A 55,906-nucleotide genomic window follows, 5' to 3' on the forward strand; every position below is an offset into this window, starting at 1 on the left:
TTTATCATCAGCTCGGAGTGCAGCACCTTCCTCCGATCGCGAAGATGGGGCACGAAGCCGATTACCCCATCTATGCTCATTTCTCCGATGCTCTTCATCTCTTCAGATCCCGCCTTGCCCGCTTCGCGGCTCTGCGGCGCGATCGAGGCCCGGCCGCGCCGGACCCACACACCTCGTCCTTCCCCTGAAAGGAAACTCGATGACTACGCTGCGCCCGCTCACCCGAGCCGAGCACAATGCCATCAGAGCCTATGCCATGGAGCATGGGCGGTACTGGAAAGCCAGTCTGCGCGAGGACTGGATGAATGCGCGCACAACAGGCGTCATGCAGGCGCTGCGAAATTCCCATGGCCCGAGCTGGTTGGTGTCATTTTCGCTGACGCGGGATCAACCTTCGGCAGGGCCAATCCGGGCGATATCGGTGACAGCGGGAAATGGCGACATCTTCGAAGCGACCATGATGGGAGCCGATGAACCCTGGATGATCGCCTATCCCGAAGGGCAGGACCGATTTTACGGAACCGAACGCGAGGTCCGCGCGCACATCAGGCAGCTCATCCTGTATGGCGCGAAGGCAAAGGTCGCGCCGTAGGACGTTCAACGGAGCCACGCGAATCGTCGGGACCGGCAGGCTCTTGCCGCATCTTGGTTCTGGCCATCGCCTGCGGCGACCGCGCTCTATGCCTCCGGCACGCAGCCAGCCGTCGGCCGTCTCCGCCGATGCCGGTGACGATCGACTTGTCCGGGTCGGCGCTTCGCCGCCTCTAGTGTTGCCCCGGCCGAGCTATCTTCTCCAGATGGGTGCGAATGATTGCGCTTGCTCATGGTGCTTGGCGGGGCACCCGGAAGACCGGGAGCGCCCCGCCTTGGCAGGCGGGCTGGGCACCAGTCATCTGTTCGACGGCTCCAGCCCAGGTGGACTCGGCGGCAGGGCGCTGCCACGGCAGTAGATATGCGGAGTGCATTGAGCCGGTGCCCCTATGCCTGCGGAAGAAGAGGATTCCGTGTCGTGGAGGGCGGTGTCCTCCAGCGGGCACGCGAGGACAGCCCACCGAAAGCCAACGCGGAGGAGCGATATCGAAGGTAGCGGGATCGATCGGTGACGGCGGGCACACCGAATACACAGCTGCAGCCCGTTGGAGCCGACGTAGTTGCCGCCGGCGGCGAAGAAGTGCTGCCGACGACGGCCCGCCATTTTCGAGAGCCTTCCGGTTTGGTCAACCCTGGCGCGGCCAACTCGTCCTCGATGGGGCATGTCTGATCGGAGACCGGCTGCGCCTCGATCGTCCTCCCGCAACGGCCGTCTTCAACTTTCTTCCCCTGCCGGAACCCACCCCATTCGACAGGTCGAATGGGGACCCCGGGCCGCCGTCATTCCTCGCGGGACAAGAAAGCCGCCTCCGGCCGCCCTCCACTTCGTTCCGGCCCAAAGGGTGCGGTCCGATCGTCCCCGATCCTTTGGACAGCCATCGAGGTCGCGATGGACGCGACCCGAGCAACCCGAAAGGATCTCGAAAATGGCTATCATCGGCAACTTCTCCACCAACGGCAACCTCATCAGCGGCGCGGTCCGCACCCTGACGGTCTCGATGAAGGCCCGCCTGGTTCCGATCGAGCGCACCTCCCGCGACGCTCCCGACTTCCGCGTCATGGCGGGCATGGCCGAGGTCGGCGCAGGCTGGAACGCGACCTCCACCGACGGCGAACCCTACATCTCGGTCAAGCTCGACGATCCGAGCTTCGCCTTCCCGATCAACGCGGCCTTGTGGCCGAGCCAGACCGACGGCGACTACGACCTGGTCTGGAACCGCCCGAAGCGCGACGCCTAATCCCGGAAGCCCCGCCTGCCAAGGCGGGGCGCTCCCCCATAGATGAAGCGGGAAACGGGCATCGAGCCCGCATCCCGCTTTCCGGGTGCCATACGGAGAGGAACAGTCTGCTCAGTCCGTCCGAGGGTGCCATGGCGCCAGACAGGCGCCAAGGACGAGCGGTTCCCCCAAATTTCAGTCTCGGCCCTTGCGGGCCGCGCCAGAAATCCGGCTCCCCCATTCGCCGGCTCCGCCGGTCGCGTTCCGCGATCCTTGACCCCTGCCTGCCACCATGACCGCGCGCGTCGTCTTTCACAAAACGTCAAGGAGACGACGATGACCTACGACCTCGACCGCACGATCCTAGAACTCGAAGCCGAAGCCCGCTACGCCGATCCGGCCGAGCGCCGCCAGATCGAGGCCGAACTCGGCTTGGCGCGGGCCGAGCGCGAAACGATCCTGGCCGAACAGGACGGCCGCATCAGCGCCGAGCCGCCCTTCTAGGGGCGGTTTCTGCCGTGTCGACGCGCCGGATCGACCGGCGCAACCGGCGCGAAGCTCTGCTTCGCCTTTCCAGGCGGGAGGGAAGCGGTCGGGGGAGGGAAAGCTGGTTGCCGCTCCTTCCTTTCGATGCCCTGTCATCGGCATCGGGGATGTTGCAGCCCTCCCGGCACGCCGCAACCCGCCGCCGCCAGAATTTTCCCCGCCTGCGGCTCCTCGCGCGACAAAATTCAGGCGCCGCCGGGTCCTCCGCATCCGCTGCGGCCGTCCCGGTGCAGCGCGCCTCTCCGGGCTGCCGCCTATCCCCGCAATGACAGCTTATCGAAAGGAGTAGAGATCATGCGCCAACTCGCCAAATTCCTCACCGCCACCGGCCGACGCCTCCGCACCCTCGCAAAGGTCGCCGCCCAATTCTTCCGCAAGGGAAAGCTCGGCCTGAAGATCGCGATCAAGATCCCGTTCTTCGTCGAGATCGAAGTCGCCTTCGAGACCGACTGGAACCGACGCCGATGAGGCGTCCGGCGAGGCCCGCCTGCGTGGGCCTCTTTGCCGTCTTCATGCAGTGCGGATCACTCGGTTTGTCCCCGCCGGTCGATAGCCACGTGCCCGCTTCTGGCGCAGGACGTCGAGGAATAGATGGACGGCATCTTCTTCCCGCTGGAAATGATGCACCTTTTCCTGGCCCATTTTGCCGATACGTCCCCATCGCCGTGTCAGGCAGGCCGTTCCGAACAGCGTCGGCTCGATGGTCATGGAGTAATATCGCGCCATGTTCTTCGATGGCTCGGTGCGCTCGACATAAAGCTGGTAGGGCTGGGTAATCATGGCGGAATCGTCGCCGATCACGGTATCGGTGTCCAACGACAGTTCTGAATCGGTCGGTCTCCTATGATTCATTCCTTTGATGGATGGCTATGGGATGATCCGAGCGAGCCGCCTTCGGCGACCGCGTGCTCGTCGCTCTGCTCCCGGACCTCGGAAACGGTCTCCGCCCATGTGGGTGACGCCCACATCTCGCAGCTTGAAGTGACCGTATATTCCATATAGAATATTCGTATATTCACAGTGGAATATACGAAGAAGGAAAGTCCCGATGTCTTCCCTTTATATCCGAGACAGCGATGTCGACGAGCTGGCGAAGAAGGTCCAGAAGCTGACCAATGCGCCGAACAAGACCGAGGCCGTCCGCCGCGCCCTCGAAAACGAGCTGGCGCGCGCGAAGGAAACCATACCCCTGGTAGAGCGCATTCGCAAGATTCAGGACGAGGTCGCAGTGCAGCTCGGGCCCAGTCCGAAGCCCTTCGATATAAAGGCCTTCAGCGACGACATGTGGGACGCCTGATGTATCTCGACGCCTCGGCAACCATCTCGATCCTCACCAAGGAAGACGACGCTGGCTATCTTGTCGCCAAGCTCGAACGCGCGACCAAGCCGATCTATTGCTCCTCGATGACGGTGTTCGAGGCGGTCATAAGCCTCGCGCGACGGATCGCCAACGAGCAGCACGGCAACCAGGCACCCATACCGCCCGCCGTGATCGACGAGGCGCAGCGCCATGTCGATGCCTTGCTGGAGGCGCTGCGGGTCCGCGAACTCACCATCAGCGGAACGACCCATCGCAAGGCCGTGGAAGCGGCGCGCACCTACGGCAAGTTCGTTGCCCATCCGGCGCGTTTGAACATGGGCGACTGCTTCGTCTATGCTTGCGCCAAGGAATACCGCCTGCCCCTGCTGTTCAAGGGCGACGACTTCTCTAGGACTGACATCGAAATCGCCTGACGCCGAGGATTGACAAGGGCGAGCCGCCTTCGGCGACCGTGTGCTAGTCGCTGCGCTCCCGGAGCCCGCAAGCGGTCTCCGCCCATGCGGGTGACGCCCACATCTCGCGGAATGAAGCCGGCCGGCTCGACCGGCCGCCTCCATTGCGAGGGGCCTCCCCTCACCCTCCCCGCCGGCTCGTCGCCGGATACGGACACGAGCCCTGAGGGCCCGTGGTTCTCTCTCTCAATGACTGTCCAGCCTATCGTAGCTCCTCGGGCGTCAAGGATGAGCGGTCCCCCCAATTTTCCGACGCCGCCCGAAGGGGGCGTCGTCAGAAATTCGGCTCCCCCGCTCCCCGCCGCTGGCGGCCGCTGCGCGGTCCCTGACCCGCTCGTCGGCAAACGATGAGCCTGCTTCGTCATTGAAACGAAGGAGCAAAAACATGCGCACTCACAATCACATAGACATTGATCGGGACATCGAGGAATTGCGCGCGGAGCTGCGCAACGCTGTTTATCCCGATGAGCGCCGCTGGACCGAGACCGCCCTCGCCAAACTTGTCGCCGAGCGCGACGCGATGCTCGCCGAATGGCGGGCGGACCCCGAGTGGGACAAGCTTCCCTTCTAGGGAAGCCGTCCCTTCGCGGCCGCGGGATTGTTTCGACGGTCCCGCTTGCCGCACAATCTGACCTGCCGGTCAGATGCGGACACGACGCCTGGCGGCGCCGTGACTACTCCTCTCTCGTTAGCGAGTGAGTTTACGCCAGCCCATCCGGCGTCAAGGACAGCGCGGCCCCTCCAATTTTCGGCGCAGTCCCCTCCGGGGCCAGCCCAGAAAATCGGTTCCTCCGCTTGCCGCTGCGCGGCCGCGTTCCGCGGTCCCTGACCCCTCTGGTCAACAGCGTGACCCTCCTTCGTTAACACGAAAGGAGACTTCAATGAAAAACCGGAAAATCATCACCATCGATGGCGGCAGCGCGGAATATTGGCGGCAGCGCACGCACGGATTTCATCTGATCCGCGAGGCGGAACGGGCAGCGGAACACCTGGCATCCGCGCCGCTCTACATTGCCGGGGCCTGGGACGAAGACTACGGTGATTACGAACCCGTCGAGAACCTGGCTCCATTCGACCGCATGGAGCAATCGATCCGGGACATCGCGGCGGATGATACTGCCGTAAGCATCCTTGTCGCGCAGCGCCGCACGCATATCGGCGGTTACGAGATCGGCGCGGTCAGCGATGCGCTGATGCCCGACGTGCTTGTCGAAGATCCTGCGCGGAACCCCCTGTGGGGGCCTGACACCGATTGATTGCCGGAGGAGAGGCGGCCGCGGCCGCCTCTCCTCCTGCGTTGTAGGATGAGCCATGCCGGCCGGCTCGACCGGCCGGCATGGCTGATGAAAGAGGGGCGCGCCCCCCTCTCAACGCTCACCCCATGAGGGAAGGGCAAGCCCCTCCCTCAAACTCCCACCCATGGGGAAAGGGGACGGTTCCCTCCTCCCTTTCCCCAAACCCCTATCCCTCTCCCGTGCGCGTCGAGCGCTGCGTTCAGGTGCGGTGACCGAAGCGACTGTCGTGCCAATTGTCGTCGTCGCATCGGGCCGAGTTTGTTCGGGGCGAAGGACGTCGATGTCTGTCGGCAGGTCAGCATCGAGCCACCCGGTTCGACGCACGCGATACCACTCCGAACTGGTCCCGGTTTGGACCTGTGGAGGCGGCGAGCCAGGGCTCGGGTTGGTCCAGGAGGAAGAATAGTCGCGCGAAACCGTGCTCGATCCAGAGGCGACCCAATCCCGCTTTCTGGTGATGGCGTCCTGATCCATCCCCGGATCTTCCACGATCAACCCATAAAGGGTCCGCTACGCCAGCGTGCGGCCGCTCCGGCAAGCCTTCACGGTGATCGCGACCGTGGTCGGACCTTCGTGGAGCCATCAGCGGGAATTGGCCCGCTCCGGATGGAGCCTCAAAAATGTCGCACGATCTCTCCCTCGCCCAGAACCACGCCTTCGACCTCTCCCGCACCCTGATGGTTCCCGTCACCCTCTTCCGCGCCGGCGGCGAGTACGGTGTCGTTCCAAGCGACGAGATCGACGATGGTGACGATCTCGATATCATCCACGAGTATAATCCCCATGATCGGCTCTCGGCACACTGAGCCGATCGACCAAGACGAGTAGCTCGGGACCGCCGAGCTGCTCGTCCTCGCGTTGGCGACGCCTCCGCGCGATCAATCGCGCGCGCACCAATTGCGCCGCGGCGCGTCCCAACGCGCGGCAAGTCCTTCCACGACGAGTTGCTCGCCAAGGGAGAGGTCCGATCGCCACACGGTTCGCAGCTTGCGACCGTACCGATCTTTGTCACGGCCGATCGTGGACAATGAGAATGCACCGTCATTGAGTATGTCGAGCAGTCGATCACGCGCAACTTCGCCGACCTGTCGCTCGGCGTTGCAAAGCGGTTCGGAAATTTCTGGCGCATCGATATCGGCAACACGGATCTTCTCGCCGCGGAACCAGAACGTATCGCCGTCCACCACGCAGTTCACGCGGGCGGAATGTTCGCAGAGCGTGAACTGCGCATAAAGGCCATCCTGTTCGCTGGCGAGGATGGAAAACGACTGGACGGACGACGCCGGACGATGCGATCGACCGAGCCCTTCGCCGGTCATCACCCAGCCGACGCCCGCGGCGACCGCGGCGGCGACTGCAAGCGGCGTTCCAACGATTTTCATGGTTTCGCAGCTCCATTGAATCGGTTCTGGCCGACGCAGGTCTTCATGTCGGCGCGTCGAAACCAGATCGCCCTGCCACATCGAAGCGGCGGGTTGCCGGCGGTGAACACGATCTGCTCGTCGCCGCGCATCCGCAGCACTTCATGCGGCTGGATCAAAGCGCGGGCGGCCAGCTGCTTCGAGCGCGTGCGCGACGTTCCCTTCGCCGCCGAGCTGCGGCTGATCTGGTCGATCTCCACCGTCGTCGTACCGCATCGCTTCGAGATGTAGTCGGCCGTCTCGGGGTCATTGATCGCCGCGAAGGAAATCCAGCTCGCGCTTTCGAACCATTTGCTCGCCGCGTCACGGCCGCCATAGGTCTCGCGCATCTGGCCGATCGACTGGTAGATCATCGTGAGCGTGACGCCATACTTGCGACCTGCGTCCCGCGCCGTTTCGAGGATCCGCATGTAGCCGAGACGCGCGACCTCATCGAGAAGGAACAGCGCCCTCCCGCCGACATTCCCATCGCGATTGTAGATCGCGTTGAGGAAAGAGCCGATAATCACCCTTGCCAGACCGGAATGCGTCTCCAGCGTCTTCAGGTCGATGTTGATGAAGACGTCGACCGTATCGGCGGCCAGATCGTCCGTCGTGAAGCTGGAGCCGGACACTAAGGCCGCATAGTTCGGATAGGAAAGCCAGTGCGTTTCCTTCACCGCATTCGCATAGACGCCCGAAAAGGTCTCCGGCGTCATGTTGACGAAGGCGGCGACGTTCTCCTTCACGAAGTCGGATTTCGAGTTTTCGTGGATCGTCTGGAGGCGTTCGCGAAGCCGCGGCTCCGGCTCGGCGAGGTTCTTGCGAACCTGGCGCAAGGTCTGGTCCTTTTCTTCCGTATGACCGGACAGGCAGACGTCGGCGATCAGCGCGGTCAGCAGTTGCAGGCCCGACGCCCGGAAGAAGTCGTCGCGCACGCCGCTTGCCCGCCCACTATCGCTCATGATCCATGACGCGACAGAGGCTATGTCCTCCTCCTTCGTCCCGCCGTGCCGGCCGATCCAGTCGAGGACATTGACGCCGATCTCCGGGCGTTTCGGATCGAGAATGTGGATATCGCGCCCGGAGCTGGATCGATGGTCTAGGACCATCGGCGCGACCTCATTCGATGGGTCGAGCACGACGAGCGTGCTCCCCCATTTGAGCGCGGTCGGGATCGTGATGGACGTCGTCTTGTAGCCGCCGGAACCGGCGAAGACGATGCCGTGGCTGGAACCGAAAGAACCGTCGAAGCAGAGCAGTGGCGACTTGCCGCCCGAGCCCCAGGTCTCCTGCCGGTCCGCGCGGAACGCCTGCGCGGCGACGGTGTCCGTATCGACGCGATAGCGTTCGCCGATGACGATGCCGCCGGCATCGGGAAAGAGCTTCTGCGCGTCCGGCATCTTCATCCATTCGGCTTCGCCATGAAGGGCGCGTTTCCCGCGAATGCGGCGCGGGATGGCGCGGGCAAATGCGGCATTGCCCTTCAGCATGACGCGCAATCCGAACCCCGCCGCGATCGTCGCCGCACCCGCGCCGAGCATGGTGGCGGGATCGAGATAGGAAAGCACCGATTTGCCTTGCGTCACGTCGGCGGAGATCGCCGCAAGGCGTATCGCCTCGCGTACAAACGCGATCATGATCGTCATAACGTTTCCGGCGACGACGCCGCCACCGGCAAACTTGATGTCGGCCGATCCTGCGGCTGCAAACAGAAAGAGGATGCCTATGGCCGCAGCCGCGACGTAGGGGAAGGTGATGCCGGCGCGCCCCAGCGTGAGGCGCGCGGCCTCAGTTTTCCCGAAGGCGGACAACCAATGCTCGATGCCAACCATGGAGATGGTGACGAGGATCATCAGCGCGATCGGCGCGACGACGAGCGCCACCCTATTCGCCTTCATTGCCGAAGCCCTCCGCGCCAAGTGCTGTGAGCCGCGGCCGCTCGCCGGCGTCACGCTCGAGCCGCTGGCGCAGCTCGATGAGTGCGCCGAGCAGCAGCGCCCGCTTCTCATACCGCAAGCCGGCCTTGACGATCAGGCCGCCCAGCTCGATCTTCTCGCGCGTATCCTTCTTGCGTGCGTCGGATGTCGTCGTCCGGTTCATCCGCTCAAGCCTCGCCAGCGCCGCCCGTAGCCGCGCCAGGTGTGTCCGGCGCGGTCGTTCCCGGAGCATCGCCGCCTTCGCCCTTTTTCCCTCCGCTTGCAGCCCCCTTCCCTCCGCGAAATCGCTTCGCCAGTCCCTCGAACGCTGCCTGAAGGTCGGCTTCGTCCACCTCGATTTCCGCCAGGCCCGCCTTGAGCGCGATGCGGCCGATGCGTTCGGCATCTCTCTTTTCCGCCTGCCGGAGCATTTCCTGCATGCGTGCGATGTCTTCGCGGATTTTTGAGGCTGGTTTCTTCACGGGATTGATTCCTTCCATGCCGTTTCAGGTCTTGAACGGCATGACCATTTCCGAGATCGGCGTGCCGATCTACTCGCAGAAATGCGAGTTGGCGCAGCCAACGCCTTTGAGCATGATCCCGGCCGTTCCGAAGGAGCGGCTTCCAAGGGCGCAATTATACGTCGCTGACGCGACGCCTTGCTTTTCTGCCCTGGCGGGCCTGCCGCTCCCGACGAATCTGTTGATTTCTTTTGCAATCGGGAGAGCATTCCGCCGTGGCCGTCCCTCATTTCTCCGTCAGCGTCGTCGCCCGCGGCTCCGGCCGCAGCGCCGTGCTGTCGGCGGCCTACCGGCACTGCGCCAAAATGGAGTTCGAGCGCGAGGCCCGGACGATCGACTACACCCGCAAGCAGGGCCTCCTGCATGAGGAGTTCGTCATTCCGGAGGACGCGCCGGACTGGCTGCGGGCGATGATCGCCGATCGCTCGGTCGCGGCCGCGTCGGAGGCTTTCTGGAACGCGGTCGAGGGCTTCGAGAAACGCTCGGATGCGCAGCTCGCCAAGGATGTCACCATGGCCCTGCCGATCGAGCTGTCGGCGGATCAGAACATCGCCCTGGTTCGCGAGTTCGTGGCGAGCCATATCACCGCCAAGGGCATGGTCGCCGACTGGGTCTATCACGACGCACCGGGCAATCCGCATGTGCATCTCATGACCACCTTGCGGCCGCTGACCGACGACGGTTTCGGCGCGAAGAAGGTCGCGGTGCTCGGAGCGGACGGCAAGCCGCTGCGAAACGACTCCGGCAAGATCGTCTATGAGCTTTGGGCGGGAGGCGTAGAGGATTTCAACGCCTTCCGCGACGGCTGGTTCGTCTGTCAGAACCGGCAGCTGGCGCTCGCCGGTCTCGACATCCGCGTCGATGGCCGCTCCTTCGAAAAGCAGGGCATCGCCCTTGAGCCGACCATCCATCTCGGCGTCGGCGCCAATGCCATCAAGCAGAAGTCGGCCGAGGCGCTGGAGCCCATCACGCTGGAGCGCATCGAGCTTCAGGAGGAACGGCGCGCCGAGAACGCGCGCCGCATCGAGGACCGCCCCGCCATCGTCATCGACATGATCGCGCGGGAGAAGAGCGTCTTCGACGAGCGCGACGTGGCGAAGATCCTGCATCGCTATGTCGATGATGCCGGCGTCTTCCAGTCGTTGATGGCGCGTGTCCTGCAAAGTCCTGACGTCGTTCGACTGGAGCGTGAGCATGTGGACTTCGTCAGTGGCGCGCGGGTGCCGGCGAAACTGACCACCCGCGACCTGATCCGCATCGAGGCGGACATGGCCAGCAGGGCTGTCTTCCTCGCCGGCCGTTCCTCGCATCGCGTCGGAAAAGCAATCCTGCAGGAGACGTTCGCGCGTCACTCCCGGTTGTCGGACGAGCAGAAGACGGCGATCGCGCACGTCGCCGGCGGCCAGCGGATCGCCGCGGTCGTTGGTCGCGCCGGCGCCGGCAAGACCACGATGATGAAGGCGGCGCGCGAAGCGTGGGAGGCGGCCGGCTATCGTGTCGTCGGCGGTGCCCTGGCGGGCAAGGCGGCCGAGGGCTTGGATTCCGAAGCCGGGATCGTCTCGCGCACGCTTTCGTCGTGGGAGCTTCGCTGGAACGACGGGCGGAGCCAGCTCGACGACAAGACCGTCTTCGTCTTGGACGAGGCAGGCATGGTGTCCTCTCGCCAGCTTGCTCTCTTCGTCGAGGCAGTCACGAAGGCGGGCGCGAAACTCGTGCTGGTCGGCGATCCCGACCAGCTCCAGCCGATCGAGGCGGGTGCCGCGTTTCGTGCCATTGCCGATCGCATCGGATACGCCGAACTGGAGACCATCTATCGCCAGCGTGAGCAATGGATGCGCGATGCGTCGCTGGATCTCGCGCGGGGCAACGTCGCGGCCGCGTTGAGCGCCTATGACGCGGCCGACCTGGTGCAAACCGGCTGGACGCGGCAGGACGCGATCGAGGGACTGATCGACAACTGGAACTACGATTTCGATCCGACGAAGACGACGCTCATCCTCGCCCACCGCCGGCGCGATGTCCGCGAATTGAACGAGCTGGCCCGCGCCAAGCTCGTCGAGCGCGGGATCGTCGGCGAGGGCTCTGTGTTCCGGACCGAGGACGGCGCTCGTCGTTTCGCCGCCGGCGACCAGATCGTTTTCCTGAAGAACGAGGGCAGCCTTGGCGTCAAGAACGGGATGCTGGCCAAGGTCGTTGAAGCCGCGCCGGGCCGCTTTATCGCAGAGATCGGCGAGGGAGACAGCCGCAGGCAGGTCACGGTCGAACAGCGCTTCTACGGCAATGTCGATCATGGCTATGCGACCACGATCCACAAGTCCCAGGGCGCCACTGTCGATCGCGTCAAGGTTCTCGCCTCCAACACGCTCGATCGGCATTTGACCTACGTCGCGATGACACGCCATCGCGAGGCGGCCGAGCTCTACGTCGGCATGGAAGAGTTCACCAACCGCCGCGGTGGCGTCCTCGTCGACCATGGTGAAGCGCCTTACGAACACAAGCCCGGAAACCGCGAAAGCTACTTCGTCACCCTCGCCTATGGCGACGGGCAGGAACGCACGATCTGGGGCGTCGATCTTGCCCGCGCGATTGACGAAGCGGATGTGCATGTCGGCGATCGGATCGGTCTTAAGCACCAGGGTTCCGAGCAAGTCAGGTTGCCCGACGGCACGATGGCCAAGCGCAATACGTGGAAGATCGTGCCGGTCAAGGAACTGGCGATGGACCGGCTGAAGGAACGCCTTTCCCGCGACGCATCCAAGGAAACGACGCTCGACTATGAGGGTGCATCCTCCTATCGCGCCGCACTCCGCTTCGCCGAAGCGCGGGGCATGCACCTCATGAACGTCGCTCGGACGATTTCCCGCGACCGGCTCGCATGGACCGTCCGGCAGAAGCAGAAGCTGGCCGATCTCGCCGCAAGGCTGAGAGCCGTCGGCGCGGCACTCGGCCTTGCCCGCGGCAGCGACAAACAATCCGTACCGACCACCGTCAAGGAGGCAAGACCCATGGTTGCCGGCGTTACCACATTCGCCAAATCGCTCGAGCAGAGCGTCGAGGATAAACTCTCCAACGATCCGGCGCTGAAGCAGCAATGGAAAGATGTCTCTACGCGCTTCCAGATGGTCTATGCCCAGCCGGAGGCGGCATTCGCGGCGGTCAACGTTGACGCGATGATGAGGGATCAGGCGCGCGCCACCACGACGATAGCGAAAGTCTCGGCCGAGCCGGAGACCTTCGGCACGCTCAAGGGCAAAACGGGCATATTTGCCAGCCGCGCCGATAGGCAGGAGCGCGACACCGCCCTCGTCAACGCGCCTGCGCTCGCCCGCAATCTGGAACGCTATTTGCGCAGTCGGGCCCAGGCCGAGCGCAAGCATGAGACCGAGGAGCGCGCTGCCCGCATCAAGGTCTCGGTCGATATTCCGGCGCTGTCAGCGAATGCGAAGCAGACGCTTGAGCGGATACGCGACGCCATTGACCGGAACGATCTTCCGGCCGGCCTCGAATATGCGCTTGCCGACAAGATGGTGAAGGCAGAACTGGAAGGGTTCGCCAGGGCGGTGACAGAGCGGTTCGGCGAGCGGACCTTCCTTGGCGTGTCGGCGAAGGATGCAGGCGGCGAGGCGTTCAAATCGGTCACGCGCGGCATGACCGATCCGCAGAAGGCGGAGGTGCAAACGGCGTGGAATTCCATGCGGGCGGTACAACAGCTCGCGGCGCATGAACGCGCGGTCGTCGGCATCAAGCAGGCAGAGGCGTTGCGCCAGACCCAGGCGAAGGGCCTGTCGCTCAAATGACCGATGCCCGATCTCGCACCGCGTCCCGAGCGCGCCAGCAATGGATGGTGGTGGTCGTCATCGCCACCGGCCTCGTCGTTGCCATTACCGTGCTCGTCGCCGGTGCGGCGGCCGGCTATCGGCTCAACATGACGGCGAGCGAGCCGCTTGGGATCTGGCGCATTCGTCCGCTCAAGCGCCCGCCAGCGGTCGGCGATCTTGTCTTCATCTGCCCGCCGGAGACCGAGGCGTTTTCCGAGGCGCGGGTGCGCGGCTATCTGCGCAGCGGCGTCTGCCCGACGGGTGATGCGCCGCTGATCAAGATGGTCATCGCCATCGAAGGACAGCGGATCGAGATCGGAGCCGATGTTCGGATCGACGGTTGCGCATTCCGCAAACGACCATCGTGCCGGCGGACGGCAAGGGGCGTCCGCTCCATGGCGATGCCGGAGGAATCGTCCCGGCGGGCCGGGTGTTTCTCTATTCCCCGTTCGTGGCGTCATGGGATTCCCGCTACTTCGGTTCGATCCCGGCCTCCGGCATTCTCGGCCTCGCCGAGGAGGTGGTGACCTATGCGCCCTGATGCTGTTCGCGCCGGGATCCTCATTCTCGCTGCGGTGGCCGCCGGCTGGATCGCATGGAGCGGGCATGTGCTCCTGTTGCCGGTGGCGCTTGCCTTTCCAATGCTCTGGTCGGTGGCGCCAAACCGCACGACGGCGGTGCTGGTCTCTCTGGGATATTTCCTGGCGGCCTCGAGAGGTCTGCCGTTGGGGGTCGCCACATTCTATGCGTCGGATATCTGGCCGGGTGTCGCGCTCTGGTTCGTTGCGGCGGCCGGCTTCGTGGTCGTCCATGCCGCGCTATGGTCGCGGTCCGTAACCTGGCGCCCGGTCCGCTATGGCCTCGCTGCAATCCTGATGGCGATCCCGCCTTTCGGCATCATCGGCTGGGCGCACCCGATCACCGCCGCGGGTGTCCTCTTTCCGGGATGGCGATGGCTTGGGCTCGTCGCAGCTTCAGCCGGCCTCCTGGGCCTCGTTTCCCGAAGGGGGCCGGCGTTCGCTATCGTCTTGTCAGCCTTCTGGCTTTGGTCCGCCGTTTTCTGGACGGATCCGAAAGTACCTGAATCGTGGCGCGGCGTCGATCTCGCCATGGGCGCATCATTGGGGCGGGACACCGGACTTTCCCGTCAGCGTGACCTGATTGCCACGACGCAGGCCGCGGCCAAGGCCGGTGCGCGGATCATCGTGCTGCCGGAGAGCGCGCTCGGTTTCTGGACGCCGACGGTCGCCCGGATATGGGAACGCGCCTTGAGGGCCGGAGACGCCACGATCGTCGCCGGCGCGGCCGTGGTCGATGCTGGAGGCTACGACAATGTTCTCGTAGCGATCGATGGCGACGGCGGCCGTGTCCTCTATCGCGAGCGTATGCCTGTCCCCGGTTCGATGTGGCAGCCATGGCGGCCCTGGCTCGGCATGAGTGGCGGCGCGCGTGCCAACTTCTTCGCCAATCCCGTCGTCGAGATCGGCTCGACGAGGGTTGCGCCGCTCATCTGCTACGAGCAGCTCATCATCTGGCCGATCCTGCAGTCTATGGCCCACGCGCCCGACGTCGTCGTCGCCGTCGGCAACGGCTGGTGGACCGAGGGCAGTTCCATCGTCGGGATTCAGCGCGCCAGCGCCGCGGCTTGGGCGGCTCTTTTCAGCACGCCTCTCGTGCTTTCCTTCAACACCTGACCTGGAGCCCTCCATGCTGGAATCCGCCCTGATTGAGAAATGCGCCGATCCTTCCCTGACACCTGCCATCGTCCGGCAATTTGTCGAGACCGCTGGAGCGCCCGATCCGCTCGCCATCACCGTGAAATCCGGCGGCCGGCTCATTCTCGTGCCGAAGCCGACGACGCCGGACGACGCCATGGCAATCGTCCGCGAGCATGTCGGTCGGGCCGTCGTTCGGGTGGGGCTGACGCAGCTCCCTGCAGGCGTCGGGGTGAAGGATGCCGCCGAGCTGAAGCCCGATGTCGTCGACGCCTGCGAAAACCTGCGCATGGGTACGAAGATGTTCGCCAAGATCATGCGCATCGTCGCAAAATGGTATGGGAACCCGACCAGCAAGGACGTGCTCCCCCAGATATTCGAGGATGCCGTCTTCTCCTGGAAGACAGGGGAATTCGAGGGGGTAAGCGTGTTCCAAGCGGAGGAGCCGGGGACGAACTGGAAGCTGCCGGCCGTGAAGAAGCAGGACGATGAAGAGCAGGCGGACGACGATCCGGTCGAGGGAGCGTCCCCCGACGATGCCGCCGCTGAGGCGGAGGCGGAAGAGACCGACACTGGAAGGGCGGGCATTCGCGTAGATCTCTCGCGGATTAACGGAGGCTGATTTCGACCTCATTTCAGCGGCCTCCACAATCCTCCTGATTGACTGAAAAGCCGTCGCTGTTGGTTTATCGAGCACTTTCTTGATTAGCTACGGAAATAACCGATGGCAGCTGACGGAAGATCAGCGATCGCCGCCACCTTCATCTCTTCGGCAGACACGCGGGGGCTCATGCCTGCTCTCTATGTTGCGGAAGGTGGCGGTGCTGCTTGCTTTCCCAGGTCTCGATTAAGAAGAGCGCAATCGAACTCGCGGAATTGAGGGCCAGGCGTGCGATACGCGGGTCAATACGGCGGAAGCCTTTTTCACGCCCGTGGGCGTCACCACCATGTGTACGCAGCGCACCGATACCTTTGGTAACGGACGTGAGCCCGCCGAGCACTTGGCGCACATCCTGCTCGATCTCTGCAGGCAGGTCGGTGCGGCCCGGCGAGAGTCCCAAAGGCTCCTGCACCGCTTTGAGCAATCCGTCGATATCGCGCTTTGGCGGCAGCGGCAAATGTAGCTCGATCAAGATCGAGCGGCATACTGCTTCTATGAGCGAGCATGCTGCTGTGACCGCGTCTTCTGGATCGGCATTGAGACTCGGCAGTGCCCGCGCAATTTCGATCTGCACGGTGTCAAAATCCAACTTCGTCACCTTGCTGATGAAGGGTTCTACGATTAGGCCAGCACTGGTTCGCTCGACCAGATGCGCAGTGCCGCTGACAATGGTGACGGCTAAACCGTCTGCCTCCAGAGCAGCATTCAGGTGCTGTCTCACTGCGACGGCTTTGTCGGGAGCGGATATGTATTCGCGAGGATCGCAGACACGCAGGATAACGCGTTTCATATGATCGTCGCCGTCCCATTGGCGGGCCAGGTCGCGTAAGAATTGAGTGGTCGCGGGAACTCGCGAACTGCTCCCGATGCGCATGTCGAGGCCACAATCGAGAAACAGCGCCTCTATCTTAGGGCCACTCCGATAAATTCCGATCGGCTCGGTAATATCCGGCCCTTGACCCGCGCCGCCGGTAATGAGGTCCGTTAATGCCTTGATCACAAATGGAGAAAAGCGCCCGGTCATGCCGCTGCCGCCAACCGTCGATCAAGGTCGAGACTGCCGATCCATTCGGCCCATGATTTGACGAACTGCAGGAAGGCCTCCTCGGTCGTGATCACCACTCTATAGGTTTCAGCTTGTTCGCGTTGTACCGCAGTTTCCTCATAGCGCGAGAGGAAGGCCATGTAGACCATTTGATTGCCGGCGATCTCCTGGCCGTCTTTGTCGAGATAGATGATGTTGCCATGCGCTAGGGCATTGCGGAGCACACGTAACACCTCACTGGCTTTGCGGGCTTGAATCGTGTTGACTTCTTCCGAACGGGGATCGCAGCCGTCCTGATCCAACCAGCCATGTACCTCATCAACAGAATTCACGATACGGGACTGCCGCCAGGCGCCGACGTCCGGCTCAGCTCGCCAGAATGGCGCTTTCAGAAAAGCCGCTTTCTCCAGTGCCTTTAGATTTTTGACCAAGTCCGTATCGCGCGCCTCGTCGTGTAGGAAGTGACTTGTACGCATCCTCTCGAATGGGATCGTCAAGATTGCAGACGCAGCCAACAGTCCAAATGAACCGAGCAGGTTATTCTCCCTTGCCTGCGCTTCGAGCATGCCGATGAGCTCAAGCGCCCGTCTCGGATACTCGATCGCAAACCGATCTGGCACTCCCATGCCCCCTCCCAAAATACAAAATCAAAGAGACTATCAGCCATATTTCGCTTTGAAGGAGATTTTAGCAACCATGGGCGAATGTTTGTCGCCCCGCCGCCAGAACTTATTGACAAGACAAATGCCATCTTTCTCGGCACAGCCGCTAACGGCGACCGTCCGTTTCCCAAACCGAAGTCAGAATATTTATAAGTTGGCAAATGCCGCTCGGTGGGGTTGGTCGTGCGGTTTGCACCTATCGAACGGCGACTGCGACATCCGTATGGATAAAGTCTTCCCCTTTGAACAGCAGAGGCGCCGAAAGGCTTTTTGCAAGCGTATAGGCGGCGCAGTCAGCTAGATTGAGCCTGGCCCTCGGATCAATACCCTTTCCGTACCGTCCGAACGCCTCGGATGCTCCACGGGCCTGGATCTCATCGAATGGCGAGATACGAATGTCGTTGTCAGCCAAGAATGTCCATGCGATCTGCTCCCCTTCGGGACCGCGCCGGCCGCGGAGAACCACGGCGCATTCGTGCGCATTGACCGCTGACATCGTAAGATTGTCGGCCTGTTGGATAGCGCGGGCAAAAACGATTGCATCATCCTCGTTTTCGAGAATGGCGATCACTGCAGAAGAATCGACGACGATCATTGCTCGTTCAGATCGTCCAGAATTTCTTTCGGAGAGCGCGGATCAAGCAGAGGCAGCGAAGATACCTTTTTCCCCACAGCCATCATCTGTTCAACGGTCATCCGGCGCCGTGCTGGTTGGTCAGTGTACACGCCGAGTTCTCTCGCTTCGCGCTCAAGCGCAGCGCGAATGAGGTCTTCAGGCCTGCGGCCAGCGCGAGCCGCAACCTTGCGGGCAAGCTGTTCGGTGTCGTGTGTGAGGTGCAGCATCGTCTCTCTCAAATGGATCAGCCACATATAGTTCATTTTTCGACGAAAATACAGATGCAGCACCCCATCGACGAGCGAGGTGCCGGCCGATCGGTTGGAAACCATGTTGACAGACAGTCCCGAAACGGGACTGGCGCTGGGCGAGCAGATTTTCTATACAAACTCCAAGGCGGCACCGTACCGCCTCGAGGCTTAGAAACCTCGAACACAGCGGCGGATATCGGCCGAAACGATATCGGATCCTCTGGCTATTTGGCCGGGGGCCTGTGACGCATGTCCAGGCGCTCGTCGCTAAAGGTCTCAGGGGCCGACTGTGTTCGGTTTTCTAACCCCCGGTCTGGGGTCAAGGGATAGTTGGCGGGGACGCACCGCGGACGCCATTTTGTGGGTGAATGTGGTGGGTGTGTCTGACGATGATACCGTGTCGGGAAACAAGTTAGTGCTGCGGCCGCTGATCGGCCTCATGAATGGCCTTGAGCCACAGGAGATCGAGCAGTTCGTCATTGAGGAACTGGAGAAGCACCGCCGTCTGCGTGACGAGGCGATACGACTCGAGGCGATCCTGGAATCGCAACCGTCGGGCGCGGGCGACGACACCAATCACGCCTTTGTCTCGGCGATGATCGCCGTCCATGCGCAACAGACGGTCGTTTCGACGCTTCTCGACATTCTTGGATACATACCCGAGACGCTGACGAAAAAGCCTCATTGAGGCTCAGATCAGGCCGAGTTCCTTGGCTAAAGCCGTCGCTTGCGCCAACGACGTTACGCCGAGCGCGGTTTTCGCATTCCGAATGAAGAAGCGGACATTGCCATAGGTCGTGTTCTCGATGTCGGCAATGTCCCTCGCCGTCTTACCCTCCGAGCACCAGCGAAGGCAGGTCAACTCGTTCGCTTTCATCCGAATGCGGGTCACACGCGTCGGGCGCACGCGCATGACTTCCATTCGCGAATGCACCTGTCCGAATGAAGCTGCGGCCATGACCGGGCTGAAGTCGAGCCCCTCGCCTGCATTCGGTTCATCCGATGCCAAGGTCAACATCGCCATGCGGCCGAAGCCCGTCTTGATCGGAACGGAGATGCCGGAGCGGATACCGAACTCCGACGCCTCGCCGTAGAACGCGCGACGCTCCTTGGTCATTCCCGGCGTCACCGTATTCGACCATGCAAAAGCTTCGGGGTGGGATTTCGCGTTGAGCACCACCGGATCAATGTGTGCAAACTTCTTCTCGAAGTACCGTACCTGCCATTCTTTGGGATAGGTCGAGATCGCGGTCTGGGTTTCCGCCTGCAGGTTAAGATAGGCGAAATACCTGAAACCCGCATCGCTGGTCATGTTCTGGAGGACATCCGCCACCGCGGCATCATCATGCGCAAGCGACATCTGCTCTGTGAGCCGCACGAACCATTGATTCAATCGATACCTCCATCGCCCGAAACGCCGCGACCAGGTCGATGCTGCCAACACGCGCGAATCGCGATTAGAAAATGCTGCATCAACTTGAGGGCGCTAAAAATCGATAGGCGAAAAAAGATGACATTTCCATGACACTTTCGTCGCGGCAGCGTTGAAGGTTACGCAAACCTCACGAACTGTATGGAATGTGTGCAGTTTTCGTACTATCGCGACGCGTAAGCGCCGGGGAAGATAATGTCCTGGTCGACGAGGACGTTGAACTTATAGCCGGGACGGATGCGGATCGTCGGCTGCACGTTGAGGTTCTTCGAAATCGTCTGCTCCGCCACGCGGCCGAAGGATTCCGCGAAGTTGCGCCTTGCAGCATCTGATGCGGTGTCCTGCGTCGCGAGCGTCGAACTCTCTGGCAAAGACATATCGATCCCGGTCCCGATGATCGCGACGAGCGCGGCCGAGCCGAATGTTCTCAAGAGGTGGCGATCCACTTTGTCCTTGAACCCGCCATAGCCTTCCGCGTCCGTGCCGGCCATGCCGCCGATTTGCAGCGTCGAGCCGTTTGGGAAGATCAGGTCCGTCCACACGACGAGAACGCGGCTTTGGCCAAAGGAAACCTTCGAGTCGTAGCGCCCGAACAGCTTGGCGCCCTGCGGAATGAGAAGCCGGTAGCCTGTAGCGCTGTCATAGACATTCTGGCTGACCTGCGCGGTGATGCGTCCGGGTAGGTCGGAATTCAGGCCGGTGATCAGCGTCGCGGGAATGACTGAGCCGCGTTTCAGCTCGTAGGGCGAGAATTGTGGGACGACGCGGTTGGGCAAATAGCCAAGATCCTTGATGTCCTGATTGAAGAAATCTTCCTTCGAGGTCTGGCCGTTCTGATCCACGTTCTGCCCAAGCAGCCCGGACTTCATCGCCGCCGCGTAGAGGTCGGACGTGCCGTTCGGCGCAGTGGCCAGCCGCTGCCCATTTGTTGTGGCCGTATCGGTGCTGGTGCGTCCGAGATCGGAGATGTCGACCTTCACCGGCGAGTCCAGCGCACCGGCGCGGGCCTGCAAGCGCGCCATATTCTGGCGATGCTTCTCACGGATATATTGCTCTTCCTGCTCGCGCTCCAGGCGCGCCAGCCACTCCTCCCTCGATTCCAGCTTTGGCCGATGCTCTTCCCGTTCGGTCCGGCGCGGCAACTCCGCAGGAACGTTTTTCTCCTCCGCCTGGCGTTCGGCCGCAGGCGTTGGCTGGAAAACCTCGCGCTGTTCGGGCTCGCCGATAATCCCGTCGGATACGCCTTGCTTGAGCTTGTCGCCATAGGTCGAGGCCGATGTGTTCGAGGCGCTGTCGAGATCGTTGTTGCGCCCGAAGGGCAGGCCGCGCCAGGAAAGCCCGATCACCACCACGCCAATGAACAGCACGATGAAGATGATCGCCGCGATGATCGGCAGCCGATTGAGACGACGCATGCCCTTTTGGTCGTCGTCCTGGGTGGCCGTTCCGAGCTGAAGCGACTGAACCATGATTTTCTCCTCAGTTCCGCTGCATGATCGAAAGCGGGCTCGCCGGCGTGGCGCCGCCCGGAGTCGCGGTGTAGGCGCGGCCGAGCGCGATCGTCGGCGTGGACAGGCGGGCGAGCACCTGTCCGTCCATGCTGTCGATCCCGTATTCGAGTTTGATGGGTTTTGTACCCTTCTCGACCTTGCCGTCGGTAACGACGGAGAAACCCCAGCCCTTCAACGCCGCCTCGAGCGCGATGGCGAATTCGGACGTGCCCTTGTCCATCTTGAGCGTCGTGCCTCCGGCCGGCCCGATCTGCTCGGCAAGGCGGCTCGCCATATCGCCGGCGATGGCGCTGGCGGCGGGACCGGAGATGACGGCCGGCGCCGAGTTGGTTGAGAAGCCGTCGTCGGCCGTCTGGCAGGCGGAGAGCAGGCCGGCGGCGAGAATGAGGGGAAGCAATCGCCGCATCGTTTATCCTCCCCGCCGGATGGTGATCTTCTGCTGACGCCAGCCGACCCCGGAAACGAGGATCGCCCTATCGACCGCGTAGTCGACAATCATCATGTCGTTCTTCATTCTATAGTTGACGATCCGGTTCTGGCCGCCGCTGACGACGAACAGCACCGGCGCGTCCTGCCCACCGATCGAACGGGGGAACTGGATGTAGGTCTTCGTGCCGTCCGAATAGACCCGCTTCGGTTTCCATGCCGCGCTGCCGGTGACGGAATAGGAGAAGTTCAGCTTGTCGGGCGCGGTGCCAGGGATGCCGCCCGTCTCCAGCCGAGCGTTGATGTCCGCAAGCTTCGTGGAGACGTCCTCCGGATACTCAAAACCGACACGGGCCATGTACTGGCTCGGATGGGACTTGAGCTGGATGTGATAGGTCCGCCGCGACGTCGTGATGACCATCGAGGTGACAAGCCCGGCTTCGGAAGGCTTCACGATTAGGTGGATCGCCTGTCCCCCGGCTGCGCCCGAGGTGGCTGGCTCGACTTTCCACCGCACAGTGTCGCCCACAAGGACGTCGCGCACGATCTCGCCACCTTGCAATTCGATGTCGCAGACCTGAAGCGGGGAGCAGACGACCGACGGCTGGGTTTCCCCATAGAGGAAAATGACCTTGCCATCCGCGCCCTTGGCGACGAGACCGGGCGTTCCGCGCCATTTGCCCGAAATGTTCGTTCCCCTCACCTCGTTCGTCGTCATGTTTTGTGCGAGTGCGCCGGAGGCGAAGACGAGTGCGGCCATGCAGCTGGCGGCCGCGATCGATCCTGTTCTGTGCATTTGATGTTCCCTGCCCTTAAAGCTGTGCTGTCCAGTCGAAGTCGCGGACGTAGAGACCGATGGGGTTGAGCCGGATGGTCGACTCGTCCTGGGGCGCCGTCAGCGAGACCGTGGCAATGCCGCGGAAACGCCGTGTTCCGGTTTCCTTGCCCTTCCGGTCGCGCTCATATTCGGTCCAGTCGACCTGATAGGTCTGGTTGGAGAGCGCCACGATGTTGTTGACTTCGATGGCGACCGTCGATGTCTTCGCCTTCTCGAAAGGCGAGTTTCCCCGGAACCAGGAATTGATTTTCTGGGTCGACGGATCGGATGTCCGAAGCAGCGCATAGGTCCGGTCGATATATTGCTTCTGAACGACGGCATCCGGCGTGATCGAGCGGAAGCTGGTCACGAAGTTGCCGAGCGTCGCGCGCACGACACGGGCATCGGCATATTCGATCTGCTCGGGGAAGCCGACCGTGACGGAGGTGCCGAGCTTGTCGACCTCGACGATATAGGGCACCAGCTTGACCTGGGTGCTCAGATACATGGCATAGCTGAAGCCGATCACCGCCATGGTCAGGCCGAGGATGCCGACGATGCGCCAGGCCCGCGCCGACTGGACGTAGGAGCCGTATCGCTCGGACCATTCCTGGCGCGCGGCGAGATAAGGGTTTTCGGGGGCGCGATCTGCTGCCATCGATCAATCTCTTCTTCTTATGGTTTGTCGTTGCGTTCGGGCAGCGGTTTGGTGCCGCTGCCGCCGCTGCGTTTCTCGTCGAGCTTGGCGTTCGCAAGGCCGAGGATCGAGCCGGCATAGGCGCCGGGCGAGCCGATCGCCTTTTCCTTTGCGGCCGAGCCGGCAGCTTTCGCGCCCGAGCCGATACCGGCGCCGACGCCACGGGCTGCTGCGCCGGCGATGGACGAGCCGGCGGCGCGGGCGGCCTGGGCCGCCGCAAAGCCTGCGCCAGCCGCGCCGGCTGCGAGGAACCCTGCACCGGCGGCGAAGGACGCGGCCTGGCCTCCGTGGCGGATGGTTTCCATTCCACCCGTCACCGAGGCGCCCTGCACCACGCCCTGCATGATGTTCGGCACGTACATTGCGATGATGAAGACCACGACCGAGATTCCCGCGATCGCGAGCGTCGTGATGAACTGATCGCTCTCGGCGGTTGGCGCTTGCGCCAATCCGATGAGAACCTCCGAGCCGATGCGGGAGATCATCACCAGCGCCATCAGCTTCATCCCTACCCCGAAGGCGTAGACGAGATAGCGAATGGCGAAGTCCTTCGTGAACGATGACCCGCCAAGACCCAGCATGATCATGCCGGCGAGCAGGCCGACATACATTTCCACCATGACGCTGACGAAGATCGCCGCCACCAGCGAGAAGCAGATGACGACGATGCCCATCGCAAGCACGGCCGCGATCGCGAGCGCATTGTCCTCGAAGACACCGAACTGCGCTTGCTGCGACATCTGCGATGCGACCCGGATGCCGGCGTCGAACACTTCCGCCGGCGAGGCCGAGCCGCCGCCGGAGCCGATCTGGAAAAGGCTGTCCACAACAGCGCGCGCGAACGTCGGTCCCTGATCGAGAACGAAAGCGAAGAAGCCGATGAACATGATCCGGCGGACCAGTTCGGCAAACCAGCTGTCGAGTGACGCCGCCTGGATCGCGAGCCACACCGCGGCGATGCCGATCTCGATTCCGGCCAAGATCCAGAACAGGGATCGCGCCGCATCCATGATTGTGGTCTCCCACCCCTTCGCGGCCGAGGAGACCTGGTTTTCCAGTTCGGTCAGCACCTGGCCCTGTTGTGCAAAGGCCGGCGCGGCAAGCGCAACGCACAACAGGGCCGTGATGACGGCTGTGCGCTCAAGATCGGTTCTCACCATCGCGGACGCATCTCCTGCCCCTTTTCGATCGGCTGCAATTCCTTGCCCGAGCCGAAGAATTTTTCGCGCGCGGCTCGCTGTTCCTCGGACATTACCGGCTTGCTCGTGCCGTCGGTCTTGAGGATGAGGACCGTGGCCGCGACCGACAGGGCCGCGGCGGCCACCACAGCGCCGATGAATATGACAAGGGACCGGTTCACCAGCGCGGCTCCATCTTTTGACCTTCGGGAATGGACTTGACCTCGGCGTTGAAGAAGCGGTCGCGCCGAACCTGCGCGAGATCCTTGTCGGACTGCTCGGTCTGGAGCCAGGTGCCCATCATCGTCATCTGCTGGGAGACGAGGCCACGCAGCTTCTGCATCTGGTCGACCTGCTGCGCCGCGATCTGATGGCCGACCTGCAGGGCCTTCATCTGGCCGTCGGCGCTCTCGGACATGCCGCGCAGCTCCTTCATCGTACTTTCTTCGCTGTCGAACTGGTCCGCAGTGAGGCTGGCAGCGCTTAGGGTGCCGGCGATGGTGCCGCGGTTCGTGTCAGACCACTTCTGGTAGGCCGTGGAAAAGCTCTCCTTGTTCGGCAGATTGTCCTTCAGATCGGCATAGCTCTTGAAGCGCTGCTGGAGCACGTCGTCGGCATTGCCCATCGAGAAGGCGATGCCCTCCCCCTGCCTGACGACATCGCGAAGCTGTCCGAGATCCTGCTCCACCTGCCCCCAGATATGATCCGGAAGTCGCGCGGTGTTCTGCAGCATGTTGTCGTACATCTTCAACTGGTTCTGGATCTGCTCGGCGAGCTGGCTGATCTGCGTCAGCTGGTTTTCGACCTGCACGCCCGAGCTTTCGAGCAATTTGATCAGCTCCGCGTTGTTGGCGAGCTGGGTCAACTCCGTCGCCTCGCCGGTGGCCGCGCCCGAAAGCGCCGGTGAGGCCGTGCCGAAGGCGACTGCGGCGACGACGAGCGCGCGTGCGAGCCTACGTTTTGCTGGGGACGTCGATGGCATCGGAAACTCCTCTCGATTGAAGCCAATGGGCCGGCCATTCCTGGCCATGCTCGGATTTCAGGGCGCGGATGCGCTTCAGGTCTTCCTTGCCGGAGGCGCCGACGAAACTCAGCGCGACAGGTCCGAGCGACATGTCGAAAAGCCTGCGACCGTCCGGGGTGGCGACGTAATATTCGCGCTTCGGGATGGCGGTGGAGACGATTTCGATCTGCCGTTCATTGAACCCGATCCGCTCGTAGAATTCCCGCGTGCCCGGCTCGCGCGCCGCGCCGTTCGGCAGGCAGATCTTGGTTGGGCAGGATTCCTTCAGCACATCGATGATGCCGGAACGCTCCGCGTCCGATATCGACTGTGTTGCCAGAACCACGGCGCAGTTGGCCTTGCGCAGCACCTTGAGCCATTCGCGGATCTTCGACCGGAAGACCGGATGGCCGAGCATCAACCATGCTTCGTCTAGAACAATGAGGCTCGGCGCGCCATCGAGACGCTTCTCGATGCGGCGGAAGAGATAGGTCAGCACCGGAACCAGGCTGCGCTCGCCCATGTTCATCAGCTGCTCGATCTCGAAGCACTGGAACCCGCCGAGCGTTAGCCCGTCCCGCTCGGCATCGAGGAGTTGCCCCATTGGTCCGTCCACCGTGTAGTGGTGCAGCGCGTCCTTGATCTCCCGCATCTGTACGCCCGATACGAAGTCGGAGAGCGAGCGGCCGGGAGCGTTGGCCATCAGCCCGATCTGCCGCGAAATCGCGTTGCGGTGGTCCGGCGTGATCGTCACGCCCTGCAGGGCGACGAGCGTTTCGATCCATTCGCTTGCCCAGGCCCGGTCCCCGTCCGTCGCGAGGTCCGAGAGCGGGCAGAACGCGAGCGTCCTCCCCTCCTCCGCGTCGCCGCCGATCTCGTAATGATCGCCGCCGGCGGCAAGCGTCAGCGGATAGAGCGAATTGCCCTTGTCGAATGCGAAGATCTGCGCGCGCTCGTAGCGGCGGAATTGCGCTGCGATCAGCGCGAGCAGGGTCGACTTGCCGGAACCCGTTGGGCCGAAGATCAGGGTATGACCGACGTCGTCGACATGCAGGTTCAGGCGGAACGGCGTGGAACCGCTGGCGACCTGCATCAGCGGCGGCGAGCTTTCCGGATAGAACGGGCAAGGCGCCACCGGGCTTCCGGACCAGACCGAGTTGAGTGGGACGAGGTCCGCGAGATTGCTGGTATTGATCAGCGGCTCGCGAACATTGCAAAACCAGTTTCCCGGCAGGCTCCCGAGATAGGCGTCGGTGGCGTTCAGGCCCTCGATGCGGGCGCCGAAGCCCTCGGCCTGCACGAGACGGCGGATCGCTTCTGCCTTCTCCTGAAGCGCTTCGCGATCATGATCGAAGAGGATCACGACCGGCGTATAGTAGCCGTAGGCGACGAGCTGGGACGATGCCTGGGCAATCGCGTCCTCCGTCTCGGCCACCATGGTCAGTGCATCCTGGTCGACCGACCGGCTTTGCGTCTGAAACAGCTGGTCGAAGAACGGACGGACCTTCTGCTGCCACTTCTTCCTGGTTCGCTCGAGCTTTTGGCGCGCTTCCTCTGCATCGAGGAAAATGAAACGCGACGACCAGCGATAGGTCAGCGGCATCAGGTCAAGGCTGTTGAGGATGCCCGGCCAGCTCTCGGCCGGCAGGCCGTCGATCGCGACGACGCCGAGAAATCTATTCTCCACTTTCGGTGTCAGGCCGTGCTGAAGCTCGGCGGTCGCGATCCAGTCGAGATACATCGGCACGTCCGGCAAGCGGATCGGGTGGTTCTCGCCGGTGACGCAGAACCGCACGAACTGGAGCAATTCGTCATATCGCGCGACGCGCTCCCCTCCCCGCTCGACGGTCTCGCGCGTCTCCATGCGCCGGATCGAGAGCGTATTGCCGAGATACTGTTCGATTTCGCGAACGGCGTTCTTGAAGATGAAGAGAACCGTGTCCGCATAGGATTTCTTTCGGCTCTCTTCATCCGAATAGACGTATTTGCTGAGCGCGCTCTTCTTCGATTCGAGCGGACGATAGGTCAGCACGAGTGCATGGCGGCTCTCGAAATGCCCTTGCTCCCGCTCGAAATGTGCCCGGCGTTCTGCATCGATGGCGCGGGTGACGGGATCCGGGAAGAAGCAGCGGGTCTGCGACGGGTAGTCGACAGTCGGAATGCGAACGGCCTCCACCTGGATCATCCAGCCCGTGCCGAGCCGCGACAGGATGGCGTTGATCTGGCGGGACAGTTCGTTGCGTTCGAGGTCCGTCGCGCTTTCGGCGTCCGGTCCTGCAAAGTACCAGCCGGCCATGAGGCTGCCGTCCTTCAGGAGGAGCACCCCATTGTCGACGAGGCCGGCGTAGGGAACGAGATCCGCGAAGGATGGACCGGTGGCGCGGAATCGGCGGAGAGCGACCATCATCTCCTCCCTAGTACCGGCGCCAGGGCGAGGTCGTCGCCTTGTAGGTGTGCCTGTAGGAGACGTGGCGGATATAGACCTTCCGCATCATCGGGTCAGCCTTGGCCATCATGCGCAGGATGCCGACGATGACGACCCAGACGGCGATGCCGAACAGCGCCGAGTAGACCGTCAGGACGACGAAAATCAGAATGACGGCCGCGAGCCCGGTGATCAGCACCAGCTCCCGGTCCGCACCCATCAGAAGGTTCGGCCGGGACAGGGCGCGATGAATGCGGTTGCGCTGCAGGCCGGAAAGGGACTCAGCCATGAGCCCCCTCCCCTCCCCCGGAAACCGGGCTCACGTCCAATTGGGCCTCGATTGGTCCGATCGAGGCACCGGTCGCTCCGAATAGGCCGACGATTTGTGTCGCGCCGAGGAGAAGTCCGGCAACGAGGACGACGTAGACCAGCCGCCGCGCGAAGTCGTTCAACTCGCCGCCGAAGATCAGCATGCCTCCGGCGATGGCGACCGCGGCGAGCGCGATATAGCCGGCCACCGGACCGGTAATCGATTCCTGAATCTGTTCGAGCGGTCCCTCCCAGGGCAGGCCACCGCCGCCGGAGCCGGCAAGTGCCGGCGTAGCGAGCACGATCGCGCCGATTGCGATGAAGCAGCCAAGGGTAATGGGTTTCCGGTTACGCTGCATCGCGCTCTTCCTCTGCATATGGTTCGGTGTGGTATTGGCCGCCGGCAAAGCGGCTGACATGAAGGATTTCCGTCACGCGTCTGCCTTTCGGGACGCGCTCGATGAAGATGATGAGGTCGACCGCATCGCCTATGACGGCCTGCATCGGCTGCTGGCTGGCTTCGGCCGTCAGCTGTTCCAGGCGTTGCAGAGCCGAGCGCGCCGAATTTGCGTGTATCGTGGCGATGCCGCCCGGATGTCCGGTATTCCAGGCTTTCAGGAGCGTGAGCGCAGCTCCGTCACGCACCTCGCCGACGATGATGCGATCTGGCCGGAGGCGCATTGTGCTCTTGAGCAAGCGCGACATATCGACGGTATCGCTGGTGTGCAGGCACACGGCGTTCACCGCGGCGCATTGAATCTCGGCCGTGTCTTCGAGAATGACGAGCCGATCTTCGGGCGCATGCTCGACGATTTCCGCAAGGATCGCGTTCGTCAGCGTCGTCTTGCCCGAGCCGGTTCCGCCCGCCACCACGATGTTGAGCTTTGACTCGACGGCATTTCGGATCACCGACGCCTGCATCGGCGTCATGGTCTTCGACCGGATGTAGCCATCCAGTGGGATGAGCTGCGATGCACGCCGGCGGATGGTGAAGGATGGTCCCGCTACCACGGGCGGCAGCAGCCCCTCGAAACGATGCCCACCGATAGGAAGCTCGCCCGAGACGATAGGGTTGTCCTCGTCCACTTCCGACTTCAGGACATGTGCAACACTCCCGATGACCGTCTCGGCAGCAGCGCGCGTCATCTCGCCGGCGGCGGCGATGCCGTGGCCGAGGCGCTCGATGAAGAGCTTTCCGTCCGGGTTGAGCATGATTTCGACGACACTCGGATCATCGAGGGCGATGCAGAGATGGTCTCCGAGCGCGTTTTCCAGCTTGGAGATCAGGCGCGGAAGCGAATGGTGCTGATGGGACGTCATCGATCAAGCCGCCTTCTTACCGAGGGCGGGGATCGCCGAGTGATAACCGGCAGGGCGCAAACGCTTGAAGCTCACGGCATCGGCGGGGAGGATCCCGGCGACGCTGCGCGTCTCGTTGATCATGCTCGGATCGCCGAGACGCTGCATCGGCCAGCCGGCACGTTTCAGGATGCGCTCGAAGCGCACGTCCGTCGCGGTAGCGATCTCGTTGTAGCCGTTTGCCATGCACCACTCGACGATGCCGGCGAACATAGTGAGCGTCGCGACATGCAGAGAGCCGTCGACCCTCCCCTCCTCGCATTCGGTGTCGACGCAGAACCGGGAACTTTCGATCATCCGGGGATGAGCGGGGAGCTGGCCACGTCGAAGGAGCTGAGGAAAGACGGCACCCAGCATCGTCGTGCCGACGGCGGGCAGGAGACGCGCGCAGCCTATGACCGAATCGCTGTTGGAGAGCGTGATGATGTAGGTCGGCGCCAGATCATCGAACTCGTCATATTCTCGGCCGTCGGTGCATCGGACGTTCCAAGACAGGCGGCCTTGGAAAATGCGCGCCCTGAGACGGTGCATGTCGTCGAGAATCCTCATTTCTGAGGCAGTTCGGGCCTTCGCAATTGCAGTGACTCGCATCGAACAAATCTCCCTGGCGTTTGAGACGCAGGGTGGTTTGCTGCCAATCGGCGCGGCGATCTACTCGCAGAAGTGTTAGTGGTGATTCTGTGTGAATTGCCGGCGAGCGTGACCTGAATGGGTGCCCGATGGTCCGAGATTACTAACAAAAGTGTTAGTAGAGTCACTTGGGCGCGTTTTTGCCCAGCGTAGCTAACTCATGGAGATACAATCGGAAATCGCTCTCGGACGGCCTTCTTTCGTCGATTCCGCTCAACCTCGTTAACCTTTTGTTAACCTAAAAAATCTTGCCAAGATGGGTGGAATCGGGTGTTCTATGCACGGTTAAATGCCGTGTTTACGAAAATATCCGTGTGTACGTGAGGAAGTCGTGGAAAATCCCGTCGAGCTTCAAAAGGCGATTCATAAACTGATTGGATCTCATGCGCGAGATCTCTCAGCTCGCCTTCATGAGCATCGTCTCAAACTCTATCCGCCCGAGGCGCGAAAAAGTCTCCGCTCGTTCTCTTCGACCGAAGCGGCGAAACTGATAGGTGTGCACGATGCCTATCTTCGGCATCTATCTCTCGACGGTAAAGGACCACAGCCTGATATGGGCGCAGGAGGTAGGCGCTCCTATACGGTCGACACGATTCAGGCTCTTCGCGAATATCTCGAAGCGAACGGGAAAAATGATCGGCGCTATTCTCCCCGGAGATCCGGGCGAGAGCACCTTCAAGTCATCGCAACAGTCAATTTTAAGGGCGGCAGCGGAAAAACCACGACCTCCGCGCATCTCGCTCAGTACCTCGCACTTAAGGGATATCGCGTACTCGCGATTGATCTCGATCCGCAGGCAAGTCTTTCAGCTCTCCATGGTTATCAGCCCGAGTTCGATGTTCAGGAGAACGAGACACTGTATGGCGCTGTGCGCTACGACGCTGGCCGAGTGCCTTTGCGCGATGTAATCAAGAAGACCTATTTCACAAATCTCGATCTGGTTCCCGGAAACCTCGAGCTGATGGACTTCGAGCACGACACCGCCAAGGTGTTGGGGTCCAACAACCGTGAGAACATATTTTTTACGCGCATGGATGATGCAATCTCCAGCGTGGCTGATGACTATGACGTGGTCGTAGTGGACTGCCCTCCCCAGCTTGGCTTTCTCACGATCTCGGCGTTGTGCGCCGCGACTGCGGTGTTGGTTACTGTCCATCCTCAGATGCTCGACGTCATGTCGATGTGCCAGTTCCTCTTGATGACGTCAGAATTGCTCTCGGTAGTCGCAGACGCGGGCGGTAGTATGTCGTACGATTGGATGCGGTATCTCGTGACGCGCTATGAGCCAGGAGACGGGCCGCAGAATCAGATGGTTTCGTTCATGCGAACTATGTTCGGGGAGCATGTCCTGAACCATCCGATGTTAAAGAGCACCGCGATTTCAGACGCCGGTATCTCGAAGCAGACAATGTATGAGGTCAGCCGCGATCAGTTTCACAGAAACACCTATGACAGGGCCATGGAATCACTCGATTCCGTCAACGGTGAGATTGCGGATCTGATCGAAGCTGCATGGGGACGTAAATGATTGATTCCTACGACCTTTTTGGAAGAATTGGTCTGGAGTTGCCGGCCGGCAACTCTTGTCAGCCCTACAGTTGGAGGAGCCGTATGCGACCTGCAAAAGGTCGAGGGGCGGAGGCGTAAGTGGCTAGAAAACATCATCTTTCTGACCTCGTTGGGGCTAAGTTGCCGGACGGCAACTCGCATGATGGGGCAGTGCAGGAGGCGGCGCTCCCTGCGTTTTCTTCGCGAGGCGCTATAGGAGCAGTGTCTCGATCAATTTCCGCTCTAAAGTCTCAGGCATTGATGGACCTTGATCCTGATTTGATCGACGAGCCGAAGGTCGTCGACCGATTGGAGGAGGATCCCGCAGACTTTGAGGAATTCGCGCGGCAGATCAAAGAGCAGGGGCAGCAGGTTCCAATCCTCGTCCGCCCTCACCCCGACATCGAGGGCCGATATCAAATTGCGTACGGTCGACGCAGGCGTCGAGCCTGTAAGGCGGCCGGTATTCTCGTTAAGGCGGCGGTAAAGCCGCTTACAGACGATGAGCTTGTTCGTGCACAGGGACAGGAGAACACCGGGCGGCGTGATCTCTCCTTTATCGAGAGAGCGCTCTACGCCGCGGAGCTTGAAGCGAATGGCTACGGCCGAGAGACGATTATGGCGGCGCTCGGAATCGATAAGACGGGCCTCTCGAAGCTGATTTCAGCCGCTCAGTCAGTTCCAGCCGATATTATTCGATCGATAGGGCCTTCACCGAAGGCTGGCAGAGATCGGTGGCTTAAGTTCGCCGATCGCCTCGCATCAAAGGGTGCGTTGGAGAGTATCTTTGTTGAAGTCGGGAAATCTGACTTCAAGACGCTCCCTTCGGACGACCGCTTTGTGCTGCTGTTTAATGTCGTCGCGCCACAGAAGGCCGCGAAGAGTCGAGCTTCAATCTGGAAAGCTGAAGATGGCTCACGGCCGCTTCGGTATAAGGAAGATGCCAAAACGTTCACACTCGTTCTCGACAAGAAGACCGCGCCTGACTTCGGAGCATTTTTGTTGAAGTCAATGCCGGACATCTATGCCGAGTTCAAACGGTCTAAAGAATAAGCGAGAAAGTTCAGAAGGAGCAACAGCGCAAAGAAAAAGCCCTCCGAAACAGCGTTCCGAAAGGCTCTCTCTCAGTTTGGTCACTAAGAGAATCGCATTTCCTGGAATCGCCGTCAAGAGTCAACGTCGTTTACGGCGACGCATTTTCTTTGCCTTTTGAAAGGTGAAAGACATGCAGATCGGAAATGTAACCGCGCCCTTTGGGCCGCGGCGGATGTCGATTGCGCTCGTGAATCGGCAGGTTCAAGCGGCTGATATCAAAGCAGGCAAGTCCATCGACAAGTGGAAAGTGTTCCGCGACGTGAGCGAGGCACGCGGACTACTCGGCCTTCAGGATCGCGCGATCACCGTTCTGGACGCGCTTTTGAGCTTTTACCCCAAAAGCGAGCTTTCGGAGGAGCACGGCCTAGTGGTCTTTCCCTCTAACGAGCAGCTCTCCCATCGAGCCCACGGCATTGCCGGCACGACGTTGCGCCGTCATCTGGCAGTTCTTGTCGATGCAGGGATCATCTTTCGGCGCGATAGTCCGAACGGTAAGCGGTACGCTCACCGCGCGAGGGGCGGGGAGATCGAGCAAGCGTATGGCTTCAGCCTCGCGCCACTCCTGGCTCGTGTCGAGGAATTCGCGATTCTTGCCCAGCAGGTCGTAGAGGAACGCCGGTTGCTCAAGCGGGCGAAGGAAGCCCTTACGATTTGCCGCCGGGATGTTCGCAAGCTGATTACGGCCGCGGTAGAGGAGGGCGCGGACGGCGATTGGGAAACGATCGATGCTATGTTCGTCGCGCTTGTCGGACGGATTCCGCGCTCGCCCAGCCGTACTGAAGTCGAGGCGATCCTCGACGAAATGGGCCTGTTGCGCGACGAAGTGCTCAACATCCTGAATATGCAGCAAAAAGCAGAAAAAATGGATAGCAATGCTGTCCAAATCAGATGCCACATACAGAATTCAAATCCCGAATCCCTTAGTGAACTTGAACCTCGCTCTCGAAAAGAGCAGGGGGCGCCGCTGGAGAAAGAACCGAAACGGATTGCCAAGCCGATGGGACCGCTACCATTGAATATGATCCTGCGAGCTTGCCCGGAAATCGCTGCCTACGTGCCGCAGGGAGGGGCGATTTCGGGCTGGCGGGATTTGATGAGCGCCGCCATCGTCGTGAGAACAATGCTTGGCATCAGCCCATCGGCCTATCAGGACGCGTGCGACACGATGGGGGCGGAAAACGCCGCGACAGCGGTTGCCTGCATCCTCGAAAGGGAAGGGCACATCAATTCGCCCGGTGGCTATCTGCGCGATCTCACGCGACGGACCGAGCGCGGGGAATTCTCGCTTGGGCCGATGATCATGGCCTTGATGCGAAGCAGTGCCGGCGGCGAGCTACGGTCCGCATAGCCAGCAGGAAGGTGCGTTTGCGGCAGAGTTGGATTCCTGCCTCTCCCTTAGACCGGAGGTGCGAAAACCGCATCGATCGAAGAGAGGAGAGGGTGAATTCGTGGCGCTTTGACGCGTCTGCCAGCGGGACGCGGCGATTGACGTGCGCAACCTGCAACGCTGTCATGCAGGTTTTCGGCCTTCTCCGTGAAGCCGGCCGGGGGCATATTGTCTGCATGAAGTTCGTACCTCCTCCCACGAACTTCATCTCGCGAGTGATCTTCTCCTCCTCCCTAGATCGCTCGCACCGGATCGGCGACACTCCTCCTCCCAGTTGCCGATCACAGTTTGGAAAGCCTGCCGCATCTCCTCCTGCGGCAGGCTTTTCTGTTTTCACCAGGTCATGCCGGCATTCCGCTCGCCCTGGAACTACTGGTTCTGCGGCGGCTCGATCAACCCATGTTTCCGCGCCCTATCCAACAAGTTCTTGACGGAAGAGGGTGACCACTTTGTTCCGCCGCGTGGTGTGCGCTCGCGGAGGCGTTCGAGTTGGATCGCAATCTCCCGCAAAGTCTGGTCGCGGTTCGACGAATAGATGCCCGCCACCAACGTCATGAGTCGGTCTTCCGGCGGTCGCGCCGGAGATTTCCGCAGCAGCTCGGCTTCAGCAAGGTGCTCGGCGACGAGCCATTTCACGGCACGGCGGAGGCGCTCAGGTGTCCAATCGATCCCACGCTGCTGCAGGACACGGGCGATTTCGTCCCAAGTGTGGTCCGGACGCATGCGCCGCACTGTCGGAAGCCATCGATTGACGGAGATCTGGAGGCGCTCGCCGTAGGCGGTTTTCTGCGCCGCCGTCATTTTCGCGAGCATCTCCGGCCGGCGTTCGCGGATACCAGGATTGCCCGGTAACTTTCCTCTCGACTTGGCCGCTCGAATACCGGCCTTGGTCCGCTCGGAGATCAGGGCACGTTCGACCTGTGCCACGGCGCCAAGCACCTGCAGGGAGAACATCCCTTAGGGCGTCGACGTGTCGATGGGGTCGCGCAGCGAACGGAAATGCGCGCCTCGGGCGTTCAGATCTTCGATCACGTCGAGCAGATGGCTGACCGAACGCGCCAGGCGATCGAGACGAACGACGACGAGCGTGTCGCCCGCGTCGAGTTCGCGGAGCAGCTTCGCCAGCGCCGGCCGAGCACGCGATGCGCCTGAACCGTGTTCTTGGACGATCGCCTCGCACCCGGCCGAACGAAGCTCGATTTCCTGCGCTTCCGTCGCCTGTTCATCGGTGGAGACGCGCGCGTAGCCTATAAGGCGCCCGTGTGGGCGAGCAGGAGAGCGATTTCGACTGTCAGCGGGCATTTGGTGGACCTGTACGAGCTGACCAAAGGAGATTTTCCAAATGCAGAGGATAAGGATAACTGTTCGTTTGCAAACGCCTCCAGGCGCTGATTTCCTGCCATTTCCCGTCGTAGCACCTAGAGGTGCGTAGTACGCTCTCGCCAGCCCAGATCGGGACAGGCTGGGCCGACATCGAACATCAGGGCGAGCCTCGAGGATTCTAGGTGAGGCAGCGTGCCGTTGTAGCGAGGGAATGACGACATTCCGCTACTCTCGCGGCGTCATTCGCCGAGAATATTCGCGTGTCATTCCAGTCAAATCCGATCACGCTGCTGTGGTTGTTGATTTGCGAGAACTCATCGGTAAATTGTTGCTCGCTGGAAGAATCCACACTTGTATTGGGAGAATGGTCATAGAAGACGAAGAAGTAAGGGATTTTCGTGCAAAGGCATGGGATAATGCAATCCACGCAGAGGGTACTCGTGAGGTGTTTTCTCGGAGGTTCAACAGTTTATATCGGCTGACCCGCATCAGAGATTGGCTAGCATTCGCTGTGCCGATCTTACTTGCGTTTACCGCTACCGCTGAGTGGCTCGAAGCTGAACCCGCCGCAAAAAAGCTGATGTTTGGAATTTTGGGCGCTGCAGCTGCCGCACAACTCCTCTTGGCTCTTTGGTCATTGATCTCTCGCTGGGATGATAACTTGGCATACTGCAGCCGAGCCATGCGCGACAGCTACAATCTCAAAGAGGCGTGGAAGAAAATCGGGCGAAATGATGTATTAGACATTCGGCAAGAATACAGAATGCGTCAAAGCCAGCAGGAGAACATAGATTCCCATGATGTCCAGCAAAACATTTCCCCAAAAGAAAAGCAAATCGGCCTTAGGGCTGGCTTGATCGAAGTTCAACGAAAGTGCATTTGTGGGAACGAGCCAAAATCAAGAAATGTGCCGTTTTGGCCTCGTAGTAAATGCATACACTGCGGTGGAAACTAGGAGTAGAAATGAACGAAGAACTTAGAAAAATCCTGCACGGATATAATCAGCTGTCATTGGCTGACAGGAAAAAATTTCTTGAACGCATCAAAGACCAAACCTTCGAAGGCGGGTCGCTCAACGAACACGTTCAAAAAAGCGAACAGATCACGATGGGGCCGCTTGGCGGCGGATGCCCATGTTGCGGTCGAGGGTAAACGCTCAATAAGATTGAGCCAATCATAATATGCCGTTGTTTGTAGCAACTACTTTTCGCCGCGCCCGCCCACGGGCGCGTCTATCCGTGCCAGCGCTGAAGCCGCGGACCTCCTAAAAGACCTGAAGTCTTGGTAGAGGACGGGAGCGCTACAGCCCAGCGGCTCTGGTGATGTTGACACGAAACCGGTCTCTACGCCGCTGATAACGGCGAGTCATTTCTGCTGAGGCGTGGCCGAGCTGTTTTTGCACATGGCGCTCGTCGACTTCGGCCGAGGAGGCGAGGCCGGCGCGCAGCGAATGGCCGGCAAATTTGTCGCCCCGCTCGGCCTCGGAGAGGTCGCCGCGCACGCCGGCGGCGAGCGCCGTCTTCTTGACGAGGCGGGCCACCTCCTGGTCGTTCAGGCGGCCCGGCCCGACATCCTTGCCTTTCCCGGTCACGCGCCGGAAGAGGGGGCCTTTGGCAAGCTTGGCAAAGTTGATCCAGGTTTCGAGCGCGACGACAGGGCAGGTAGCATCCGAGGAACCGCGGCTGATCTCGACCTCCCGCCAGCCGGTCTTGCCACGCAGGGTGAGTAGCGCACCCTTGTCGAAGATCTCGATCCAACCGCGCCCATCGTCTGTCTGGTCGCGGCCAAGGTCAAGGCCGGTGATCTCCGAGCGGCGAAGGCCGCCAGCAAAGCCGATGAGCAGCATCGCCCGGTCGCGCAGGCCGCGCAGCGAGCCTCGATCGAGCGTCTCCAGCATGGCGATCAGATCCTCGGGCAGGATCGCTTCCTTCTGACGGGGCGGGGCGGCGTGTTTGTTACGAATGCCGGCCATGACAGTGGCGATTGCCCGGTCCTTGCGATCGAGTTTTTGCGTGCCGCGCTGGGCATAATTCCAGCCGATGGCGGCAAGGCGCCGCTCGATGGTCGAAACGCTGTTCGGCTTGCCGCCGCGCGTCGCCGTGCCAACGGCACTGCCTGAGGCGGTGCCACTGGCACAGGCGGTGATGTAGAGACCGACGACCTGCGGATCCGGGGGCAGGGGCGACAGGTTCTGGCGCCGGCACCAGGCGGAGAAATGCTTCCAATCCGCCGCATAGGCCCGCCGTGTATTGGCTGAACTGGCCGCCTCGACGTAGCCGCGGGCGCGCTCCGTGAGATCCTGCAGCTGGGCGGGCAGACCGGCAGTTGCCATGGGAAGAGGGGAAGGGAGGTCGGCCGAAGCCCCGGCCGCGGAAACATCAGTGGAATCCGCTGTGCTGTGCAGCGGCGCTGAGTGCTCCAGAGGGCCATTTTCGCTAGTCTCGTCGATGATTTGGGTCATCTCCTATTTAAAGAACAAAACGAACGATAAGGCAACGTTATCCATCATTATGCAGGAAAGACAGGTCGTGCGGTTAGTGCGCATAATTCTGGCATAAACTGCACACTTGGCATAGGGTGGCGGTCATGGATTCGCCCGTTATTCCACCCGTCGCCTTCGCGGCGCTCCCTGCCACCTTGCCCGGCTGGACCCTGCCGCGCGGCCGCGAGCCGGACGAACTTGCCGCCGCTTTCTCCGCCGGCATCGCCTTGAAATCGCTGGATGATCTCATTCGCTCCGAACCCGTCTGGGCCGGCTGCTGGCGCGCGCGCCAGGCCCTCAAATGTGCTGCCGTCGCGGTCCGGCTGATGGGCCGTAGCGAGGACGAGCCCGCCTTGCGCGACGCCGTTTGTTGACGACCGCCGGCGACGATCCCGGCCCGGCCGGAAAGGTGTTTTTGGCCACCAAAAGGCTTTCCACCCGAAAACCCGCCTTTTCCTCGAAAGCGGTGGCCGAGCTTGCCGATCTATTGGGGCTTGCCTGGGACGATCGGCTCACCACGGTGGTCGACCATGCCGACGATGCGCTGCAATCGGGCCGCCCGGCGCCTCTTGCCGCGGCGGACTCGGTCACGGCCCTACATGCCGTGCGGCCGGATGCCGAACCGCTCGGCTGGATGCTGGCCGATCTGCTGATCGCGGCGCAGCTGAAATGGGATTGTGCCATGCCGCTGCTGATGGCCGAGCGCTATGGGCCGGCCTTCAAGACGCTTGGGGGCAGAGGCCGCGTTCGCCCCGGGGGAAGCTGCCTTTGCCCGGGCCGTCTGCCTTGCCCTCGTTGAAGGGATAGGATCGGCCCTGCGCACCGCCGGCGAGATTGCTCGGCGGGCCGGGACGCTGCGCACCGCGGCGTCAAAGGTTCGCACGAGGGGCGCCGGCGCCGTCATCCAAGCGCTTCTCGATCAGGACGCCGTCGCCGCCTCGGCGCCTGGCAGCAATCTCTCGCGCTGGGCGGCGACCCCGGCTGTTCAACCGGCTGGGCCGCGGACCACGTCCTAGCGCAAACTAGGCGACCACCTTGCGACGGACCTATCGCGTTTCAATGTGGCACATGGCCGATGAGGTATTGAAAATTCGGGGTCCATCGTTGGCTGTGGAGCCTCACGTTCACAGCGACCATCAAATCTGCCGAGCGTGAGGTATCCACCTATGCGCTGACGGGTTGCCTTCCTTTGGAGCAAGGGCTCTGTCTTCTGGGAAATAGCGATGTTGTCCGATTTGGAAAAAGCTTTTTAAATTCAGTTATATAAATGTCAGCTGGCTTCGTCTAGCACATCGAGAATTTTCCTAAAATTTGAATCAAAAGTAATTCAAATACTGATTAAATTTGATTGATGTTTTATTTTCATTTAGTGCATGTTCTACCTTGATTTAAACTAAATTATTCTTCTAATTTTTGCGCAAGATCAAAGTATCAATGTCATTGTCCCATTATTGAACGAGGACAGAACAATGACAAAAGCAATCAAGGTCAGTGCACTCGCATTTCTTTTCTCCATGGTCGCCGCACAGGCCATGGCCCTTCCCGCGGCGATGGAACTCGCTGGCAAGACTAGCCAGCCGATCGGCCACTATACATTCTGCAAGAAATATACCGAAGAATGCCAGCCCAACGGCGAGGACAAGGGCCCGATGGCTCTAACACAGGAAAACTGGAAGACTATCGTCAACGTGAACTATAACGCGAACGTGGATTATCTGCCACTGACGGACATGGAAATCTACGGCGTTGAAGAACTCTGGACCTACCCGCAAAGTGCCGCCGACTGCGAGGATTACGTTCTGATTAAGCGTAAGAAGCTTATCGAGGCCGGGATCTCGCCTTCCAACTTGCTGATCACCGTCGTCGTTCAGCCGAGCGGACAGGGCCACGCGGTGCTGACCCTTCGTACCGATCGCGGCGATTTCGTGCTCGACAATATGCGCAACAAGATCCTGCTCTGGTCGGACACCGAGTACCGATATCTGAAGCGTCAGTCCTCAGCCGATGCCGGCAAGTGGATCAAACTGCAGGACGGTCGTGCCGACGCCGTCGGTAGCGTCAAGTAGCGCCGCCGACTTCCCGAACTCACCGCTTTGAGGACGTGTCCGGACCCACTGTTACGATTGTCTATGGCGCTGACAACACCCGCTCTCGATCGTGTTCATCCCGCGTGAGAATCGAACGGTCAATCGCGATCCAAGGTAGAGCAATGGTTTCCGGATCCCGGCAACATGTTTCGGACAAATTGGCGCACGCGAGATATCCTGCTTTTTTTGAGTTGGCTTCTTTGATAAATCCTCGCCTTGTTTTATCACTATGAGCAGACATGCAACATGATGTCGGTCGGCCGGAAGATCGTGATTTTTCTGTTGATGATCTCTTTCCAGGTCGTCTCAGGCAATGCTTTTGCGAAGCCGCATATCGATGGTTCCTCTCTTCAGATCGTGGTTGCGCTGAACGCCAACGAAACCAGGCTCTTTCCCGAGAGTAAGGTTTTGGCCGTTTCCGATGCCGACCAACATGTTCGGAACTGGCAGCCGTCTGCTTATGTCGACTTGAACGAGCATAAGGCATGCGAGAAGCTTGCCTTCATCCTCCCCGCGCAACCGCGGTTCGAGAACCAGTACTATCTGATCCCACACCCTCCAAAGTCGTAAAAAAAGCGAATAACCCGGCAGCCCGTCAAGCCTTGCGCTTGTAGCCGGCTTCGCCGCATTGCGCCCATTGTTCCGGAATCTGTCATCCGGCAGCTCCGTGCCTCGGGTGTACCATTGCGGACAGACGCCACCGGGGCAACCGGGAACCTCTTTCATTCAAAGACCCGAGGTTAATTCCAGGGAGTCAGAAGTGCTTCTCTCCAAGAAGTTCGTTCGCCTTGCCGTTGTCGTCCCGCTGTTGCTCCTGCTGGGCGGTTGCAAAATGGTCGTCATGTCGCCTTCAGGCGATATCGCAAGGCAACAAGCGGATCTTATCGTTGTCTCGACGCTATTGATGCTGCTCATCATCGTACCGGTGATGTTTCTCACCCTCTTTTTCGCTTGGCACTATCGCCAGTCTAACAAAAGGGCGAAATACGACCCCAAATGGCACCATTCGACTGCTCTCGAGGTAGTGATCTGGTCGGCGCCATTGGCCATCATCATCGTGCTTGGTGCGATCACCTGGATCAGCACTCACAAACTCGATCCCTATCGTCCGCTCGACCGGATCGATGCGCAACGGCTGGTCACGGAAGATACAAAGACCATGACCGTGGAAGTCGTGGCGCTCGACTGGAAGTGGCTGTTCTTCTACCCGGAATATGGCATCGCTACAGTCAACGAACTCGCAGCGCCGGTGGACGTTCCGATCAGCTTCAAGATTACGTCATCATCGGTCATGAACGCTTTTTATGTTCCGGCGCTCTCGGGCATGATCTATGCTATGCCGGGCATGCAGACACGTCTCCATGCGGTCATGAACGTTCCTGGTGACTACGAGGGGCTTTCGGCCAATTACAGCGGCGGCGGCTTTTCGCAGATGCGCTTCAAGTTCCGCGGCTTGACCCAGGCTGACTTCGACACCTGGGTGACGCAAGTGAAGCGGGTAGGCACCACGCTTAATCGCGACAGCTATATGAAGCTGGAAAAGCCGAGCATCAAGGAGCCAGTGCGTTACTACGCCAGCGTCGACAGCGGACTCTACGATTCGATCCTGAATCTCTGCGCCACCCCCGGCACGATGTGCATGAACCAGATGATGCATATCGACAAGATGGGCGGTGGCGGTCTCGAAAGCGAGAAGAACAGGGAGAGGCTCGACTACGATACGCGCCGCGCGCCGCTCAGAGGTCTCGATGTATTCTATCCGCCTTTGACACCCGAGGCCGACGGAATTCAGGACGATGCCGTAACAGGATCAGCCTCCGAAGCAAGTGCGGTCACTGACGACCGAAGCGCCATGACCGCGTCGGAAGCGAGCCAGGCAGCAGTTGGCCATGTCATGCCAAACGGCACGGTCATGGACGGTAGTGTCCCGGCAAAAAACAGCACGCAAGGTGTCTCATTCGCGCGAACCAATGACATCTCCAATCCATGACCATCGGTTGACAGATACTGGAAACACGAATGCCTACGAACATCAGCATAATGGAATTCATTTTCGGCAGGTTGTCATGGGAGTCCCTTGCCTTCCTGCACGAGCCCATCCTCATGGTTACCTTCATCGTCGTCGCCATCGGCGGCGCCGCGATCCTCGGTACCGTCACCTACTTCAAGCTCTGGGGCTACCTTTGGAGGGAGTGGTTCACCAGCGTGGATCACAAGAAGATCGGGATCATGTACGTGGTCCTCGCGCTCGTGATGCTGCTACGGGGATTTGCCGATGCGATCATGATGCGCATCCAGCAGGCGATTGCCTTCAGCGGCAACGAGGGTTATCTGACGCCGAGCCACTACGACCAGATATTTACGGCGCATGGCGTCATCATGATCTTCTTCGTGGCCATGCCGCTGATCACTGGCCTGATGAATTATGTCGTGCCGCTGCAGATCGGCGCCCGCGATGTCGCCTTCCCCTTCCTCAACAACTTCTCTTTCTGGATGACTGTGGGCGGAGCCATCATCGTGATGATGTCGCTCTTCGTTGGGGAATTCGCCCGTACGGGCTGGCTCGCCTATCCGCCGCTCTCCGGCGCGGACTACAGTCCCGGCGTCGGCGTCGATTATTATATTTGGGGGCTACAGGTGGCCGGTGTCGGGACGACCTTGTCTGGCATCAACCTCATCGCGACCATCGTGAAGATGCGCGCGCCGGGCATGTCCTTCATGAAGATGCCGGTTTTCACATGGACCTCGCTTTGCTCCAACATCCTGATCGCCGCGACGTTCCCTATCCTTACGGCGACGCTCGCCCTTCTTTCGCTCGACCGTTACGTGGGAACAAATTTCTTCACGAATGATCTTGGCGGCAATTCGATGATGTATATCAATCTCATCTGGATCTGGGGCCATCCGGAGGTCTACATCCTCGTTCTGCCGGCCTTCGGCGTTTTCTCGGAAGTCGTATCGACTTTCTCCGGCAAGCGCCTGTTCGGATACACCTCGATGGTCTACGCGACCGTCGTCATCACCATCCTGTCCTATCTCGTGTGGGCACACCACTTCTTCACGATGGGTTCCGGCGCCTCTGTCAATGCCTTCTTCGGCATTGCCACGATGATCATCTCGATCCCGACCGGTGCGAAGATGTTCAACTGGCTGTTCACGATGTATCGAGGCCGCATCCGCTACGAGCTGCCCATGTACTGGACGATCGGCTTCATGGTCACATTCGTGATTGGAGGTATGACAGGTGTGCTTCTTGCCGTTCCTCCCGCGGATTTCGTGCTCCACAATTCGCTGTTCCTGGTTGCCCATTTCCACAATGTGATTATCGGTGGTGTATTGTTCGGTCTGCTCGCGGGCATTGTCTATTGGTGGCCTAAGGCGTTCGGCTACAGGCTCGATCCCTTCTGGGGCAAGCTGAGCTTCTGGTTCTGGCAGATCGGTTTCTTCTTTGCCTTCATGCCGCTCTACGTGCTTGGCCTGATGGGCGTCACTCGCCGCGTCAGCCAGTTCGACGATCCGTCGCTACAGATCTGGTTCATCATTGCAGCTTTTGGCGCTTTCCTGATTATGCTCGGCATCGTGGCGTTCCTGGTCCAACTCTTCGTCAGCTATGTGAAACGTGATCAACTGAAGGACGAGACAGGCGATCCATGGGATGGCCGCACGCTCGAATGGTCCACCTCATCCCCTCCACCTGAGTATAACTTCGCCTTCACTCCAATCGTTCATGACCTCGATGCATGGTCGGATATGAAAGAGCGAGGTCATGAACGCCCGGTCGATGGTTTCCAGGCCATCCATATGCCGAAAAACACAGGTACTGGCGTTGTTCTCAGCGGGCTTAGCGTCGTTCTGGCTTTCGCTCTGATCTGGTACATCTGGTGGCTGGCGGCGCTGTCCTTCGTGGCGCTCATGAGCGTCGCGATTGCCCATACCTTCAATTACAAGCGGGACTACCACATCCCAGTCGAGACGGTCGTCGAGACGGAGGCCGCCCGCACCGACCTGCTTGCAGGAAGGGCATGAGACCATGAACCAAACTCACGACACTTCGTCGGTAAAGCCGGAATTCTACCAGAAACAGGAACGTCATCCGGAAAATGCCACCAGCCTGGGCTTCTGGATTTATCTGATGGGCGACTGCCTGATCTTTGCCGTCCTATTCGCCACCTATGGCGTGATCGGGCGCAATTATGCGGCAGGCCCGTCGCCGGCCGACCTGTTCGACCTGACGCTCGTCTCCATCAATACGGCATTCCTGCTTCTGTCGTCGATCACCTTCGGTTTCGCCATGCTGCAGATGGAGCGTGGCGCCAGATCGGAGACGCTTTTCTGGCTGGCCGTTACTGGTCTCTTCGGCCTCGCCTTTATCGGGCTGGAACTCTACGAGTTTATCAAGCTGATCGGGGAGGGGGCCACGCCGCAGCGCAGCGGCTTCCTGTCGGCCTTCTTCGTCCTCGTTGGAACACACGGCCTTCACGTCACCATTGGCATTGTCTGGCTTGTGACGCTGATGGTGCAAATCGCCAGGTATGGACTGAGCTCGGAAAACTGCCGGCGGCTCTCTTGCCTCTCCATGTTCTGGCATTTCCTCGACGTAGTCTGGGTGGGCGTGTTTTCCGTCGTCTACCTGATGGGAGTTTTGATATGAGTTCGAATCCACACGCCCACGCGCACGGCAACCATGATCATGACCATCAACACGGTGGGCTCGGCCATGGCGGGACGCATGGGTCCTTTCGTGGCTACGTAACGGGCTTCCTACTTGCTGCGATACTGACCGCGATTCCGTTTTGGCTGGTGATGGGTAATGTCCTTGAAAACAAGACCGCGACGGGCGTCTTGATCATACTCTTCGCTGCGGTGCAGATCGTGGTCCACATGATCTACTTCTTGCATATGAACTCCCGCGCGGAAGGCGGATGGACGCTGATGGCGCTAATTTTCACCGTCGTCATCATCTTTATCGCGGTTTCCGGCTCATTGTGGATCATGTACCACCTTAACGCGAATATGATGCCGATGACACCAGAAATGATGAAGAATATGCCGTAGCCAGCTCGCCAAGAACCCCGCTTACAGAACGAACAGACAGTCTTGGTTTAAAGTGGATCGCCTGGGAAGCGGTGCAGCGCATCAACCAGCCCGCGGAGATCCTCGCCGGTCCGATGCTCGTTGTCGCGACCATCGGTCTCGTCGTGAACCTTATCGGCGCCTATGCGCTATGGTCCGGCGACAGCGGTGACAGCAACCTGCGTGGCGCGCTCCTTCACGTCGTCGGCGACCTTCTCGGATCGGTCGGCGCCATTGTGGCGGCCATCGGCATCATGCTCACCGGATGGAGTGTTCTTGACCCGCTTCTCTCGGTGCTGGTCGCCGGCCTCGTCATCCGCTCGGCCTGGGGGCTGGTTTCCGATTCCATCCGCGTGCTCCTGCAGGCCACGCCGAAAGGCATCAATGCCGATGAAATCGAAGCGGGCCTGCAGAATCTACCGGGCATCGCCGAGGCGGGCGACTTCCATGCATGGACCTTGACGGACGAAAGCATCGTCGCGACCGTCCACGTCAGCCCTAAGGAGGGGATCGACCCATTGACCCTGCCGTCGGTCGTCGCGTCCTTTCTCAAGGAAGGGCACGGCATCGATCATGTCACGGTCCAGGTGGACCCGCGGGGCGCGCTTCTCGCCCGGCACGCGTGATCGTGCCCTTCAATCAGCCGTCTGATCCAAAGCGATCCTGGTTGAAGGTGCTCGCAGTCGAAAGAGTGTGGGCAAACCTGAAAAAAAAAGTCTCTTGAAGCTCTAGTCGCTAGAGAGAGTAAACGTTGCCAAAAAGCTCGCGGACAAATGGGTATCGAGGCATGAAACACATGGCCGCTGCAACGCTCAGGGCGCAATTGAACCGATTCCGGCCGCAGCTGGGGGATCTTGTTACGAGCATTGTGGTAGCGGTTTACCTGCTGCTGTTCCTTAATGCCACCTTCTGGTCCAAGGCGGGGCTCTACCTGAAAAATGATCCTTCGGCCTATGCGGCGCTTTGGGTCGCCATCTTCGCGCTTTTTGCAATTGGCACAGTAGCTGTTTCAATAAAGTACATCATCAAACCGGTTCTCATACTCTACATTGCCGTGGCGACGGCGGCGGCGTGGTTTACGGATACCTACGGTGTATTTGTGGACACGGATATGGTGCGCAACGCTTTTGAAACGACCAAGGCGGAATCACAAGATCTGCTCACTCCAGGGCTCATTAAGCATTTTGCACTCTATTTCTTCCTGCCGACCGCATTTCTGACCTGGATACGCATCGTCCATCAGCCGTTCGGCCGTAAGATTCGTCAAAACGCGATAACGATCTTCGTCTGCTTTCTAGTTTTCGTGAGTTTGGGCGCGGCATTCTACAAGCCGTACTCAGCAGTTGTTCGTACCAAAAGAGATCTGATAAAAACGCTCAATCCAATCACGCCGCTTGTTAGCACGACAAAGTATATCCTCGGCGCAAGCCAGGAGATCATCATATCGGTGAAGCCGGTGGGTGGGGATGCAAAAATTGATGCGCGAGCAGATGGTTCCACCAAGCCTCGCGTCGCTATCATCGTCGTGGGAGAGACGGCACGCGCCGCGAACTTCTCCCTGGACTCGTACGCGCGTGAGACCAATCCGGAGCTCGCACGGCAAGACGTCATTTACTTTTCGAATGTTTCAAGCTGCGGCACGGCCACTGACGTTTCCTTACCCTGCATGTTCTCCAATCTGAAGCGATCGGGTTACGACCATAAGACCGGATTGGAGAACGAGAACGTCCTCGATGTTCTCGTCCGTGCGGGGGTTGATGTGACCTGGATGGAAAACAATACCGGCAGCAAGGGTGTTGCCGACCGAGTTCGCAACGTGATCATTACAGGATCGTCCGATTCACGGTTCTGCAAGGACGGTGACTGCAAGGACGAGATATTCTTGGAGAAGATCGATGAATGGCTGAACGGGATTACGAAGGACAGCGTCCTGGTGTTGCATCAACTCGGCAATCATGGTCCAGCTTACTACGAGCGTTATCCGGATGCGTTTCGAAAATTCATTCCTGACTGCCGGACGACGGAGCTTTCCCGATGCAAGGACTCGGAGATCGTCAACGCTTATGACAACGCCATTCTCTATACGGATTTCATCCTATCGAAGATCGTAGAACGTCTGAAGGCGCGGACAGTGACGCTATCCACCGGCTTCCTCTACGTTTCGGACCATGGCGAATCGCTCGGCGAGAATAATCTATACCTGCATGGCACGCCCTACTTCATGGCGCCAGACGAACAGACGCGTGTGCCGCTGATCGCATGGTTCGATCGGCAATTCGCCTCATCCATGGGGTTAAATCTCGATTGCCTGAAAAAATCTGCGACGATGCCGTTGTCGCACGATAATCTCTTCTCCAGCTTGCTTGGCATGATGAACGTCACGACCAAAGCCTACGAGCGTGATCTCGACATGTTCGCCGCCTGTCGCGGGGCATTGGCGGCCCTCCCGGGCTCCTGACCTCATTCAGAAACCTAAGAGCATATCGGGGGCGTGGTCGCCCGGCGTCGTGAGGCTTTTCAGCATACACAATCGTTGGCCTAATGTTTACGATATAGCCGCGCGAACGGTGACATTGTTCCGCGCGGCTATATCGTGAACGCGAGCTGGTCGGGATCGGCAGCGGACTCTTCGGCGAACGACGACACGGTGATGCCGAGAAGACGGATACCCTTTTCGGTCGGGAAAAGGCCATCGAGCAGCGCCAGTGCAATCGCTTCCATCTCACCCGCCGCCGCGACCGAGACGGCTGCCGTCCTGCTGCGGGTGATGGTCTGGAAGTCGGCATACTTCACCTTCAGCGTGACCGTTTTCCCGCGAAGGTCCTTTGCCTCACAATGCCGCCAGACCTTTTCGACCAGAGGTGTGATCTCTGCGCGCGCCGCCTGCAGATCGAAGATGTCGGTCATGAAGGTGTCTTCGGCCCCGACGGATTTGCGCGGGCGGTCCGGCTGGACCGGGCGATTATCGATGCCGCGGGCAATGTCGTGATACCAGCGCCCGGATTTTCCGAAATGCTCCTGAAGGAAGGCGAGGGGCTTCGCCTTCAAGTCGGCGCCCGTAAGGATGCCGAGCTTCTCCATCCGCGCCGCGGTCGCCGGCCCGACGCCATGAAACTTCTTGACCGCCAACTCATCGACAAAGCCGGGTCCATGTCTCGGCGTGATGACGGCCTGACCGTTCGGCTTGTTGAGGTCGCTCGCCATCTTGGCGAGGAACTTGCAATAGGAAATGCCGGCCGATGCATTGAGGCCGGTGACCTCCTTGATGCGCGCCCGGATGATCGTTGCGATTTCAGTGGCGATCGTGATGCCCTGCTTGTTTTCCGTCACATCCAAATAGGCTTCGTCCAAGGAGAGCGGTTCGATGAGGTCCGTGTGCTCGGAGAAAATCTCGCGGATTTGCCCGGAGACGGCGCGGTAGACGTCGAAGCGCGGCGGCACGAAAATCAGGTCCGGGCAGCGCCGTTTGGCCGTGACGGAGGGGAGGGCAGATCGAACACCGAAGGCTCGTGCCTCGTAACTGGCGGCAGCGACGACGCCGCGCGCCGCGGAGCCGCCGACGGCAACCGGCTTGCCGCGCAGTTCCGGGTTATCGCGCTGTTCGACAGAGGCGTAAAAGGCATCCATGTCCACATGGATGATGCGCCGGACCCGCTCTTCGCGTTCCGCATCCACTGCCGTCGTCTCGATCGCGTCCTGCTTGTCCATCGCCCCAGATCGCGTGTTCTCGCATCTTTCCGGATTGCATCATTGCCACATCGAGCGCATCCGCGCGCCGACATCGATGCGGACGTTCCGCGTGCTCCGTTCGCCGGCGGCTGCGCTGACCTTGGGCCAGCTCGTCGTCTCGAAGAATTGCAACAGGGTTGCCGGGATGAAACGGCTTTTCGAGGCCGAGACGTAACGATCGCCCTGGGAATTCTGCCCATAGGTATAGAAGCGCTGCGGCGTGATGAGGGCGAGGCTGTCGCGCGCACGCGTCATGCCGACATAGAGGAGCCGGCGCTCCTCCTCCAGTTCGGCCGTTGTCCCCGTGCCGAGGTCGGACGGAATGCAGCCGTCGATGACGTTGAGCATGAACACCGACCGCCACTCCTGGCCTTTGGCCGAATGGATGGTCGAAAGGATCAGATAGTCCTCGTCGAGCAGCGGCACGCCGGCCTGGTCGCTGGTGGCGTCCGGCGGATCGAGGGTCAGCTCCGTCAGGAAGCGTTCCCGGCTCGGATAGCCGCTGGCGATCTGCTCTAGTTGGAGCAGGTCTGCCTTGCGCGTGTCGGCATCCTCATGGATGCGGTCGAGATGCGGCTCGTACCACATCCGCACCGTGCCGATCTCGGCCGGCCAGCCGGCCTCGGCCTTGCGCAAGGCGGAAACGAGCGTGATGAAGGTGGGCCAGTCCTCCCCGCTCTTGGGCGGCGGCGGGATCTCGGCGAGCGACTGAAGCGGCTCCGGATCGGCGGCGATCGTGTCGAGGATCCGGCCGGCCGTCTGCGGCCCGACGCCCGGAAGAAGCTGGAGCACCCGGAAGCCGGCAACGCGATCGCGCGGGTTCTGGGCAAAGCGTAGAACGGCGAGCAGGTCCTTGACGTGGGCGGCATCGAGGAATTTCAAGCCGCCGTACTTCACGAAGGGCACGTTCCGGCGGGTCAGCTCGATTTCCAGCGCGCTGGAATGGTTGGAGCTGCGGAACAGCACGGCCTGCTGCTTCAGGGGAACACCCACCTCGCGGTTGGCCAGCACCTGCTCAACGATATAGGCGGCCTGGTCCGTCTCGTCCTTCACCGTCACAAGCATCGGCCGCTGCTCCGATGCGCGATCGGTCCAGAGGTTTTTCGTGTAGCGCTCGCGTGCCAGGCCGATGACGCCGTTGGCGGCGGCGAGAATCGGCTGCGTCGAACGGTAGTTGCGGTCGAGCGTGATGACGTCGGCCGGCTTCGGCGAGAACTCGTTCGGGAAATCGAGGATATTGCGTATAGTCGCCGCGCGAAACGAATAGATCGATTGCGCGTCGTCGCCGACGACCGTGAGACCACGCCCGCCCGGCTTCAGCGACATCAGGATGGCAGCCTGCAGGCGATTGGTATCCTGGTATTCGTCGACCAACACGTAGTCGAAGCGACCGCCGACGTCGTCCGCCAGGTCCGGGTCGGAGACCATCTGCGCCCAGTAGAGGAGGAGGTCGTCGTAATCCATGACGTTCTGCGTCTGCTTGGCTTCGACATAGCCGGCAAAAAGCTCCTTCAGCTCGCGCTCCCATTCCACAGCCCATGGATAGGAGGCCTTCAGGACCTCGCCGATCGACGTCTCCGAGTTCACCACCCGCGAATAGATCGCGATGCAGGTGCTCTTGGTGGGGAAGCGGTTTTCCGTTTTCGAGAATCCGAGCTGGTGGCGGACAATGTTCATCAGGTCCGCGCTGTCCTCTCGGTCATGGATCGTGAAATCGACACCGAGCCCAATCTGTTCCGCATACATGCGCAAGAGCCGAGCACCGATGCCATGGAAAGTCCCCGCCCAGGCGAGCGCATCGGTCATGATCGCGGCATTGTCGCCGAGCACCTGCCGGCAGATCCTCTGCACGCGGCGCGTCATTTCCGAAGCCGCGCGGCGGGAAAACGTCATCAGCAGGATGCGGCGCGGATCGGCGCCATTAACGATCAGATGCGCGACGCGGTGCGCCAGGGTATTGGTCTTGCCCGATCCAGCGCCGGCGATGATCAGCAGCGGCCCGCCGATTGCGCCATCCGCCAGACCGACGCCATGCTCGACCGCCTCCCGCTGGCGGTCGTTGAGTTTGTCGAGATATACCGTCGTCATGTGTCCCCAGCGCCTGAGAAAATTTTCCTGTCCCTCCGAGCGCCGGATATCCCCTTGATGCAGCTATTGGATTCGTTTCAACGCCTTAGCCGCGAGAGGAGCTCCCGCTCGGAAGCCCGATTGACTCACTTCGTCAATCGGAACAAATAAAGAACGTATCAGCTTAAAGGACGGCTGAAAACCCTGAAGGAGCAACAATTCTGCCGTGGCCAACCCTGCCCTCAATCCCGTGCTTGCCGAGCTTCGCGAGCGCATTGGCCAGCTAGAAGGCGGGGCCGCGCCCGCCCGCTCCGTGCTGCCCTTCGCGGTTCCGGAGATCGATCGGGCCTTGCCGGGCGGAGGGCTGACCATCGGCGCGTTGCATGAGGTTGCCGGCGGGGGAGGCGGCACGGTCGATGGAGCGGCCGCGGCGCTGTTTTCCGCCGGCGTCGCCGCCCGGACGAAGGGCAAGGTCTTGTGGTGCATGACGCGCCCGGACCTCTTCTTCCCGGCGATCTCGCAGGCCGGCCTTCATCCTGACCGGGTCGTGTTCTGCGAAAGCGATCGGGAGGAGGAGGTGCTGTCCTCCATGGAGGAAGGGCTGTCTTTCGGCGGTCTTTCCTGCGTCGTCGGCGAGCTGGTCCGCCTGTCGATGACCGCCTCGCGCCGCTTGCAGTTGGCGGCGGAGAAGACGGGAACCATGGCGATCGTGCTGCGGCGCTGGCGGCGGCAGAACGAGGCGTCGGATTATGGGCAGCCGACGGCCTCGACGACGCGGTGGCGCATCAGCAACCTGCCGTCGGAACGATTGCCGGTGGCCGGCGTCGGGCGGGCGCGCTGGCTGGCGGAACTGATGCGCGTCAAAGCAGGCGAATGCGCCGAATTCGAAATTGGAGCCCCCGATGACAAGGGTCGTATCTGTCTACTTCCCACATCTGGCGACAGAGCGGATCAGACGGCACGCTGGCGAAGCCTTGCCGGCTGACAAGCCGCTCGTCGTGATCGCGCGGCGTGGATCGAAGCGCTGGATCTCGGCTGCCGATCCGGCTGCCATGAAGCTCGGGCTGCGCGTCGGAATGCCGGCCAGCAAAGCGCAGGCCATGGTTGCCGATCTCATGATGGTCGATGCAGCACCGGCCGAAGATGCGGCCGCGCTCGAGCGGCTGGCGCTATGGGCGCTCCGTCAATATAGCCCGGTGGTCGCCGTCGATGGCGCCGACGGCTTGGTCATCGACACCGAGGGCGCCGACCATCTTCACGGTGGCGAGGATCTTCTCATCACGGGCTTGGTCAATCGTCTGCGTGGCCATGGCCTCACAGCAAGGGCGGCGGTCTCCGACACCTGGGGCGCGTCGCACGCCATCGCCCGGCTGATCTCCGCGGAGACGACGGTGGTTCCGGTCGGCAATGTGTCGAAAGCCATGGTCGACCTGCCGATCCTCGCCTTGCGGCTTCCGACCGAGACGGTCCAGAGCTTGCGGGTTCTCGGCGTCGATACGGTTGGCCAACTTTCCGCCATGCCGCGCGCGCCGCTCACCCTGCGCTTCGGCCCGGACCCTGCACGCCGGCTCGACCAGTTGTTCGGGCGCATCGCCGAGCCGATCGAACCGATCCGGACGCCGGAGCTGGTCGAGGTGTCGAAAAATTTCGCGGAACCGATCGGCGCGCCGGAAACCATCGCGAAATATGTCCGGCGCCTGGTCGACGAGCTCTCGGCCAAGCTGGCGGAAAACGGCCTCGGCGCGCGGCGCTGCGACCTCGCCATCCATCGTGTCGACAACACGCGTCAGCACCTTCGCGCCGGTCTCGCCAAGCCGGTCCGCGATCCCACGCGGCTGTCGAAATTGCTCTGTGACCGTATCGAGACCATCGATCCCGGATTCGGCATCGAGAAGCTGGTGCTCGTCGCCGTCTTCGCCGAGCCGTTGGAAGAGCGGCAGGTGGTCTCATCGCTCGTCGAGGAGGAGATTGCCGACATCACGCCGCTGGTCGATATCCTGGGCAATCGTGGTCATCGGCTCTTCAGGGTCGCGCCGGTGGCGTCCGATGTGCCGGAGCGTTCCGTTCGACGGATTTCAGCGACCGCACCCGACATCGGCCAGACCTGGGCCAACAAGTGGCCGCGTCCGTCTCGGCTCCTCGCAAACCCCGAGCGCATCGATGTCATGGCGCTCCTGCCGGACCAGCCGCCGGTCGTGTTCACCTGGCGCGGCAAAAGGCGAAAGGTCGTTCGAGCCGACGGCCCGGAACGCATTTTCGGCGAATGGTGGATGCGGCCGCGCGAGTTCCAGGCGGTAAGGGACTACTTCGTCGTCGAGGATGAGCTTGGCGAGCGCTACTGGGTCTATCGCGCCGGCGACGGCATTGATCCGGAGACCGGCTCGCACCTTTGGTTTGTGCATGGGGTCTTCGGGTGATGCGGTATGCAGAGCTTCAGGTCACGACGCATTTCTCGTTTCTGCGCGGTGCTTCCAGCGCCGACGAGCTGTTCGCCGCCGCGGCCGCGCTGGGTATCGAAGCGCTCGGTGTTGTCGATCGCAACAGCCTCGCCGGCGTTGTGCGCGCCTGGGAGGCCGCCAAGGCGAGCGGCGTACGCCTCGTCGTCGGGTGCCGGCTCGATCTCACCGACGGCATGTCGGTTCTCGTCTATCCCATGGATCGACCGGCCTATTCGCGGCTGACGCGGTTGCTGTCGCTCGGTAAGGCGCGCGGTGGCAAGGGCAATTGCCTGATCGATTTCGCGGATGTCTCCGAGCACGCCGCCGGCATGATCGGCGTGCTGGTCCCGGATGAGGCCGACGAGACCTGCGCGGTGCAACTGCGCAAGATGGCCGATCTCTTCGGTGATCGCGCCTATGTGAGCCTATGCCTGCGCCGCCGGCCGAACGACAAGCTGCGTCTGCACGGCATCGCCACGACGGCGGCCCGTCACAAGGTCAGAACGATCGTCACCAACGATGCGCTGTTCCACGAGCCGGGCCGCCGCCAGCTCCAGGACGTTGTGACCTGCATCCGCACGCGCACCACCATCGACGACGTCGGTTTCGACCGCGAGCGCCACGCCGATAGGCATCTCAAACACCCCGATGAGATGCAGCGGCTCTTTGCCAATTATCCCGAAGCGCTGGCCCGCACCCGCGAAATCGTCGATCGCTGCAAATTCGATCTCAAGGAGCTCCAATACCAATATCCGGAAGAGGCGATCGTGCCCGGTCTCGATCCGCATCAGTCGCTGGTGAAGTTTACGTGGGAAGGCGCAGATGGGCGCTACCCCGAGGGTGTGCCGGAGAAGGTGCGGAAATCCCTGCGCGACGAGCTGGAGCTGATCCGGACGATGAACTACGCGCCCTACTTTCTCACGGTGTTCTCGATCGTCCGTTTTGCCAGGTCGAAAGGCATCCTCTGCCAGGGACGGGGATCGGCCGCGAACTCGGCCGTCTGCTACTGCCTCGGCGTGACCTCCATCGATCCCGACACCAACGACTTGCTCTTCGAGCGTTTCATCAGCCAGGAGCGAGACGAGCCACCCGATATCGATGTCGATTTTGAACACGAACGGCGCGAAGAGGTCATTCAGTGGATCTACGAGACCTATGGCCGGAGCCGCGCGGCCCTATGTGCGACCGTCACCCGTTATCGGGCCAAGGGCGCGTTGCGTGACGTGGGCAAGGCGCTCGGTCTTCCGGAAGACATGATCGGGCAGCTCTCGTCGGGGATATGGAGATGGTCGGATGGCCTTTCCGAAAGCCAGCTGAAGGAGAACAATCTCAACACGGCCGATTACCGGCTGAAGCTGACGCTTGAACTAGCGCAGCAGCTCATGGGCGCCCCGCGCCATCTCGGCCAGCATCCGGGCGGGTTCGTCCTGACCCAGGATCGGCTGGACAATCTCGTGCCGATCGAGCCGGCGCGCATGGACGATCGCCAGGTGATCGAATGGGACAAGGACGACATCGAGGCGCTGAAGTTCATGAAGGTCGATGTGCTCGCCCTGGGCATGTTGACCTGCATGTCGAAGGCGTTCGCGCTGATGGCGGAGCACAAGGGCGACGTGCGCGATCTCGCCTCCATTCCCGCCGAAGATCCGCGGACCTATGCGATGATCCGCAAGGCCGACACGCTGGGCACCTTCCAGATCGAGAGCCGGGCGCAGATGTCGATGCTTCCAAGGCTGAAACCGCGCACCTTCTATGATCTCGTCATCCAGGTGGCCATCGTCCGCCCGGGGCCGATCCAAGGCGACATGGTGCATCCCTATCTCCGTCGGCGCGAGGGCAAGGAGCCGGTCGAGTATCCCACGCCGGAGTTGGAGGCCGTTCTATCGAAAACCCTCGGGATTCCGCTGTTTCAAGAGTCCGCGATGAAGGTTGCAATGGTCTGCGCTGGCTTTACCGGCGGCGAGGCCGATCAACTCCGAAAGTCCATGGCGACGTTCAAGTTCTCCGGTGGCGTCTCGAAGTTCAAGGACAAGCTCGTCGCCGGCATGGTCAAGAACGGCTATTCGGCGGACTTCGCCGAGCGGACCTTCAGCCAGCTCGAGGGATTTGGGAGCTATGGCTTTCCCGAGAGCCACGCCGCCAGCTTTGCCTTGATCGCCTATGCGTCGAGCTGGGTGAAATGCCACCATCCCGATGCCTTTTGTGCCGCGCTCCTCAATTCGCAGCCGATGGGATTCTACGCGCCGGCCCAGATCGTGTCCGATGCGCAGGCACATGGCATCGAAGTCCGGCCCGTCTGTGTCAATGCCTCGCGATGGGATTGCACGCTCGAGGATGAAGGTGACGGACACAAGGCTGTTCGCTTGGGTATGCGTATGGTGAAGGGGCTTTCGACGGCCGACGCTGCCCGGATCGTGACGGCGCGTGCCGATGAGCTGTTCACCTCCGTCGATGACGTCTGGCGCCGCTCCGGCGTTCCGACGGCCGCGTTGGTGAAGCTGGCGGAAGCGGATGCGTTTCTGCCCTCGCTTTGCCTTCAGCGCCGGGACGCGCTCTGGGCGATCAAGGCGTTGCGCGATGAGCCGCTCGCCCTCTGGACCGCAGCCGCCGAGCGCGAAGCCCGCCAGGTCGGCGAAGCCCAGGAGCCTGACGTGCAATTGCCCTCGATGCGGGCGGGGCATGAAGTTGTCGAGGACTATTCCCATATCGGATTGACCCTCCGTCAGCACCCGGTCTCCTTTCTCCGCGAGGATCTTCGCCGGAAAAGGATGGTGACCTGCGCCGAAGCTATCGCCGCTCGGGATGGCCAATGGCTGATGAGCGGTGGACTCGTCCTTGTGCGCCAGCGTCCCGGCTCGGC

At 61.1% G+C, this 55,906-nt stretch carries 55 protein-coding genes and 3 pseudogenes (1 of these 58 cut by a window edge); 32 read left to right on the forward strand and 26 right to left on the reverse strand.

The features are described 5' to 3' along the window. Positions 1-199 precede the first annotated feature (199 nt). The 4 genes from AC1Q6Z_RS28110 (at position 200) to AC1Q6Z_RS28125 (ending at position 2,822) form a co-directional block, all read left to right on the forward strand. Positions 200-592 (forward strand): hypothetical protein, encoded by a 393-nt coding sequence (locus AC1Q6Z_RS28110; RefSeq protein ID WP_306041438.1) that lies wholly within the window; start codon positions 200-202, stop codon positions 590-592. Positions 593-1,517: 925 nt separating this feature from the next. After that, entirely contained in the window at positions 1,518-1,829 is a 312-nt protein-coding gene (locus tag AC1Q6Z_RS28115) for a DUF736 domain-containing protein (RefSeq protein ID WP_306041436.1), read from the forward strand. Between the two features lie 315 nt (positions 1,830-2,144). After that, entirely contained in the window at positions 2,145-2,312 is a 168-nt protein-coding gene (locus tag AC1Q6Z_RS28120; RefSeq protein WP_306041434.1) for a hypothetical protein, read from the forward strand. Between the two features lie 336 nt (positions 2,313-2,648). Further along, positions 2,649-2,822 carry a hypothetical protein gene (locus AC1Q6Z_RS28125; protein ID WP_306041432.1) on the forward strand — a complete coding sequence of 58 codons (174 nt, stop codon included), beginning with the start codon at positions 2,649-2,651 and terminating at the stop codon, positions 2,820-2,822. Positions 2,823-2,864: 42 nt separating this feature from the next. Here the strand turns inward: AC1Q6Z_RS28125 and AC1Q6Z_RS28130 are convergent, their stop codons facing one another. Then, the gene (locus AC1Q6Z_RS28130; RefSeq protein WP_370360485.1) at positions 2,865-3,206 is read right to left on the reverse strand and encodes a WGR domain-containing protein; all 342 of its coding nucleotides are present in this window, start codon (positions 3,204-3,206) and stop codon (positions 2,865-2,867) included. A 196-nt stretch (positions 3,207-3,402) separates the two neighbouring features. On the opposite strand from AC1Q6Z_RS28130, the gene AC1Q6Z_RS28135 reads away from it, so the two are divergent. The 5 genes from AC1Q6Z_RS28135 to AC1Q6Z_RS28155 all read left to right on the forward strand — a co-directional run bounded on the left by AC1Q6Z_RS28135 (position 3,403) and on the right by AC1Q6Z_RS28155 (position 6,228). Then, positions 3,403-3,651: a type II toxin-antitoxin system VapB family antitoxin gene (locus AC1Q6Z_RS28135; RefSeq protein ID WP_306041430.1), complete on the forward strand. Its 249-nt coding sequence runs from the start codon at positions 3,403-3,405 to the stop codon at positions 3,649-3,651. Next, complete coding sequence (locus AC1Q6Z_RS28140; protein ID WP_306041428.1) at positions 3,651-4,088, forward strand: type II toxin-antitoxin system VapC family toxin; 438 nt, start codon at positions 3,651-3,653, stop codon at positions 4,086-4,088. The genes AC1Q6Z_RS28135 and AC1Q6Z_RS28140 overlap by 1 nt, the downstream gene beginning before the upstream one ends. A gap of 424 nt (positions 4,089-4,512) precedes the next feature. Continuing rightward, on the forward strand, positions 4,513-4,698 hold the full coding sequence (locus AC1Q6Z_RS28145) for a hypothetical protein (protein WP_306041426.1): 186 nt from the start codon (positions 4,513-4,515) through the stop codon (positions 4,696-4,698). Positions 4,699-5,008: 310 nt separating this feature from the next. Next, on the forward strand, positions 5,009-5,383 hold the full coding sequence (locus AC1Q6Z_RS28150; RefSeq protein WP_306041424.1) for a hypothetical protein: 375 nt from the start codon (positions 5,009-5,011) through the stop codon (positions 5,381-5,383). A gap of 659 nt (positions 5,384-6,042) precedes the next feature. After that, entirely contained in the window at positions 6,043-6,228 is a 186-nt protein-coding gene (locus tag AC1Q6Z_RS28155) for a hypothetical protein (protein ID WP_306041423.1), read from the forward strand. A 72-nt stretch (positions 6,229-6,300) separates the two neighbouring features. Here the strand turns inward: AC1Q6Z_RS28155 and AC1Q6Z_RS28160 are convergent, their stop codons facing one another. The 4 genes from AC1Q6Z_RS28160 to traC are packed head-to-tail and all read right to left on the reverse strand — an operon-like array spanning position 6,301 to position 9,223. Beyond that, positions 6,301-6,804, reverse strand: a complete 504-nt coding sequence (locus AC1Q6Z_RS28160; RefSeq protein WP_306041421.1) for a thermonuclease family protein — start codon at positions 6,802-6,804, stop codon at positions 6,301-6,303. Further along, on the reverse strand, positions 6,801-8,723 hold the full coding sequence (gene traG / locus AC1Q6Z_RS28165; protein WP_306041419.1) for a Ti-type conjugative transfer system protein TraG: 1,923 nt from the start codon (positions 8,721-8,723) through the stop codon (positions 6,801-6,803). Before traG ends, AC1Q6Z_RS28160 begins: the two co-directional genes overlap by 4 nt. Further along, the gene (gene traD, locus AC1Q6Z_RS28170) at positions 8,710-8,925 is read right to left on the reverse strand and encodes a type IV conjugative transfer system coupling protein TraD (RefSeq protein WP_064334766.1); all 216 of its coding nucleotides are present in this window, start codon (positions 8,923-8,925) and stop codon (positions 8,710-8,712) included. The genes traG and traD overlap by 14 nt, the downstream gene beginning before the upstream one ends. Before the next feature lie 4 nt (positions 8,926-8,929). After that, complete coding sequence (gene traC, locus AC1Q6Z_RS28175; RefSeq protein ID WP_306041573.1) at positions 8,930-9,223, reverse strand: conjugal transfer protein TraC; 294 nt, start codon at positions 9,221-9,223, stop codon at positions 8,930-8,932. A gap of 254 nt (positions 9,224-9,477) precedes the next feature. Between traC and traA the strand changes: the two genes are divergently transcribed. The 4 genes and pseudogenes from traA (at position 9,478) to AC1Q6Z_RS28195 (ending at position 15,417) form a co-directional block, all read left to right on the forward strand. Beyond that, positions 9,478-13,059: a Ti-type conjugative transfer relaxase TraA gene (gene traA, locus AC1Q6Z_RS28180; RefSeq protein ID WP_306041416.1), complete on the forward strand. Its 3,582-nt coding sequence runs from the start codon at positions 9,478-9,480 to the stop codon at positions 13,057-13,059. Then, positions 13,056-13,621: pseudogene (gene traF / locus AC1Q6Z_RS28185) on the forward strand (conjugative transfer signal peptidase TraF). Before traA ends, traF begins: the two are co-directional and overlap by 4 nt. Beyond that, entirely contained in the window at positions 13,611-14,774 is a 1,164-nt protein-coding gene (locus AC1Q6Z_RS28190; RefSeq protein WP_306041412.1) for a conjugal transfer protein TraB, read from the forward strand. Before traF ends, AC1Q6Z_RS28190 begins: the two are co-directional and overlap by 11 nt. A 13-nt stretch (positions 14,775-14,787) precedes the next feature. Further along, positions 14,788-15,417, forward strand: a complete 630-nt coding sequence (locus AC1Q6Z_RS28195) for a TraH family protein (RefSeq protein ID WP_306041410.1) — start codon at positions 14,788-14,790, stop codon at positions 15,415-15,417. A 166-nt stretch (positions 15,418-15,583) separates the two neighbouring features. Here the strand turns inward: AC1Q6Z_RS28195 and AC1Q6Z_RS28200 are convergent, their stop codons facing one another. From AC1Q6Z_RS28200 to AC1Q6Z_RS28215, 4 genes are all read right to left on the reverse strand, one after another. Continuing rightward, complete coding sequence (locus AC1Q6Z_RS28200; protein ID WP_306041408.1) at positions 15,584-16,480, reverse strand: abortive infection family protein; 897 nt, start codon at positions 16,478-16,480, stop codon at positions 15,584-15,586. Further along, entirely contained in the window at positions 16,477-17,127 is a 651-nt protein-coding gene (locus AC1Q6Z_RS28205) for a HEPN family nuclease (protein WP_306041406.1), read from the reverse strand. Before AC1Q6Z_RS28205 ends, AC1Q6Z_RS28200 begins: the two co-directional genes overlap by 4 nt. 232 nt (positions 17,128-17,359) lie before the next feature. Further along, positions 17,360-17,758 (reverse strand): type II toxin-antitoxin system VapC family toxin, encoded by a 399-nt coding sequence (locus AC1Q6Z_RS28210; RefSeq protein ID WP_306041404.1) that lies wholly within the window; start codon positions 17,756-17,758, stop codon positions 17,360-17,362. Then, positions 17,755-18,111, reverse strand: coding sequence for a hypothetical protein (locus AC1Q6Z_RS28215; RefSeq protein WP_306041403.1), 357 nt, complete (start codon positions 18,109-18,111; stop codon positions 17,755-17,757). The genes AC1Q6Z_RS28210 and AC1Q6Z_RS28215 overlap by 4 nt, the downstream gene beginning before the upstream one ends. 292 nt (positions 18,112-18,403) lie before the next feature. Between AC1Q6Z_RS28215 and AC1Q6Z_RS28220 the strand changes: the two genes are divergently transcribed. After that, positions 18,404-18,718, forward strand: a complete 315-nt coding sequence (locus tag AC1Q6Z_RS28220) for a transcriptional repressor TraM (protein WP_492649960.1) — start codon at positions 18,404-18,406, stop codon at positions 18,716-18,718. A 3-nt stretch (positions 18,719-18,721) separates the two neighbouring features. On the opposite strand, the gene AC1Q6Z_RS28225 is transcribed toward AC1Q6Z_RS28220, so the two are convergent. From AC1Q6Z_RS28225 to traI, 13 genes are all read right to left on the reverse strand, one after another. Beyond that, entirely contained in the window at positions 18,722-19,423 is a 702-nt protein-coding gene (locus AC1Q6Z_RS28225) for an autoinducer binding domain-containing protein (protein WP_306041401.1), read from the reverse strand. A gap of 203 nt (positions 19,424-19,626) precedes the next feature. After that, positions 19,627-20,931, reverse strand: coding sequence for an IncP-type conjugal transfer protein TrbI (trbI, locus tag AC1Q6Z_RS28230; RefSeq protein WP_306041398.1), 1,305 nt, complete (start codon positions 20,929-20,931; stop codon positions 19,627-19,629). Between the two features lie 10 nt (positions 20,932-20,941). Continuing rightward, positions 20,942-21,379: a conjugal transfer protein TrbH gene (gene trbH, locus AC1Q6Z_RS28235; protein WP_306041396.1), complete on the reverse strand. Its 438-nt coding sequence runs from the start codon at positions 21,377-21,379 to the stop codon at positions 20,942-20,944. Positions 21,380-21,382: 3 nt separating this feature from the next. After that, a complete protein-coding gene (trbG, locus tag AC1Q6Z_RS28240) occupies positions 21,383-22,195 on the reverse strand; it encodes a P-type conjugative transfer protein TrbG (RefSeq protein WP_306041393.1) in 813 nt (270 codons plus the stop codon). 16 nt (positions 22,196-22,211) lie between these two features. After that, positions 22,212-22,874, reverse strand: coding sequence for a conjugal transfer protein TrbF (locus AC1Q6Z_RS28245; RefSeq protein WP_306041391.1), 663 nt, complete (start codon positions 22,872-22,874; stop codon positions 22,212-22,214). Between the two features lie 17 nt (positions 22,875-22,891). After that, the gene (gene trbL / locus AC1Q6Z_RS28250) at positions 22,892-24,073 is read right to left on the reverse strand and encodes a P-type conjugative transfer protein TrbL (RefSeq protein WP_306041389.1); all 1,182 of its coding nucleotides are present in this window, start codon (positions 24,071-24,073) and stop codon (positions 22,892-22,894) included. After that, entirely contained in the window at positions 24,067-24,273 is a 207-nt protein-coding gene (trbK, locus tag AC1Q6Z_RS28255) for an entry exclusion protein TrbK (protein ID WP_492649961.1), read from the reverse strand. The genes trbL and trbK overlap by 7 nt, the downstream gene beginning before the upstream one ends. After that, positions 24,270-25,073, reverse strand: a complete 804-nt coding sequence (trbJ, locus tag AC1Q6Z_RS28260; protein WP_306041385.1) for a P-type conjugative transfer protein TrbJ — start codon at positions 25,071-25,073, stop codon at positions 24,270-24,272. Before trbJ ends, trbK begins: the two co-directional genes overlap by 4 nt. Then, positions 25,045-27,498 (reverse strand): conjugal transfer protein TrbE, encoded by a 2,454-nt coding sequence (locus AC1Q6Z_RS28265; RefSeq protein ID WP_306041383.1) that lies wholly within the window; start codon positions 27,496-27,498, stop codon positions 25,045-25,047. Before AC1Q6Z_RS28265 ends, trbJ begins: the two co-directional genes overlap by 29 nt. A gap of 10 nt (positions 27,499-27,508) precedes the next feature. Beyond that, positions 27,509-27,808: a conjugal transfer protein TrbD gene (locus AC1Q6Z_RS28270; protein ID WP_306041381.1), complete on the reverse strand. Its 300-nt coding sequence runs from the start codon at positions 27,806-27,808 to the stop codon at positions 27,509-27,511. Further along, positions 27,801-28,187: a TrbC/VirB2 family protein gene (locus tag AC1Q6Z_RS28275; protein ID WP_306041379.1), complete on the reverse strand. Its 387-nt coding sequence runs from the start codon at positions 28,185-28,187 to the stop codon at positions 27,801-27,803. The genes AC1Q6Z_RS28270 and AC1Q6Z_RS28275 overlap by 8 nt, the downstream gene beginning before the upstream one ends. After that, positions 28,177-29,148 (reverse strand): P-type conjugative transfer ATPase TrbB, encoded by a 972-nt coding sequence (trbB, locus tag AC1Q6Z_RS28280; protein WP_306041377.1) that lies wholly within the window; start codon positions 29,146-29,148, stop codon positions 28,177-28,179. The genes AC1Q6Z_RS28275 and trbB overlap by 11 nt, the downstream gene beginning before the upstream one ends. 3 nt (positions 29,149-29,151) lie before the next feature. After that, complete coding sequence (gene traI, locus AC1Q6Z_RS28285; protein WP_306041375.1) at positions 29,152-29,778, reverse strand: acyl-homoserine-lactone synthase; 627 nt, start codon at positions 29,776-29,778, stop codon at positions 29,152-29,154. 370 nt (positions 29,779-30,148) lie between these two features. Between traI and repA the strand changes: the two genes are divergently transcribed. The 3 genes from repA to repC all read left to right on the forward strand — a co-directional run bounded on the left by repA (position 30,149) and on the right by repC (position 33,808). Beyond that, positions 30,149-31,345 carry a plasmid partitioning protein RepA gene (gene repA, locus AC1Q6Z_RS28290; RefSeq protein WP_306041373.1) on the forward strand — a complete coding sequence of 399 codons (1,197 nt, stop codon included), beginning with the start codon at positions 30,149-30,151 and terminating at the stop codon, positions 31,343-31,345. Positions 31,346-31,464: 119 nt separating this feature from the next. Continuing rightward, positions 31,465-32,418: a plasmid partitioning protein RepB gene (gene repB / locus AC1Q6Z_RS28295; protein WP_306041371.1), complete on the forward strand. Its 954-nt coding sequence runs from the start codon at positions 31,465-31,467 to the stop codon at positions 32,416-32,418. Positions 32,419-32,590: 172 nt separating this feature from the next. Beyond that, on the forward strand, positions 32,591-33,808 hold the full coding sequence (gene repC / locus AC1Q6Z_RS28300; protein ID WP_306041369.1) for a plasmid replication protein RepC: 1,218 nt from the start codon (positions 32,591-32,593) through the stop codon (positions 33,806-33,808). 408 nt (positions 33,809-34,216) lie between these two features. Here repC and AC1Q6Z_RS28305 read toward each other — a convergent pair. Then, positions 34,217-35,189: pseudogene (locus tag AC1Q6Z_RS28305) on the reverse strand (recombinase family protein). A gap of 192 nt (positions 35,190-35,381) precedes the next feature. On the opposite strand from AC1Q6Z_RS28305, the gene AC1Q6Z_RS28310 reads away from it, so the two are divergent. Next, positions 35,382-36,125: a mobilome CxxCx(11)CxxC protein gene (locus AC1Q6Z_RS28310; protein WP_306041366.1), complete on the forward strand. Its 744-nt coding sequence runs from the start codon at positions 35,382-35,384 to the stop codon at positions 36,123-36,125. Between the two features lie 8 nt (positions 36,126-36,133). Further along, positions 36,134-36,322: a hypothetical protein gene (locus AC1Q6Z_RS28315; RefSeq protein ID WP_306041365.1), complete on the forward strand. Its 189-nt coding sequence runs from the start codon at positions 36,134-36,136 to the stop codon at positions 36,320-36,322. Between the two features lie 148 nt (positions 36,323-36,470). Here the strand turns inward: AC1Q6Z_RS28315 and AC1Q6Z_RS28320 are convergent, their stop codons facing one another. After that, a complete protein-coding gene (locus AC1Q6Z_RS28320; protein WP_306041363.1) occupies positions 36,471-37,631 on the reverse strand; it encodes a tyrosine-type recombinase/integrase in 1,161 nt (386 codons plus the stop codon). A gap of 125 nt (positions 37,632-37,756) precedes the next feature. On the opposite strand from AC1Q6Z_RS28320, the pseudogene AC1Q6Z_RS28325 reads away from it, so the two are divergent. From AC1Q6Z_RS28325 to AC1Q6Z_RS28370, 10 genes and pseudogenes are all read left to right on the forward strand, one after another. After that, positions 37,757-38,451 (forward strand): annotated as a pseudogene (locus tag AC1Q6Z_RS28325) (DUF1403 family protein). Further along, positions 38,360-38,668, forward strand: coding sequence for a DUF1403 family protein (locus AC1Q6Z_RS28330; RefSeq protein ID WP_370360473.1), 309 nt, complete (start codon positions 38,360-38,362; stop codon positions 38,666-38,668). The pseudogene AC1Q6Z_RS28325 and the gene AC1Q6Z_RS28330 overlap by 92 nt, the downstream one beginning before the upstream one ends. 453 nt (positions 38,669-39,121) lie before the next feature. Further along, positions 39,122-39,718 (forward strand): transglutaminase-like cysteine peptidase, encoded by a 597-nt coding sequence (locus AC1Q6Z_RS28335; RefSeq protein ID WP_306041361.1) that lies wholly within the window; start codon positions 39,122-39,124, stop codon positions 39,716-39,718. Between the two features lie 267 nt (positions 39,719-39,985). Then, a complete protein-coding gene (locus AC1Q6Z_RS28340) occupies positions 39,986-40,309 on the forward strand; it encodes a hypothetical protein (RefSeq protein ID WP_242225007.1) in 324 nt (107 codons plus the stop codon). Between the two features lie 262 nt (positions 40,310-40,571). Beyond that, the gene (gene cyoA, locus AC1Q6Z_RS28345) at positions 40,572-41,729 is read left to right on the forward strand and encodes a ubiquinol oxidase subunit II (RefSeq protein ID WP_306041572.1); all 1,158 of its coding nucleotides are present in this window, start codon (positions 40,572-40,574) and stop codon (positions 41,727-41,729) included. A gap of 29 nt (positions 41,730-41,758) precedes the next feature. Beyond that, positions 41,759-43,765 carry a cytochrome o ubiquinol oxidase subunit I gene (cyoB, locus tag AC1Q6Z_RS28350; RefSeq protein WP_242225009.1) on the forward strand — a complete coding sequence of 669 codons (2,007 nt, stop codon included), beginning with the start codon at positions 41,759-41,761 and terminating at the stop codon, positions 43,763-43,765. A gap of 4 nt (positions 43,766-43,769) precedes the next feature. Continuing rightward, positions 43,770-44,390, forward strand: a complete 621-nt coding sequence (cyoC, locus tag AC1Q6Z_RS28355) for a cytochrome o ubiquinol oxidase subunit III (RefSeq protein ID WP_023515137.1) — start codon at positions 43,770-43,772, stop codon at positions 44,388-44,390. Further along, positions 44,387-44,794 (forward strand): cytochrome o ubiquinol oxidase subunit IV, encoded by a 408-nt coding sequence (gene cyoD, locus AC1Q6Z_RS28360; RefSeq protein ID WP_023515138.1) that lies wholly within the window; start codon positions 44,387-44,389, stop codon positions 44,792-44,794. Before cyoC ends, cyoD begins: the two co-directional genes overlap by 4 nt. 56 nt (positions 44,795-44,850) lie before the next feature. Next, a complete protein-coding gene (locus tag AC1Q6Z_RS28365) occupies positions 44,851-45,438 on the forward strand; it encodes a cation diffusion facilitator family transporter (protein WP_370360527.1) in 588 nt (195 codons plus the stop codon). Positions 45,439-45,599: 161 nt separating this feature from the next. Further along, positions 45,600-47,270 (forward strand): phosphoethanolamine transferase, encoded by a 1,671-nt coding sequence (locus AC1Q6Z_RS28370; RefSeq protein WP_306041355.1) that lies wholly within the window; start codon positions 45,600-45,602, stop codon positions 47,268-47,270. Between the two features lie 128 nt (positions 47,271-47,398). Here the strand turns inward: AC1Q6Z_RS28370 and dinB are convergent, their stop codons facing one another. After that, on the reverse strand, positions 47,399-48,520 hold the full coding sequence (gene dinB, locus AC1Q6Z_RS28375; RefSeq protein WP_306041354.1) for a DNA polymerase IV: 1,122 nt from the start codon (positions 48,518-48,520) through the stop codon (positions 47,399-47,401). A gap of 39 nt (positions 48,521-48,559) precedes the next feature. Next, entirely contained in the window at positions 48,560-50,629 is a 2,070-nt protein-coding gene (locus AC1Q6Z_RS28380) for an ATP-dependent helicase (protein WP_306041353.1), read from the reverse strand. 205 nt (positions 50,630-50,834) lie between these two features. Between AC1Q6Z_RS28380 and AC1Q6Z_RS28385 the strand changes: the two genes are divergently transcribed. The 3 genes in view from AC1Q6Z_RS28385 to AC1Q6Z_RS28395 are tightly spaced (each overlapping or abutting the next) and all read left to right on the forward strand, a layout consistent with a single transcriptional unit that may run on beyond the window. Next, positions 50,835-51,593 carry an ImuA family protein gene (locus AC1Q6Z_RS28385; protein ID WP_306041351.1) on the forward strand — a complete coding sequence of 253 codons (759 nt, stop codon included), beginning with the start codon at positions 50,835-50,837 and terminating at the stop codon, positions 51,591-51,593. After that, positions 51,511-53,025, forward strand: a complete 1,515-nt coding sequence (locus AC1Q6Z_RS28390; protein ID WP_306041349.1) for a Y-family DNA polymerase — start codon at positions 51,511-51,513, stop codon at positions 53,023-53,025. Before AC1Q6Z_RS28385 ends, AC1Q6Z_RS28390 begins: the two co-directional genes overlap by 83 nt. Further along, positions 53,025-55,906: the 5' portion of an error-prone DNA polymerase gene (locus AC1Q6Z_RS28395; RefSeq protein WP_306041347.1), read on the forward strand. It continues 376 nt past the right edge of the window; only the first 2,882 of its 3,258 coding nucleotides appear in the window; the start codon lies at positions 53,025-53,027; its stop codon lies beyond the right edge, outside the window. The genes AC1Q6Z_RS28390 and AC1Q6Z_RS28395 overlap by 1 nt, the downstream gene beginning before the upstream one ends.

The organism is Shinella sp. GW835-FHT14H05, assembly GCF_058793575.1.

Coding starts and splice junctions, on each gene's coding strand:
- AC1Q6Z_RS28315 (WP_306041365.1), top strand. CDS start 36,134: ATGAACGAAGAACTTAGAAAAATCCTGCACGGATATAATCAGCTGTCA.
- AC1Q6Z_RS28125 (WP_306041432.1), top strand. CDS start 2,649: ATGCGCCAACTCGCCAAATTCCTCACCGCCACCGGCCGACGCCTCCGC.
- AC1Q6Z_RS28130 (WP_370360485.1), bottom strand. CDS start 3,206: ATGAATCATAGGAGACCGACCGATTCAGAACTGTCGTTGGACACCGAT.
- traD (WP_064334766.1), bottom strand. CDS start 8,925: ATGAACCGGACGACGACATCCGACGCACGCAAGAAGGATACGCGCGAG.
- AC1Q6Z_RS28320 (WP_306041363.1), bottom strand. CDS start 37,631: ATGACCCAAATCATCGACGAGACTAGCGAAAATGGCCCTCTGGAGCAC.
- trbG (WP_306041393.1), bottom strand. CDS start 22,195: ATGCACAGAACAGGATCGATCGCGGCCGCCAGCTGCATGGCCGCACTC.
- AC1Q6Z_RS28310 (WP_306041366.1), top strand. CDS start 35,382: ATGACGACATTCCGCTACTCTCGCGGCGTCATTCGCCGAGAATATTCG.
- AC1Q6Z_RS28390 (WP_306041349.1), top strand. CDS start 51,511: ATGACAAGGGTCGTATCTGTCTACTTCCCACATCTGGCGACAGAGCGG.
- AC1Q6Z_RS28210 (WP_306041404.1), bottom strand. CDS start 17,758: ATGATCGTCGTCGATTCTTCTGCAGTGATCGCCATTCTCGAAAACGAG.
- AC1Q6Z_RS28145 (WP_306041426.1), top strand. CDS start 4,513: ATGCGCACTCACAATCACATAGACATTGATCGGGACATCGAGGAATTG.
- AC1Q6Z_RS28140 (WP_306041428.1), top strand. CDS start 3,651: ATGTATCTCGACGCCTCGGCAACCATCTCGATCCTCACCAAGGAAGAC.
- traI (WP_306041375.1), bottom strand. CDS start 29,778: ATGCGAGTCACTGCAATTGCGAAGGCCCGAACTGCCTCAGAAATGAGG.
- AC1Q6Z_RS28150 (WP_306041424.1), top strand. CDS start 5,009: ATGAAAAACCGGAAAATCATCACCATCGATGGCGGCAGCGCGGAATAT.
- AC1Q6Z_RS28195 (WP_306041410.1), top strand. CDS start 14,788: ATGCTGGAATCCGCCCTGATTGAGAAATGCGCCGATCCTTCCCTGACA.
- cyoB (WP_242225009.1), top strand. CDS start 41,759: ATGCCTACGAACATCAGCATAATGGAATTCATTTTCGGCAGGTTGTCA.
- dinB (WP_306041354.1), bottom strand. CDS start 48,520: ATGGACAAGCAGGACGCGATCGAGACGACGGCAGTGGATGCGGAACGC.
- AC1Q6Z_RS28205 (WP_306041406.1), bottom strand. CDS start 17,127: ATGGGAGTGCCAGATCGGTTTGCGATCGAGTATCCGAGACGGGCGCTT.
- AC1Q6Z_RS28200 (WP_306041408.1), bottom strand. CDS start 16,480: ATGACCGGGCGCTTTTCTCCATTTGTGATCAAGGCATTAACGGACCTC.
- AC1Q6Z_RS28160 (WP_306041421.1), bottom strand. CDS start 6,804: ATGAAAATCGTTGGAACGCCGCTTGCAGTCGCCGCCGCGGTCGCCGCG.
- trbH (WP_306041396.1), bottom strand. CDS start 21,379: ATGCGGCGATTGCTTCCCCTCATTCTCGCCGCCGGCCTGCTCTCCGCC.
- trbL (WP_306041389.1), bottom strand. CDS start 24,073: ATGGTGAGAACCGATCTTGAGCGCACAGCCGTCATCACGGCCCTGTTG.
- AC1Q6Z_RS28370 (WP_306041355.1), top strand. CDS start 45,600: ATGAAACACATGGCCGCTGCAACGCTCAGGGCGCAATTGAACCGATTC.
- trbJ (WP_306041385.1), bottom strand. CDS start 25,073: ATGCCATCGACGTCCCCAGCAAAACGTAGGCTCGCACGCGCGCTCGTC.
- trbB (WP_306041377.1), bottom strand. CDS start 29,148: ATGACGTCCCATCAGCACCATTCGCTTCCGCGCCTGATCTCCAAGCTG.
- AC1Q6Z_RS28155 (WP_306041423.1), top strand. CDS start 6,043: ATGTCGCACGATCTCTCCCTCGCCCAGAACCACGCCTTCGACCTCTCC.
- AC1Q6Z_RS28340 (WP_242225007.1), top strand. CDS start 39,986: ATGATGTCGGTCGGCCGGAAGATCGTGATTTTTCTGTTGATGATCTCT.
- AC1Q6Z_RS28110 (WP_306041438.1), top strand. CDS start 200: ATGACTACGCTGCGCCCGCTCACCCGAGCCGAGCACAATGCCATCAGA.
- cyoA (WP_306041572.1), top strand. CDS start 40,572: ATGGTCGTCATGTCGCCTTCAGGCGATATCGCAAGGCAACAAGCGGAT.
- AC1Q6Z_RS28135 (WP_306041430.1), top strand. CDS start 3,403: ATGTCTTCCCTTTATATCCGAGACAGCGATGTCGACGAGCTGGCGAAG.
- AC1Q6Z_RS28120 (WP_306041434.1), top strand. CDS start 2,145: ATGACCTACGACCTCGACCGCACGATCCTAGAACTCGAAGCCGAAGCC.
- AC1Q6Z_RS28330 (WP_370360473.1), top strand. CDS start 38,360: ATGGGCCGGCCTTCAAGACGCTTGGGGGCAGAGGCCGCGTTCGCCCCG.
- cyoD (WP_023515138.1), top strand. CDS start 44,387: ATGAGTTCGAATCCACACGCCCACGCGCACGGCAACCATGATCATGAC.
- AC1Q6Z_RS28270 (WP_306041381.1), bottom strand. CDS start 27,808: ATGGCTGAGTCCCTTTCCGGCCTGCAGCGCAACCGCATTCATCGCGCC.
- AC1Q6Z_RS28380 (WP_306041353.1), bottom strand. CDS start 50,629: ATGACGACGGTATATCTCGACAAACTCAACGACCGCCAGCGGGAGGCG.
- AC1Q6Z_RS28115 (WP_306041436.1), top strand. CDS start 1,518: ATGGCTATCATCGGCAACTTCTCCACCAACGGCAACCTCATCAGCGGC.
- trbI (WP_306041398.1), bottom strand. CDS start 20,931: ATGGTTCAGTCGCTTCAGCTCGGAACGGCCACCCAGGACGACGACCAA.
- AC1Q6Z_RS28190 (WP_306041412.1), top strand. CDS start 13,611: ATGCGCCCTGATGCTGTTCGCGCCGGGATCCTCATTCTCGCTGCGGTG.
- AC1Q6Z_RS28215 (WP_306041403.1), bottom strand. CDS start 18,111: ATGGTTTCCAACCGATCGGCCGGCACCTCGCTCGTCGATGGGGTGCTG.
- traG (WP_306041419.1), bottom strand. CDS start 8,723: ATGAAGGCGAATAGGGTGGCGCTCGTCGTCGCGCCGATCGCGCTGATG.
- AC1Q6Z_RS28275 (WP_306041379.1), bottom strand. CDS start 28,187: ATGCAGCGTAACCGGAAACCCATTACCCTTGGCTGCTTCATCGCAATC.
- AC1Q6Z_RS28335 (WP_306041361.1), top strand. CDS start 39,122: ATGACAAAAGCAATCAAGGTCAGTGCACTCGCATTTCTTTTCTCCATG.
- cyoC (WP_023515137.1), top strand. CDS start 43,770: ATGAACCAAACTCACGACACTTCGTCGGTAAAGCCGGAATTCTACCAG.
- AC1Q6Z_RS28245 (WP_306041391.1), bottom strand. CDS start 22,874: ATGGCAGCAGATCGCGCCCCCGAAAACCCTTATCTCGCCGCGCGCCAG.
- repC (WP_306041369.1), top strand. CDS start 32,591: ATGCAGATCGGAAATGTAACCGCGCCCTTTGGGCCGCGGCGGATGTCG.
- AC1Q6Z_RS28265 (WP_306041383.1), bottom strand. CDS start 27,498: ATGGTCGCTCTCCGCCGATTCCGCGCCACCGGTCCATCCTTCGCGGAT.